Source organism: uncultured Roseobacter sp., from assembly GCF_947499265.1.
Classification (GTDB): domain Bacteria; phylum Pseudomonadota; class Alphaproteobacteria; order Rhodobacterales; family Rhodobacteraceae; genus Roseobacter.
On record NZ_CANMNK010000001.1, the window covers coordinates 535310 to 592980 of the forward strand.

General features: G+C 59.7%; 50 protein-coding genes (2 of these 50 running past the window's edge). 33 read left to right on the top strand and 17 right to left on the bottom strand.

The annotated features are described in order from the left end of the window. Positions 1-528, top strand: the final stretch of a protein-coding gene (locus tag Q1A63_RS02620) for a S41 family peptidase (protein WP_298969024.1). Its footprint begins 813 nt before the window's first position; 528 of the gene's 1341 nt are visible here — the last part of the coding sequence; its start codon lies off the left edge, out of view; its stop codon occupies positions 526-528. 57 nt (positions 529-585) lie between these two features. Here the strand turns inward: Q1A63_RS02620 and Q1A63_RS02625 are convergent, their stop codons facing one another. The 3 genes from Q1A63_RS02625 to ilvD all read right to left on the bottom strand — a co-directional run bounded on the left by Q1A63_RS02625 (position 586) and on the right by ilvD (position 3671). Next, entirely contained in the window at positions 586-957 is a 372-nt protein-coding gene (locus tag Q1A63_RS02625) for a hypothetical protein (protein WP_298969025.1), read from the bottom strand. A 9-nt stretch (positions 958-966) separates the two neighbouring features. Beyond that, a complete protein-coding gene (locus Q1A63_RS02630; protein WP_298969026.1) occupies positions 967-1740 on the bottom strand; it encodes a DUF6478 family protein in 774 nt (257 codons plus the stop codon). Between the two features lie 167 nt (positions 1741-1907). Next, entirely contained in the window at positions 1908-3671 is a 1764-nt protein-coding gene (gene ilvD, locus Q1A63_RS02635; RefSeq protein WP_298969027.1) for a dihydroxy-acid dehydratase, read from the bottom strand. 206 nt (positions 3672-3877) lie between these two features. On the opposite strand from ilvD, the gene Q1A63_RS02640 reads away from it, so the two are divergent. From Q1A63_RS02640 to Q1A63_RS02660, 5 genes are all read left to right on the top strand, one after another. Beyond that, positions 3878-6967, top strand: coding sequence for an ABC transporter transmembrane domain-containing protein (locus Q1A63_RS02640; RefSeq protein WP_298969031.1), 3090 nt, complete (start codon positions 3878-3880; stop codon positions 6965-6967). A 10-nt stretch (positions 6968-6977) separates the two neighbouring features. Further along, positions 6978-7877, top strand: coding sequence for a CPBP family intramembrane glutamic endopeptidase (locus tag Q1A63_RS02645; RefSeq protein ID WP_298969032.1), 900 nt, complete (start codon positions 6978-6980; stop codon positions 7875-7877). 58 nt (positions 7878-7935) lie between these two features. Then, positions 7936-8889 carry an acetyl-CoA carboxylase, carboxyltransferase subunit beta gene (accD, locus tag Q1A63_RS02650; RefSeq protein WP_298969034.1) on the top strand — a complete coding sequence of 318 codons (954 nt, stop codon included), beginning with the start codon at positions 7936-7938 and terminating at the stop codon, positions 8887-8889. Then, positions 8886-10160, top strand: a complete 1275-nt coding sequence (locus Q1A63_RS02655; protein ID WP_298969036.1) for a folylpolyglutamate synthase/dihydrofolate synthase family protein — start codon at positions 8886-8888, stop codon at positions 10158-10160. Before accD ends, Q1A63_RS02655 begins: the two co-directional genes overlap by 4 nt. 295 nt (positions 10161-10455) lie before the next feature. Next, entirely contained in the window at positions 10456-10884 is a 429-nt protein-coding gene (locus Q1A63_RS02660; RefSeq protein WP_298969038.1) for a hypothetical protein, read from the top strand. On the opposite strand, the gene zapE is transcribed toward Q1A63_RS02660, so the two are convergent. Beyond that, positions 10881-11939 carry a cell division protein ZapE gene (gene zapE / locus Q1A63_RS02665; RefSeq protein WP_298969039.1) on the bottom strand — a complete coding sequence of 353 codons (1059 nt, stop codon included), beginning with the start codon at positions 11937-11939 and terminating at the stop codon, positions 10881-10883. The genes Q1A63_RS02660 and zapE overlap by 4 nt on opposite strands. A gap of 132 nt (positions 11940-12071) precedes the next feature. On the opposite strand from zapE, the gene Q1A63_RS02670 reads away from it, so the two are divergent. Continuing rightward, the gene (locus Q1A63_RS02670; protein ID WP_298969041.1) at positions 12072-13313 is read left to right on the top strand and encodes an MFS transporter; all 1242 of its coding nucleotides are present in this window, start codon (positions 12072-12074) and stop codon (positions 13311-13313) included. Here the strand turns inward: Q1A63_RS02670 and Q1A63_RS02675 are convergent. The 7 genes from Q1A63_RS02675 to mbfA all read right to left on the bottom strand — a co-directional run bounded on the left by Q1A63_RS02675 (position 13310) and on the right by mbfA (position 19077). Further along, on the bottom strand, positions 13310-14233 hold the full coding sequence (locus Q1A63_RS02675; protein ID WP_298969043.1) for an alpha/beta hydrolase: 924 nt from the start codon (positions 14231-14233) through the stop codon (positions 13310-13312). The genes Q1A63_RS02670 and Q1A63_RS02675 overlap by 4 nt on opposite strands. After that, positions 14230-15147: an ornithine cyclodeaminase gene (locus Q1A63_RS02680; protein WP_298969045.1), complete on the bottom strand. Its 918-nt coding sequence runs from the start codon at positions 15145-15147 to the stop codon at positions 14230-14232. Before Q1A63_RS02680 ends, Q1A63_RS02675 begins: the two co-directional genes overlap by 4 nt. Further along, entirely contained in the window at positions 15144-15764 is a 621-nt protein-coding gene (locus tag Q1A63_RS02685) for an HAD family phosphatase (protein WP_299630558.1), read from the bottom strand. The genes Q1A63_RS02680 and Q1A63_RS02685 overlap by 4 nt, the downstream gene beginning before the upstream one ends. Before the next feature lie 15 nt (positions 15765-15779). Next, positions 15780-16244, bottom strand: coding sequence for a YaiI/YqxD family protein (locus tag Q1A63_RS02690; protein WP_299630561.1), 465 nt, complete (start codon positions 16242-16244; stop codon positions 15780-15782). Then, entirely contained in the window at positions 16241-17071 is an 831-nt protein-coding gene (gene fghA, locus Q1A63_RS02695) for an S-formylglutathione hydrolase (RefSeq protein ID WP_299630563.1), read from the bottom strand. The genes Q1A63_RS02690 and fghA overlap by 4 nt, the downstream gene beginning before the upstream one ends. 65 nt (positions 17072-17136) lie before the next feature. Continuing rightward, positions 17137-18066, bottom strand: coding sequence for an AEC family transporter (locus Q1A63_RS02700; protein ID WP_299630565.1), 930 nt, complete (start codon positions 18064-18066; stop codon positions 17137-17139). A gap of 36 nt (positions 18067-18102) precedes the next feature. Then, entirely contained in the window at positions 18103-19077 is a 975-nt protein-coding gene (gene mbfA / locus Q1A63_RS02705) for an iron exporter MbfA (RefSeq protein WP_299630567.1), read from the bottom strand. A gap of 136 nt (positions 19078-19213) precedes the next feature. Between mbfA and Q1A63_RS02710 the strand changes: the two genes are divergently transcribed. The 16 genes from Q1A63_RS02710 (at position 19214) to Q1A63_RS02785 (ending at position 37547) form a co-directional block, all read left to right on the top strand. After that, positions 19214-19831 carry a TetR/AcrR family transcriptional regulator gene (locus Q1A63_RS02710; RefSeq protein WP_298969059.1) on the top strand — a complete coding sequence of 206 codons (618 nt, stop codon included), beginning with the start codon at positions 19214-19216 and terminating at the stop codon, positions 19829-19831. Between the two features lie 283 nt (positions 19832-20114). Then, positions 20115-21119 carry a Gfo/Idh/MocA family oxidoreductase gene (locus tag Q1A63_RS02715; protein ID WP_298969061.1) on the top strand — a complete coding sequence of 335 codons (1005 nt, stop codon included), beginning with the start codon at positions 20115-20117 and terminating at the stop codon, positions 21117-21119. Beyond that, positions 21116-22687, top strand: a complete 1572-nt coding sequence (locus Q1A63_RS02720; RefSeq protein ID WP_298969063.1) for a CoA-transferase — start codon at positions 21116-21118, stop codon at positions 22685-22687. The genes Q1A63_RS02715 and Q1A63_RS02720 overlap by 4 nt, the downstream gene beginning before the upstream one ends. Further along, a complete protein-coding gene (locus tag Q1A63_RS02725) occupies positions 22684-23451 on the top strand; it encodes an enoyl-CoA hydratase/isomerase family protein (RefSeq protein ID WP_299630570.1) in 768 nt (255 codons plus the stop codon). Before Q1A63_RS02720 ends, Q1A63_RS02725 begins: the two co-directional genes overlap by 4 nt. A 4-nt stretch (positions 23452-23455) precedes the next feature. Continuing rightward, positions 23456-24991, top strand: coding sequence for an aldehyde dehydrogenase family protein (locus Q1A63_RS02730; RefSeq protein ID WP_299630572.1), 1536 nt, complete (start codon positions 23456-23458; stop codon positions 24989-24991). A gap of 77 nt (positions 24992-25068) precedes the next feature. After that, positions 25069-26274: an ABC transporter substrate-binding protein gene (locus Q1A63_RS02735; RefSeq protein WP_299630574.1), complete on the top strand. Its 1206-nt coding sequence runs from the start codon at positions 25069-25071 to the stop codon at positions 26272-26274. Between the two features lie 88 nt (positions 26275-26362). Next, entirely contained in the window at positions 26363-27256 is an 894-nt protein-coding gene (locus Q1A63_RS02740) for a sugar ABC transporter permease (RefSeq protein ID WP_298969070.1), read from the top strand. After that, positions 27256-28137 carry a carbohydrate ABC transporter permease gene (locus Q1A63_RS02745; RefSeq protein ID WP_298969072.1) on the top strand — a complete coding sequence of 294 codons (882 nt, stop codon included), beginning with the start codon at positions 27256-27258 and terminating at the stop codon, positions 28135-28137. The genes Q1A63_RS02740 and Q1A63_RS02745 overlap by 1 nt, the downstream gene beginning before the upstream one ends. Before the next feature lie 103 nt (positions 28138-28240). Beyond that, positions 28241-29353, top strand: coding sequence for a sn-glycerol-3-phosphate ABC transporter ATP-binding protein UgpC (ugpC, locus tag Q1A63_RS02750; protein ID WP_298969073.1), 1113 nt, complete (start codon positions 28241-28243; stop codon positions 29351-29353). Then, positions 29353-30849 carry a GMC family oxidoreductase gene (locus Q1A63_RS02755; protein ID WP_298969075.1) on the top strand — a complete coding sequence of 499 codons (1497 nt, stop codon included), beginning with the start codon at positions 29353-29355 and terminating at the stop codon, positions 30847-30849. Before ugpC ends, Q1A63_RS02755 begins: the two co-directional genes overlap by 1 nt. After that, positions 30846-31604 (top strand): 3-ketoacyl-ACP reductase, encoded by a 759-nt coding sequence (locus tag Q1A63_RS02760; RefSeq protein ID WP_298969077.1) that lies wholly within the window; start codon positions 30846-30848, stop codon positions 31602-31604. Before Q1A63_RS02755 ends, Q1A63_RS02760 begins: the two co-directional genes overlap by 4 nt. Positions 31605-31613: 9 nt before the next feature. Beyond that, positions 31614-33206, top strand: a complete 1593-nt coding sequence (locus Q1A63_RS02765; RefSeq protein WP_298969079.1) for a GMC family oxidoreductase N-terminal domain-containing protein — start codon at positions 31614-31616, stop codon at positions 33204-33206. After that, positions 33203-33511 (top strand): Dabb family protein, encoded by a 309-nt coding sequence (locus tag Q1A63_RS02770; RefSeq protein WP_298969081.1) that lies wholly within the window; start codon positions 33203-33205, stop codon positions 33509-33511. The genes Q1A63_RS02765 and Q1A63_RS02770 overlap by 4 nt, the downstream gene beginning before the upstream one ends. A 9-nt stretch (positions 33512-33520) precedes the next feature. Continuing rightward, the gene (locus Q1A63_RS02775; RefSeq protein ID WP_298969082.1) at positions 33521-34681 is read left to right on the top strand and encodes a dihydrodipicolinate synthase family protein; all 1161 of its coding nucleotides are present in this window, start codon (positions 33521-33523) and stop codon (positions 34679-34681) included. Positions 34682-34694: 13 nt separating this feature from the next. Continuing rightward, positions 34695-35693, top strand: coding sequence for a LacI family DNA-binding transcriptional regulator (locus tag Q1A63_RS02780; RefSeq protein ID WP_298969084.1), 999 nt, complete (start codon positions 34695-34697; stop codon positions 35691-35693). A 300-nt stretch (positions 35694-35993) separates the two neighbouring features. Then, complete coding sequence (locus Q1A63_RS02785) at positions 35994-37547, top strand: PAS domain-containing hybrid sensor histidine kinase/response regulator (RefSeq protein ID WP_298969086.1); 1554 nt, start codon at positions 35994-35996, stop codon at positions 37545-37547. 100 nt (positions 37548-37647) lie between these two features. On the opposite strand, the gene Q1A63_RS02790 is transcribed toward Q1A63_RS02785, so the two are convergent. The 3 genes from Q1A63_RS02790 to Q1A63_RS02800 all read right to left on the bottom strand — a co-directional run bounded on the left by Q1A63_RS02790 (position 37648) and on the right by Q1A63_RS02800 (position 43980). After that, complete coding sequence (locus Q1A63_RS02790; protein ID WP_298969087.1) at positions 37648-38376, bottom strand: serine protease; 729 nt, start codon at positions 38374-38376, stop codon at positions 37648-37650. Between the two features lie 157 nt (positions 38377-38533). Continuing rightward, complete coding sequence (locus Q1A63_RS02795; protein ID WP_298969089.1) at positions 38534-40246, bottom strand: POTRA domain-containing protein; 1713 nt, start codon at positions 40244-40246, stop codon at positions 38534-38536. Continuing rightward, positions 40246-43980 (bottom strand): MBG domain-containing protein, encoded by a 3735-nt coding sequence (locus Q1A63_RS02800; RefSeq protein WP_298969091.1) that lies wholly within the window; start codon positions 43978-43980, stop codon positions 40246-40248. Before Q1A63_RS02800 ends, Q1A63_RS02795 begins: the two co-directional genes overlap by 1 nt. Before the next feature lie 379 nt (positions 43981-44359). Between Q1A63_RS02800 and Q1A63_RS02805 the strand changes: the two genes are divergently transcribed. Then, positions 44360-45217: an SDR family oxidoreductase gene (locus Q1A63_RS02805; RefSeq protein WP_298969093.1), complete on the top strand. Its 858-nt coding sequence runs from the start codon at positions 44360-44362 to the stop codon at positions 45215-45217. Between the two features lie 21 nt (positions 45218-45238). On the opposite strand, the gene Q1A63_RS02810 is transcribed toward Q1A63_RS02805, so the two are convergent. After that, a complete protein-coding gene (locus tag Q1A63_RS02810; protein WP_299630583.1) occupies positions 45239-46252 on the bottom strand; it encodes a LacI family DNA-binding transcriptional regulator in 1014 nt (337 codons plus the stop codon). A 302-nt stretch (positions 46253-46554) separates the two neighbouring features. Here Q1A63_RS02810 and Q1A63_RS02815 point away from each other — a divergent pair, with 302 nt between their 5' ends. The 7 genes from Q1A63_RS02815 to Q1A63_RS02845 all read left to right on the top strand — a co-directional run bounded on the left by Q1A63_RS02815 (position 46555) and on the right by Q1A63_RS02845 (position 53571). After that, a complete protein-coding gene (locus Q1A63_RS02815) occupies positions 46555-47823 on the top strand; it encodes an ABC transporter substrate-binding protein (protein ID WP_298969097.1) in 1269 nt (422 codons plus the stop codon). 104 nt (positions 47824-47927) lie between these two features. After that, positions 47928-48773, top strand: a complete 846-nt coding sequence (locus Q1A63_RS02820) for a sugar ABC transporter permease (RefSeq protein ID WP_298969099.1) — start codon at positions 47928-47930, stop codon at positions 48771-48773. Next, positions 48770-49609 carry a carbohydrate ABC transporter permease gene (locus Q1A63_RS02825; RefSeq protein WP_298969101.1) on the top strand — a complete coding sequence of 280 codons (840 nt, stop codon included), beginning with the start codon at positions 48770-48772 and terminating at the stop codon, positions 49607-49609. The genes Q1A63_RS02820 and Q1A63_RS02825 overlap by 4 nt, the downstream gene beginning before the upstream one ends. Positions 49610-49641: 32 nt before the next feature. Next, the gene (locus tag Q1A63_RS02830; RefSeq protein ID WP_298969103.1) at positions 49642-50685 is read left to right on the top strand and encodes an ABC transporter ATP-binding protein; all 1044 of its coding nucleotides are present in this window, start codon (positions 49642-49644) and stop codon (positions 50683-50685) included. Between the two features lie 21 nt (positions 50686-50706). After that, the gene (locus Q1A63_RS02835; protein ID WP_299630586.1) at positions 50707-51969 is read left to right on the top strand and encodes a hypothetical protein; all 1263 of its coding nucleotides are present in this window, start codon (positions 50707-50709) and stop codon (positions 51967-51969) included. Further along, complete coding sequence (locus Q1A63_RS02840) at positions 51966-52667, top strand: D-lyxose/D-mannose family sugar isomerase (RefSeq protein WP_298969106.1); 702 nt, start codon at positions 51966-51968, stop codon at positions 52665-52667. Before Q1A63_RS02835 ends, Q1A63_RS02840 begins: the two co-directional genes overlap by 4 nt. Positions 52668-52782: 115 nt before the next feature. Continuing rightward, on the top strand, positions 52783-53571 hold the full coding sequence (locus tag Q1A63_RS02845; RefSeq protein ID WP_298969108.1) for an SDR family NAD(P)-dependent oxidoreductase: 789 nt from the start codon (positions 52783-52785) through the stop codon (positions 53569-53571). A 44-nt stretch (positions 53572-53615) separates the two neighbouring features. On the opposite strand, the gene Q1A63_RS02850 is transcribed toward Q1A63_RS02845, so the two are convergent. Both Q1A63_RS02850 and Q1A63_RS02855 read right to left on the bottom strand, forming a co-directional pair. Continuing rightward, a complete protein-coding gene (locus Q1A63_RS02850; RefSeq protein WP_298969109.1) occupies positions 53616-53912 on the bottom strand; it encodes a DUF1653 domain-containing protein in 297 nt (98 codons plus the stop codon). Then, complete coding sequence (locus Q1A63_RS02855; protein WP_298969111.1) at positions 53909-55633, bottom strand: adenosylcobalamin-dependent ribonucleoside-diphosphate reductase; 1725 nt, start codon at positions 55631-55633, stop codon at positions 53909-53911. The genes Q1A63_RS02850 and Q1A63_RS02855 overlap by 4 nt, the downstream gene beginning before the upstream one ends. Positions 55634-55862: 229 nt before the next feature. Between Q1A63_RS02855 and Q1A63_RS02860 the strand changes: the two genes are divergently transcribed. Both Q1A63_RS02860 and Q1A63_RS02865 read left to right on the top strand, forming a co-directional pair. After that, positions 55863-56651, top strand: coding sequence for a glutathione S-transferase family protein (locus Q1A63_RS02860; RefSeq protein WP_299630590.1), 789 nt, complete (start codon positions 55863-55865; stop codon positions 56649-56651). A gap of 26 nt (positions 56652-56677) precedes the next feature. Then, positions 56678-57671, top strand: partial view of a bifunctional diguanylate cyclase/phosphodiesterase gene (locus Q1A63_RS02865; protein ID WP_298969115.1) — the start only. The gene runs 1094 nt beyond the window's last position; the window shows 994 of its 2088 coding nt (coding positions 1-994); the start codon lies at positions 56678-56680; its stop codon lies off the right edge, out of view.

Below are 57671 nucleotides of genomic sequence, written 5' to 3' on the forward strand. Positions count from 1 at the left end.
GATGGCGAGCGCTTCAATGCGACAGAAGGCGACCTGGCACAGGGCAAGCCGATTGTCGTGCTGATCAACGGTGGCTCTGCCTCGGCCTCTGAAATCGTGGCAGGCGCGTTGCAGGATCACCGCCGCGCCATTGTTGTGGGCACCAAGAGCTTTGGCAAAGGCTCCGTGCAAACCGTCATGCCGCTGCGGGGCGATGGTGCGATGCGTCTGACAACGGCGCGGTATTACACACCATCGGGCCGCTCAATCCAGTCGCTGGGCGTTTCGCCGGACATTGTCGTTGAACAACCACGGCGCGCGCCCGAAGCCGAGGAAGAGGACGAAGATAACGCGGCACGTTCCCTGCGGTCGGAGGCGGATTTGCGGGGCAGTCTGAACAACGACAGCCTCACCGACGACGAGATCAAGCAGATCGAAGCGGACCGTGCGAAGGCAGAAGCGGCTGCCGCGCTGCGCGAAGAGGATTATCAACTGGCCTATGCCATCGACATCCTCAAAGGTCTGAATGCATTGGTGCCCGTCGAATAATCTGACGGCTGCTTGAACAGAAATGGCCCCGCTGGTTTTCTGGCGGGGCTTTTTTTATCAGGTGGTCTCGACACAATGCCGCCGAAAGGCGCGCTTGAGCATGTCGAGTTCAGCGCGCAGCAGGTCCACTTCAGCGCGCAAATCATCGCCAAGCGCTTCGCCCGCGATCAAAGTGAAACTGGCGAGGCGTTCATCTGTTTCCCGATCAGAAATCAGAATGGTCTGCACCCCATCGGAAATCGCATCGGCGGGCACGGGTATCTGCAAAAGCCAGCTGTCGGCCTCGCTCGCCGCAACGGTGGTCACATCAGCCACCGGATTTTCCAGATAGGTGACGCTGAGGTCGGGTGCCGCCCCGCCGGGCCCGGTCACCAATCCCTGCCAGATACCGTTTTGCATCCTGGTGTGTGTCACCACCCACTGGCTCATTACATCATCCTACATCTGTGCGCGCTGGCAGCGCGAAAAGGTGGTGTCACGGAGCGTGACCATGTTCATCTCAGGTCCTTCAAAGATGAAATCGACCCATGCTTTTTCAATCCGTTTCTCATTCAGGTTCGAGTAGGCCAGATCGAATTCGATGCTCACCTCTTTGTCGCTCAGATCAAACTCGCGCACGATCTGTTCCGTATTCGGCCCGTGACGGATGTTCAGACGCGCGAAGATCTCAATGGGTTTTTCCATTTCAATGATGCTGCTCACACGCAGGATATGCATGCGTTTCAGACCATCCGTCGCCGCGCCTGGCAGATCGACGACGATGGACAGGAAGGACCCGTCGAACTTGAACACATCGACCCGCAAACCATAAGGTGCGAGGTCTTCCTGTCGCGTGTTGCGCACCTGGCGCAGCGTGATCTCCGACCGTCCGCAGTCGTGAAACAGGGTCACCTCATCGCCCAGCATGGATTTGTTCTGCACCGACGAGATGCCGGGGCTCGCCAAAGGACCACGCCAGAGTTCCGGTCGCCACGCCCAATCCGCGTTATGTGGTTTGGGGAAGCTGTTGGAGCCCACAACCGGCAGGGCCAGCCTTGCGTCAGCAGTGTGGATCAGCTTGTCGAGATGGGCACGCAAAAGCCGTGCCCGGGTGCGCTGTTTGCGCAGAACGTTTAACTTCGAGGTGCTCGCCTCGCGCGCCGACAGCGCCCAGCGTTGCAACGCCCGCCGATAAATCGCCGTATCCCAGAAGGTATCTCCACCTTTGCCCATCGGTCTGTGACTGCCTTTGTGCCGCTCTTTGCCCTTATCTAACGAAAGGGTTGCTGACATATAAACCAAGAATTCCGGACAATGTGCCGATTTTTTGGGAATTGTTGCTTTCAACCGGAAAGCGGGCGGCTCTGCGCGCCGGAAAAGACGCGCAGAGGGATGGCGCGTTAAAGCGCCATATAGTCGTGGCCTTCTTCCTTGGCGCCTGGGTGGGTGACGGCGCCAAGATAGGTCGGCCCCACCAGTTTGGCGTATTTCCACAGGGCACCGGCACCGTAGATGGTTTGGCGTGGCCCTTTCCAATCGGCTTTGCGCGCGGCCATCTCATCGTCAGACACATCCACGGAAATGGTACCCTCGATCGCATTCAAGGTGATCATATCGCCGTTTTTCAACAGGGCGATGGGGCCGCCGTGGGCGGCTTCGGGGCCCACGTGCCCGACGCAAAAACCCCGGGTCGCGCCGGAAAAACGTCCGTCGGTGATCAGGGCGACTTTCTTGCCCATGCCTTGGCCGGACAGGGCCGCCGTGGTGGCCAGCATTTCGCGCATGCCTGGTCCCCCTGCGGGGCCTTCGTTGCGAATGACAAAGACATCACCCTCTTCATAGGTGCGGTTCTGAACGGCTTCAAAAGCGTCCTGTTCACATTCGAAAACACGCGCAGGGCCGGTGAAGAGCTGGTGCTGCGGTTCCATCCCGGCGATTTTTACGATGGCCCCTTCCGGCGCGAGGTTGCCTTTGAGCCCAACAACACCCCCGGTTTTGGAGAGCGGCGCATCGACGGGGTAGATCACGCGGCCATCGGCCTCCAGCGTGACCCTGTCGATCTCTTCGCCAATGGAATAGCCGGTTGCGGTGATGCAATCCTCGTGGATCAGGCCCGCCTTGCGCAATTCCTTCATCACGACCGGCACGCCGCCTGCCTCATAGAGGTCTTTGGCCACATATTGGCCGCCCGGTTTCAGATCGACGAAATATGGTGTGTCGCGGAAGATCTCGCAGACGTCTTCGAGGAAGAAATCAATGCCCGCCTCATGCGCCATCGCGGGCAGGTGCAAGCCCGCGTTGGTCGAGCCACCGGTGCATGCCACGATGCGCGCGGCGTTCTCGAAAGCTTCGCGCGTGCAGATGTCACGGGCGCGGATGTTCTTTTCGATCAGGTTCATGACTGCCGCCCCAGAGGCCTCGGCATAGGCGTCGCGGCTTTCGTAAGGAGCTGGCGCACCTGCCGAGTTGGGCAGCGCAAGGCCAATTGCCTCGGACACACAGGCCATGGTGTTGGCGGTGAACTGACCGCCACAGGCCCCGGCAGAAGGGCAGGCCACACGTTCAAGAATTTCCAGCTCCGCCTCGGTGAGCGAACCACTTTGCTGACGCCCCACGGCTTCGAACATGTCCTGCACGGTCAGATCACGGTTGGCGAAATCTTCGGGGATGGCCGAACCGGTGGGTGCCCGACCCGGCAGGATCGACCCGCCATAAAGGAAGACCGATGGCACGTTCAGACGGATCATCGCCATCATCATGCCGGGCAAGCTCTTGTCGCAGCCTGCCAGACCCACGATGGCGTCATAGCAATGCCCGCGCATGGTCAGCTCCACCGTGTCGGCAATCGCTTCGCGGGAAGCGAGCGAGGAGCGCATGCCCTCATGCCCCATGGCTATGCCATCCGTCACGGTGATGGTGGTGAATTCGCGCGGGGTGCCGTACTCGCGTTTCACACCCATTTTCACCGCCTGCGCCTGCCGGTTCAGCGCGATGTTACAGGGCGCGGCCTCGTTCCAGCAGGTCGCGACGCCAACCAGCGGCTGGTGAATTTCCTCATCCGTCATGCCCATGGCGTAGTAATAAGACCGGTGCGGCGCGCGCGCGGGCCCTTCGGTCACATGGCGGCTTGGCAGTTTGGATTTATCAAAACGCTGGCTGGACATGGGTATTCTCCCCTTCAAATTTGTTGCACCCGAATAGCCAACCGCCCTGTGGCCTGCAAGGCTCTAGCGTTCAGATATGCACAACCCTTGACCGTTTGCGCGCTTGTATTGGGAATTGTGCGGACATAAGTTGGGTGAAGCCGCACGAAAGTGCGCTTGGCGACCCGCAGTGGCTCCCACGTTAGCCCCATACCGAAAGCCGTTTCATGGAATCTTCACTCTTCGCGTTCATTTGGAAGTTTTCCAAGCGGGAACAACTGTTTCTGCTGTTCTTTACGCTGTTCACCTTCCCGTTCCTCTACGCGACGCTGGAATTGCCCAAGCGGATCATCAACGACGCCATCGGCGCACAAAGCACAACTGTGACCGTGTTTGGTGTCACGATGAGCCAGACGCAATTCCTGATGGCTTTGTGTTTTGCCTACCTTGGCGCTGTGCTTTTGCACGGGCTGCTCAAAATGCGCCTGAACACGATGAAGGGGGTACTCGCGGAGCGGCTTTTGCGGCGGTTCCGGTATCAGCTGATCAACCGGATGACACGGTTCCCGCGGGCCTATTTCCGCAGCACCAGCCAGGGGGAATTGGTCTCGATGGTGACCTCCGAGGCGGAGCCGATGGGCGGGTTGATGGGAGACGCCGTGGCGCAACCGGTGTTTCAGGCCGGGCAGATGCTGATCATCGTGATCTTCCTCTTTGCACAAAGCGTCTGGTTCGGGCTCGCGGGTGTCGCGCTGATCCCGCTGCAGGCCTATGTGATCCCGATCCTGCAACGGCAGATCAACCAGCTGAACAAGAAACGGATTGTCGAAGTACGCCACTTTGCATCGGAGATTGGTGAGACCGCCGCCGGCATTGGTGATCTGCGCACCAATGGTGGTTTGCGGTACCGCTTGGCCGCGTTTACGGATCGGTTGGGCCATCTCTTTGAGATCCGGTTCCAGATCTATCAGAAAAAATTCTTCATGAAGTTTCTCAACAACTTCATCACGCAGCTGACGCCGTTTTTCTTCTATTCCGCGGGGGGGTATCTGGCGATCCGCGGGGATATCACCGTGGGCGCGCTGGTGGCGGCACTCGCCGCTTACAAGGATCTGAGTTCCCCCTGGAAAGAGCTTTTGACCTACTACAACCAGGTGCAGGACATGTCCCTGCGCTGGGAGATCGTGACCGAGCGCTTTGCACCCAAAGGCATGATCGATGAAAAGCTGATGGAAGGTGAACCGACAGAGATCCCGCATCTGGATGGTGCCATTTCAATTCACAATGTCACCGTGCGTAATTCGGACGGAAATGCCGTGATCGAAAACATCAATCTGGAGATCCCGGCAGGCGCACGCGTGGCCATTCAATCCAGCAGTCAGATCGAACGCACGGCGCTGGCCGAGGTGCTGACCCGTGAGGTGATGCCAGCGCGCGGCAGCGTCACCATCGCCGGGCACGATCTGGCGGAAATGCATCAGTCGGTGATCGCGGCACGCATCGGCTATGCGCATTCGCGGCCTTATCTCTTTGACGGAACACTGGGTGACAACCTGCTGATGCCGCTTAAGTCCAGCCCGAAAACCGTGCTCTGGGACCCCAACCAGAAAGACAGGAACGGCATCGAGGCCAAACGCTCCGGCAACAGCCTCGACAGCATCAAGGCCGATTGGGTGGACCCCGGGTTGGCCGGGCTGAACACGACAGAGGAAATTCGCGGCTGGTGGTTCCAACTGGTTGAGGCGATGGGGCTGGACGAGTTCATGTTCCGCCGCATGCTGGGGTCGCGCATCGATCCCGAGACGCATACGAAACTGGCCGCATCTATCGTCAGCCTGCGCGCCGAGGTCTATGACAAACTGGTTGAGCGACAGCTGGACCGCTTCGTCAATCGGTTCAACCCGGATGAGTTCAACCCCTCGATCCCGCTGGGTGGTAACCTGATGTTTGCCTCGCCTAAACGCGACATCTCGCAACAGGGCCTTGCCGCAGAGCGGAGCTTTCTGGCGCTGGTATCCGAACTGGGCCTGGCCGAGCAGGGCATTGCGATCTCGCAGACGCTGATCGAGACATTGCACCAGACTTTTGGCAGAGACGGCACAAACCATCCCTTGTTCACCGCATTGGGGATCGAGGAGGAGCTTTATGAACGGTTGGTGGACATTGCGACACGGCGTCAGGAAAAAGGCGATCAGGCGCTGACCGAAGAGGAGTTTTCCCTTCTTCTGACGGTGCCTTTTGCCTTTACCGCTGAGCAGATCGGCCCCGGTTTCCCGGAAAGTTTCAAGGAAGAAATCCTCGAAATCCGCAAGGAAAAGAGTGATGAGATGCGCGAGCGGATGCGCGGGATGTTTGTGCCGGTGGCCCCCGACAACTACTTGCCGCGTCTGACGCTGATGGAAAACGCGCTTTATGGGCGCATCTCGGCGATTGCCGGTGTGCAGGGCGAATTGATCGAAGATCTTGTGGCCGAGGTCGTGGCGAAGCATGAGCTGAAACGTCAGGTGGCGGAGACCATTCTGGACATCAGAACCGGTCTCGGTGGGACCAATCTGGCCAGCGCCTTTCAGGAACGGGCTGCCTTCAGCCGTGCCGGGATCAAGCGCCCCGATATCCTGATCCTCGATACGGTTCTGGCCAGCCATGATGCGGCGAGCCGCAAGAAGACGCGCGCCAAGCTGCGGGACCTGCTGCCCAAGGCGACGATGATCTTCCTGGAGGACAAATTCGAAAATCCGACCGCCTACGATATCTTTGTGGACATCAAGAACGGCCGGATCGATGGGGTGGAACAGCCGGAAACTCAGGACGGCGAAGACAGTGGCTCAGACGATCTGCGCCGCAAGATCAGGGTGATCTCCCGCACCGATCTCTTCGCCAATCTGGATTCGCGCAGCCAACGCCTGCTGGCCTTTTCCGCGCAATGGTACAAGGCGAAGGCGGACACGCGCATCTTCTCCATGGGCGAACGCGCGGATGCGGCGTATCTGTGCCTGTCCGGCAATGCGATGATGGGGTACCGCGATGACGATGATAACTGGCACGACGTCACGGCGGTGGGACCCGGGCGGCTTATTGGTGATCTGGCGATCATCCTGGATGAGCCGCGCCAGCTTGATCTGATTGCCCAGGAAGACACCAAGTTCCTGCGGATCGGGGCAGATGAGTTCCGTTCGGTGATTGCTACGGATCCAACCGTGCTCATGCACTTGTTGCAAACGGTGGCCGGGCATTTGACGGGCGCTGCCGAACTCTTGCGCGAAGCGCGTGTCAGCATTCCGCAGGACACGCAAGACACTGAACGTACAGACGCGTAGGGTGCTGCTGATGATATTGCGCCCCGCGTATCGCGCGCATGAACACTTGCTCGCCCCGGCGCGTGAAACCGCGCAGGTCTGGCGTCTGATCATGGGGCTGATCATTGCATCGGGTGTCTACCTGATCTGCAACCAGACGATGTTTCGCACGCTCTACACCTGGCAGGGGAAGAACGCGCCGGCCTTTTCCGAAACCCTGATCGCCGGCACCACGCCGTTCGCGATGTACGTGCTATTGCTGAGTTTCGGGTTCATGACCCTGGGCGTCGCAGTGGCGCTCAAGGTGGTGCACAAACGGGGCTTTCCCGAAATCTTGGGCAATGCCGCTTTGTTCCGGAAGCAGCTATGGGCGGTACTGGCCATTCTGGTGCTGATCAATCTGGCGATATTGATCCTGCCGCCGTGGGATATGGGGGCGCCACTGGTCTCCAACATGAGCCTTGGCGGTTGGTTGATCCTGCTGCCAGCCTCCCTGCTGGCGGTGTTTGTCCAGGTCAGTGCCGAAGAGGTCCTGTTTCGCGGTTATATCCAACAGCAGCTGGCGGCGCGGTTTCGCTCGCCGTTGGTCTGGATGGCCGTGCCCGCGCTGCTTTTTGGCGTTGGCCATTACGTACCGGAGGAGGCGGGTTCGAACGCCACGGCAATCGCGCTCTGGGCGGTTGTTTTTGGCCTGCTGATGGCGGATCTGACCGCGCGCGCCGGGACGTTGGCGCCTGCCATCGCGGTGCATTTCATGAACAATGTCACGGCCATTCTGATCATTGCCCTGCCGGATAATCTGTCAGGGCTCGCGCTTTACATCAGCCCGTTTTCGCTCTCCGATGCGGAGGCGGTGCGTGCCTGGCTGCCCGTGGACTTCGGGTTCATGATCGTCAGCTGGCTGGCCGCGCGTCTCGCAATCCGGCGCTGATTGCACTTTGCCCAAGAGGCGACTAATTAGAACCTGAGGGACGCCAAAGGAACGCCACATGAACTGGATCACCAACTATGTCCGGCCGAGGATCAATTCGATTTTCTCGCGCCGCGAGACGCCGGACAACCTGTGGACCAAGTGCCCTGAATGCGGGACCATGCTGTTTCACCGCGAAGTGTCGGACAATCTGAATGTCTGCACAAACTGCAACCATCACATGCATATCACGCCGCGGGATCGGTTCACCGCGCTTTTTGACGGTGGTATTTTTACGGAAGTGAAGGTGGAGGCGCCCAAGCCTGACCCGCTGAATTTCCGCGACCAAAAACGCTATCCCGACCGTTTGAAAGCCGCACAAAAGCAAACCGCCGAGGCGGAGGCGATGCTGGTTGCCAATGGCGAGATCGGGCGCACCCCGATTGTTGCCGCCGCGCAGGATTTTTCCTTCATGGCCGGGTCCATGGGCATGTATGTGGGTGATGCGATCATTGCCGCCGCCCAGGAGGCTGTGAAGCTGAAGCGTCCCTTGATCCTGTTCTCCGCTGCGGGTGGCGCGCGGATGCAGGAGGGGATTCTGAGCCTGATGCAGATGCCACGCACGACGGTTGCGGTGCAGATGCTCAAGGAGGCGGGGCTGCCCTATATCGTCGTGTTGACCCACCCGACAACCGGCGGCGTGACTGCGAGCTACGCGATGCTGGGCGATGTGCACATTGCGGAACCCAACGCCTTGATTTGTTTCGCCGGACCTAGGGTGATCGAACAGACCATCCGCGAAAAGTTGCCCGAAGGTTTCCAGCGCGCCGAATACCTGCTGGATCACGGGATGCTCGACCGGGTGACGCACCGCGGCAAGATGCGTGATGAGCTGATTTCGATCACGCGGATGCTGCTGGGGCTGCCCCCTGCGGTGCGGGGTGATCTGCCCGCGCCTGAGCCGGGCGCGGACCTGCCGCATGCCCTGTCCGAGGACGAAGCGGCATCAGAGACCGAGACCGCCAAGAAATGACCGCGGCCACATCGGACGCCATCCTTGCACGGATGATGGCCCTGCACCCGAAAATCATCGACCTGACGTTGGACCGTGTCTGGCGGTTGCTCGACGCGTTGGGCAACCCGCAGGATAATTTGCCGCCCGTGATCCATATCGCGGGCACCAATGGCAAGGGGTCGACACTGGCGATGGTGCGCGCCGGGCTGGAGGCATCCGGCCACAAGGTACATGCCTACACCAGCCCGCATCTCGCGCGCTTTCACGAGCGGATCAGGGTGGCTGGGACGCTGATTTCAGAACCGGACCTGACGGCGGTTCTGGATGAGTGTTATGCGGCGAACAACGGCGAAAACATCACCTATTTCGAGATCACGACCTGTGCGGCACTGCTCGCCTTTTCGCGCGCGCCCGCAGACTACACCCTGCTTGAGGTGGGCTTGGGCGGGCGTCTGGATGCCACCAATGTCATCGCGCGTCCGGCGGTTACAGTGATCACGCCCGTCTCCATCGATCATCAGCAATTTCTTGGCGATACCCTTGGAAAGATTGCATTCGAAAAGGCAGGTATCCTGAAACGCGGTGTACCTTGCGTTGTCGCGCGACAGGATGACGAAGGCCTTGAGGTGATCGAAGAGGTGGCAAACCGCATCGGCACCCCGCTGCTGGCCTACGGTCAGCATTGGCACGTGGGACCGGAACGAGACCGCATGACCTATCAGGATGAAACCGGTCTGCTGGATGTGCCGCGTCCGAACCTGCCCGGCGCACATCAGATCATGAATGCCGGCGCAGCACTCGCTGTGCTCCGCCATCTGGGCATTGGACCTGAGGCGTGTGAGGCAGCGGTGACGCAAGCGCAATGGCCAGCGCGGATGCAGCGCCTTGTGGCAGGACCATTGGCAGACGCAGTGCCAGGCGTGGAGCTTTGGCTGGATGGTGGTCACAACCCGGCGGCGGGGCAGGCACTTGCAGACCACCTCGAAAGCCTGCCCAAGCGCCCGACCTATCTGATTTGCGGCATGCTCAACACCAAGGACATCGGTGGATATCTGCGCCCGCTTTCCCAGGTTGCGGATGGCCTGGTGGCGATTTCCATTCCCGATGAGGTCAATACGCTACCCGCCGAGACAACCGCCGACGCGGCCCGGGCCGCCGGGTTCGATGCGGATATTGCAGAGAGTGCAAGAAACGCCTTGTCCGGGATCGCGGCAAAGGCGCCGGATGCACGTGTGCTGATCTGTGGCTCCCTCTACCTTGCCGGGAGTATTCTGCGCGAAAACGGGTAAAATACCCAATCTTACAACTCCAGATTTAGAGATTTCTTCTTTATATTGACGGATTTGCAGATGCCCACCTATATGTTGCGTCGGGGAAGAAATGCACCTGAATGGCGCGATAACGCGCAGGGGCTGCATAGTGGGGGTCAACAACATGCCACAGGATGATCGGGGGCCCGCCTCCGAACTGGACTTGAGTCGTATGATCACGCGGCCGCATGCGCCATCGTTCGCGATATGGTGGCCCTTGGCGGGCCTGTGCCTCCTGGCGATCATCACTGTATTCAGCCTATCGCTCTTTGGGATGACGAAGACCACCGTAACCCTTGAAGATCCCTCTAAGGCCCCCAACCCGTCCCCTCAGGTGTCACGGGCTGCGATCAGCCTGCTGGAGGTGTCGGAGCTTACACACTTGCAGAGCGATTTACCTGTCAGCCAGCTGTTGCGCCAACCCGTGCGGCTGACGGATTACTCGGCTGAAACCCATGACTTGCCGCAGACAACGGCCCGGGCGCTCGCGCGTTTTGACCACCATCCAACGGCTGACGATGTTCTGCACCAGTTGCTGGTCAAAACCCTGGCTGAGGGCCAAAGCGACGTCTATATTGATGCGGCGCTGAATGCGGCCCTATCGCGGGCCGAGTTCGCTGCACCGATCGCGCTGACCACACCCTTCGGAGAGTTGGATACCATGCGCCTGCTCGCGGCGGTCCTGCACGAGGTGCCGCGTTAAAGGCCCCAGCCTTCCGATTGCATTTCACGCAGGCGCGAGGCGGTGCGTTCGAATTCGAACGTCCCTTCACCTTCAAGATAGAGCATTTCGGGTTTGGCCGCCGCCGAGCAGATGAGCCGGACCTTGGCCTCGTAAAGCGCATCAATCATCGTGACGAAGCGCTTCGCCTCGTTGAAGTTGTTGCGCGACAGGGCGGGCACCCCGTCCAACATCAAGACTTTCACCGCCTCCGCCAGCGCCAGATAGTCCCCCGGACCCAGCGGTTTACCGCATAGATCGTGAAACCCCGCGCGGGCCACGCCATTGCGAAAGGCGGGCACTTCGACGTCGCGCCCTTTGACCTTGAGAACGAGGACCTCGCCTTCGCCGCCCGCAAGATCATCCCATACCGCATCCATCGCGGCACGGGCCTCGGCGTTCACCGGTGTGAAGTAAACCGGCTGCCCCCCCAACCGGTCCTGGCGGTAATCCGTGGGGCTCGCCAATTCGACCACGTTCATCTTTTCCCGGATCAGGGCGATGAACGGCAAAAACAGGTCACGATTCAGCCCGTTTTTATAAAGCTCATCCGGCACCCTGTTTGACGTGGTGACCACAACCACCCCGTCTTCAAAAAGCGCCTGAAAGAGCCGACCCACAATCATCGCATCCGTGATGTCGGTGATTTGCATCTCATCAAAGGCCAGCAGGCGCACGGAGGCGGCAACATCGGCAGCCACCGGAGCAATGGCATCCTCAACCCCGGTCTTGCGGACCTCATGCATGGCGGAATGGATCTCCTGCATGAAGGCATGGAAGTGAACTCGGCGCGCGGGAATGCCTTCCAGATGCTCGACAAAGAGATCCATCAGCATGGATTTGCCACGCCCGACGCCGCCCCAAAGATAGAGACCCTTTGGCGGTTCGGGAGCCTTGCGAAACAACCCTTTCTTGACGGGCGCGTTGAGCTCGGTTCGGATCCGTTCGAATTCGGGCATGACGTTCAACTGCGCGTCATCGGGCTGAACTGTGCCGACCTCAATCAGGTCCTGATATATGGCGCGCAGGGTTTGCATGAACTTTCAATAGCTTGCGGATGTGCCCGTGAAAAGAGCGCTGACACATCAGAATATGTGATGCGAGCGTCAAAACCTTTGAATTGACCCGCAACGGGCCTGCGGTACTGTCGCTCCAACGGAGGACCCTGCATGCAAAGCCGCACGCCATTATTCACACCGGTTCTGATTGTCGGCTGCGTCATCATCATCGTCAGCTTTGCGATCCGCTCGACCTTTGGTGTGTTTCAAATCCCGATTGCCGAAGAATTTGGATGGCTGCGTGTCGAGTTTTCGCTGGCGATTGCCATTCAGAACCTCGCATGGGGGGTGGGCCAGCCGCTCTTTGGCGCCTTGGCAGAGAAGATCGGCGACCGGAAGTCCATCGTGCTGGGCGCCGTGATCTACGCGCTGGGGCTGATGCTGACGGCGCAATCCACCACGCCGGTGGAACATCAGCTTTACGCCTGGCTTGTTGGTTTCGGGATCGCGGGCACCGGGTTCGGGGTGATCCTCGCGGTGGTTGGTCGTGCAGCGTCGGATGAAAACCGGTCCATGTCGCTGGCGATTGTATCGGCGGCGGGCAGCGGCGGGCAGATCTTTGGCCCGCCGACGGCGGAATGGATGCTGGGGTTTCTGACGTGGCAGAGCACTTTCATGCTCTTCGCGGCTGCGATCATCCTCGTGCTGCTGACGTTGCCGATGATGCGTGCACCGGCGATGGCCAGCAAGACCGAGCTGGATGAGAGCCTCGGCCAGATTCTGGTGAAAGCCTTCAAGGACCCCTCCTATACCTTCATCTATCTGGGGTTTTTCTCCTGCGGCTATCAGATTGCCTTCATCACCGCACATTTCCCGGCCTTCGTGACGGAGCTTTGCGGGCCGATCATGCCGGGCGGGACGCTCGACAGCATGGGGATCAGCACAACGTCGGCGCTGGGGGCCCTCGCCATTTCGCTGATCGGTATCGCCAATATCGCGGGCACGCTGCTGGCGGGCTGGGCGGGCAAGTACTATTCCAAGAAATACCTGCTGGCAGGCATCTACACCGGGCGGACCCTCATCGCGGCGCTGTTCATCATGTTCCCGATCACCCCCACCAGCGTTTTGCTGTTTTCCTTTGCCATGGGCATGCTGTGGCTGGCGACCATTCCGCTGACCTCCGGCCTTGTCGCGCATATCTACGGGTTGCGTTACATGGGCACGCTTTATGGCATTGTGTTCCTCAGCCATCAGGTGGGCAGCTTCTTGGGTGTCTGGTTGGGCGGGCGCATGTATGACGTCTATGGCGACTACACGTTGGTGTGGTGGGTCGGGGTTGCTGTGGGCGCGTTCAGTGCGCTCATCCATCTGCCCATCCGCGAGCGACGCCTGGAAGGGCTGCGCACGGCCTAGCCGCTTTGCTGCGTAAACTCGGTAATATGCGCCAGCACCTCGGCGGTGTGTGAGTAGGTCAGGCCATGGCCGGCGCCGTCGATCACCACATTCTGGACAGAGCTGTTCCATGCGCTGATCGTTTCGGCGCAGGACAGCGGGATCACATCATCCTCGCGCCCCCAGATAGCGAGCACGGGCACTGCTTCACGTTCCAGAATTGCATGATCGGGCGCAAGGTTTTCCGACAGCATGCCGCGCAGGCTCGCTCTGACGCTGGGCACAAACCCACGCCAGTTCAACTCCGCCTCTTGCAAGGCGTTGATGTTCTCAACACTGGTTGGTGTGCCTTTTTCCGCCTTGAGGCCCTTGCGCAATATGGTTGGGTAGAGTTCCAGCATCAGCCAGGTGCCGATGATCGGCGTGCGGGCCGCAAACCCGACGATGCCCTTGCCAACAGGGCGCATGCCCGCAGGTGCCAGCAGGATCAGCTGCCGGATACGGTCGGGCTGGTCCGCGGCAAAGATAGTCGAAATGGCGCCCCCCATGGAATAGCCGATCAGGGTAATGTCATCCTCGACCCCGTGATCGGCCAGTAAATCGTTGAGCTGCTGCAAAAAGAACTCACGATCCTGAAGGCCACCGGGGCGATCAGAATACCCACGCCCAAAAAGGTCATAGACCAGAACCCGAAAGCCCATCAGGGCCAGCCCTTTGGCCAACCCGCGCCAGACGAAACTCGGCGTTGTCAGACCATGGACACACACGGCGACGGGCCCGTTTTCGGGACCGTACCATTGATAATGGGTGACGCCTTGTGACAGCTCGGTAAATTCACCCGGGGCGTCCACGCGCGCGGCATCGTCCATCTGTTTGCGCGTGGCTTCGATGATCAACGGCGTCGCGACGAGGGCGGCCAGAACCAGATAGAGCCAGATCAAACGCCCGCCTCCCACTGGTCCAGAATGTAGCGGCAAGTCATCAGGTCCAGATGCGCCCCGCCGCCGTTTTTGAAGATCGTGATCTCGTCTGCCGAGCCGCGTCTGAAATCCGCGGGCGCGTAGTAATCCGCGACGATGTCCTGCGCCGTGATCACGCCTGTTTCAATCGGGATTTTGATCTCTCCGATGTGCCCGACGGTGGTGTCGAGGCTGTCGACAAAGAGGCGCGCGCGGGTCAGGGCGGTGTCGTCCACTTCGCGCATATCAGGGCGATAGGCGCCGATCAGATCGATATGCTGCCCAGGTCGCAGCCACTCACCGAGGATCAGAGGATTTGTGGACATGGTGGCAGAGGTCACGATATCAGCCGCGCGCACCGCCGCTTCCAGATCTTCAGCGACGGCGAGGCCGGGGATCGTTTCCGCCATCGCGCGTGCCTTTGCGGTCGTCCGGTTCCAGACCGTGAATGTCGCCTGGGGAAAGGCGGCACGATAGGCCGCGTGCAGCCCATGCGCCTGCGTCCCCGCGCCCACAATCAGGATGTTCTTGCTATCGGGACGCGCCAGCCGTCTGGCTGCCAGCAGGCTGTCGCCCGCGGTTTTCCACTTTGTGACCAGATGGAAATCGATGATCGCCTGCAATCCCCCGTCGGCGTCCGAAAATAGCATCACGCCGCCGTTGATGGAGGACGCCCCTTTGGCGGTGTTTCCGGGAAAGATCGTGGCGGATTTCACTGCAAGACCCAGCCCATCAATCCATGCCGCGCGGTTCAGCAGCGTGTCGGGATCGCGATACAGAAATGTATCGGCAATCTCCGCTTTCGGCAGCAGGTGCCCAGCGGCAAGGGCGTCGGTAAGGGCGATCCAATCCAGCCGGGCCTCGCCCGCGTCAAAGGGAACAACAGGTACGCTCATTGCGCCTCCGCCTGTGTCAGCAATCCGGCGGCGACCAGCCTGTCCGCCCATCCTTGCGGACCCTCAAAGAGATGGGTCTGCCAGCCGTATGTCTCCGCGATGCGAATGTTGTCGGTGCGGTCATCTGTAAAGATCAGATCGGTTCCGGAGAGACCTGAGGTTTCTTCGACACGCCGGTAGATCTCCGGGTCGGGTTTGGTCACGCGCATGTGGCCGGAGATGAAATCGCGGTCGAACTCACGCAGGAACGGGTAATGCATGGCCGCGAAATCATAGCTGTCGATCCCGAAATTGGTCAGCGAAAACACAGGCACGCCCTTGGCCTGCAGGGTCTTCATCAGCCGCACGGAATGATCGATCACAGGGGTCGCCATTTCAATCCAGCGGTCATGCCACATGCGGATTTCATCGCGCCACGCAGGGGTCGCATCGGCCTGCGCATAGATGGTTTTGGCGAAAGGTTCGCCGCGGTCGACCAGCTCGTTCATGCCGTGCAGATCGACCTGCGCAAACATCGCGCGCCTGCGGTCCTCGCCGATCACCGCGTCGTAAAACCGCTCCGGTTGCCATTCGATCAGCACATTGCCGATGTCAAAAATCACCGCTTTTGGTTGCATGCAGCACCTCGCCCTTCAGGCCTTTCGGATGGTTGATTTCGCGCTGCGCAAGGCCCGCTCCAACGCGTCCAGAAAACGGGACCGATCGGCCTTTGTAAAGCCTTTGCCGCCGCCCTGGCGAAAGGGGTCGGCGGCGCGCAGATCAGCCATCAGATCACGCGTGGCCAGCACATTGCCGATATTCGCCGCCGTCAGCGGCTCGCCGTTATGCTTGAGCACCTGCGCGCCCGCTTCCACACATTTTGCGGCCAGTGGGATGTCGCCCGTCACCACGACGTCACCGGGGCCGCAGCGCTCCGCGATCCACATATCGGCGACGTCCGGGCCGTCCGGCACGATGACTGTTTCCACAAGCGGGTTCTGCGAGGGCCTCAGGCCGCCGTTCGAGACGACAAACATCTGCACACGGTGTCGCGTGGCGACCTTTTCGGCCTCGGCTTTGACGGGGCAGGCATCCGCATCGATGTAGAGCGCGGTCATGCGTAGAGCGCATCCGCATGGAAGGCCACGTGTTCCTCCATGAAGGTGGAGACAAAGAAGTAGCTGTGATCATAGCCGGGTTGCAGCCGTAGTGTCGCCTGTTGCCGCCGGGCCGCGACGGCCTGCGCCAGGGCTTCGGGTTTCAGCAGATCGATGAACTGGTCATTGGTGCCGGTGTCGATCAGGATCGGCCCGTCAAACCCCTTCTCCTGCATCAGCAGCGTGGCATCGTGACCGGCCCATTTGGTTTCATCACTGCCAAGATAGGCGGACAGCTGTTTGCGACCCCAGTCGCTGGCCGTTGGGTTGGAAATCGGGGCAAATGCCGATACGGACCGGTAACGCCCCGGCAGGGCCATCGCCATGGTCAGCGCGCCGTGCCCGCCCATCGAATGGCCGGTGATGGCTTGCCGCGACATATCCAGATCGAAATTGCGTTCCAGCAGCTTTGGCAGCTCTTCGGTCACATAGTCCCACATCTGAAAATGCGGTGCCCAAGGCGTTTCGGATGCATTGACATAGAAGCCCGCGCCCTGACCCAGATCATAGGCGTCGTCATCGGCCACACCCTCACCGCGCGGCGAGGTGTCGGGAAAGACCAGCGCAATGCCCTGCTCCGCAGCCCAGGCCTGAGCGCCAGCTTTGACCATGGCGTTTTCATGGGTACAGGTGAGGCCGGAAAGATACCACAGCAGCGGCACCGGGCCGTCCTTGGCTTCCTGCGGCACAAAAAGCCCGAAGGTCATATCACAAGCGCAGCTTGTCGAGGGGTGAGAATAGACGCCCTGTGTGCCGCTGAAACAGGCGTTTTCCGAAATGGTTTCCATGACAGGCTCCTCATGCTGGTCCTCTGTTGGCTACCCCGCGCGTGCCGAGGCGGCAAGCGTTTTGGTCAGCCGGGCGCCACCAGTGCGATAATCCCGCTGACCGTGAGAATGCTGATTGCGGTGGAGACGAGGATTGCGGCGGAAACGCGATGCGGTGCCACGCCGTAGTGCTGCGCCAGGATATAGACGTTGCCTGCCACGGGCAGCGCGGCGGCGGCGATGATCACGGCCGCGAAATAGGGGTCGGCGGGAAAGAGATAGAGCACGCCGATGGCCACGAAGAGCGGATGCAGCCCCAGTTTGCAGAAGGTCAGCCACCCGGCAATGTGCAGGCGCTCGGCGGATTTGGTAGCAAGCGATGCGCCGATGGCAAAAAGCGCCCCCGGTGTTGCCGCAGCCCCCAGAATGGCGAGGAATTCATTGGCAGGGGCGGGAATCGGCAGATCGAAGAATGACCACATCAGCCCCACGACAATCGCAACGATCATCGGGTTTTTGACAAGCCCAAGCCCGACGGTGCGAAAGATACCGAAGTTCAGCCGCCCATCGCGCGATCCGGTGATCAGAATGACGATGAGGCTGGAAAAGACGATCAGATCAACGGCCAGCGCCATCATCACCGGGCCAATCGCGGCCTCGCCCATCAACAGGGTCAGCATGGGCACGCCCAGAAACCCAACGTTGCCAATGGCCGCGCATTGCGCCTCGACCGCGGTGGTGGCCACGTCAAGTTTGCGCAGATATCCCACAAGCGTTGCGATCAGATAGACCGCCATGGTGCCCGCGAGATAGCCCGCTACAAGATTCGGGTCCCAGACGTCTTCAAGGGACAGATTGGCCGAAAACCGAAAGAGCATGGCCGTCAGGGCAAAGTAGAAAACGAATTTCGTGAGATAGGCGGTGGCTTCTTCGGTGAAAAACCGGGTGTACCCGGCCCAGTACCCCAATCCGATCAGTGCAAAAAAGGGGACAGTCTTGAAAAAGATTTCAACCATGATCGGGTGTTAGAGCGAACCGCCGGGCAGCGCAAGCTACCCCGACCCGATCAGAACACCCGCCGCAAACACAAGCGCCCCGCCCAGCACGACCTGCAGGGTTGCGCGCCAGAACGGCGTATCCATATAGCGGTTTTGGATCCACGCGATGGCCCAAAGCTCCACGAACACAACAGCGATGGCGATGACCGTCGCGGTCCAGAAATCCGTGATGAGATAGGGCAGCGCGTGGCCCAAACCGCCGATCGTTGTCATGATCCCCGATGCAAACCCTCGTTTGATGGGCGAGCCACGACCAGACAGCTGCCCATCATCAGACGCGGCCTCGGTGAAGCCCATAGAGATACCGGCGCCGACAGAGGCCGCGAGGCCCACAAGGAAGGTCGTCCAGGTGTCCTGTGTGGCGAAGGCGGTGGCAAAAATCGGCGCCAGCGTGGAGACGGAGCCGTCCATCAGACCGGCGAGGCCCGGTTGCACCCATGTCAGCAGGAATTGCCGGTGCGCGGCTTCTTCTTCACTCTGGCGGGTTTCCGGATCGAGGTGTTTGGCCTCCAGACCTTCTGCTATCGCGTGATGCGCGGCCTCTGCTGCTGCGAGGTCGCCCAGCAGTTTTCGTGTCGCCGCATCTGTCGCAGCCGCCGCGGCGGTCACATAGAATTGCTCGGCTTCGCGTTCCATCGCTTCGGCTTCGGCGCGGATGCGGTCCAGCCCCAGGTTTTCGATCAGCCAGACCGGTCGACGCTGATAGTATCCTGCCACATGCTCACGGCGGATCAGGGGGATCACATCGCCGAAACGGTCCCGATGCAGGTCAATCAGCCGTTGCCTGTGTTGATCTTCCTCCCGCGCCATATCTTCGAAAATATGGGCGGAATCGGGAAATTCGTGCCGCAGAGTTTCCGCGTAGCCGCGATAAATGCGTGCGTCGTCTTCTTCTGACGAGATCGCGAGGGCAAGGACTTCCTGTTCGCTCAAATCACGGAACCGCTTGCGGGCAAAGGAAAAACGCATGGATCGAACCTCTAGTTTAGAATGATTCTAATGCAACTATGTCTATGGGACAACCGGCCTATGCAATGGTTTTTGGGAATTTGCTTGGAACTGAACAGTTCGGTTTATATTGTTGTGGCGTACATCCGGGGGCGCCATGACATCCACAGCCGAAATGATCCGCAAGGGGCGCAAGTTCGATCAGGTGCTCGAAGGCGCGCGGCGGGTCTTTATGGCGGATGGGTTTGAAGGCGCCAGCGTTGACGAAATCGCGCGGGTGGCCAATGTTTCCAAGGCGACGCTCTACAGCTACTTTCCCGACAAGCGGTTGTTGTTCCTTGAGGTCGCGACGACCGAATGCCAAAGACAATCCCGCGATGCGTTGGACAGCATCGATATGGAGGCAGAGCCTCGTGAGGTGCTGCAACAGACCGGGCAACATTTCCTACGCTTCATCACATCCAAGTTCGGACAGCAGATTTTCCGAATCTGCGTGGCGGAATCGGATCGGTTCCCGGAGCTGGGGCAGAAGTTCTACAATTCCGGTCCCGCGGTGTTCCGGGCCGAGATGGCGGCGTATTTCGACCGGGCCGTTGCGCGCGGGCAGTTGCGCATCGAAGATCGTATTCTGGCGGCAGATCAGTTTGGCGAACTTTGCAAGGCAGATGTCTGGCCGCGTCTGATTTTCGGCATGACCAAAGTCGTGACGCCTGCCGAGATTGATCGGGTCGTCAATGGGGCGGTCAGAACATTCATGGCGCGTTACGGCGTCTAAGGGTCGCTGCAACCTGTATTTCTCACGTTTCTTTCGCATGCAAGTCAGCTAATCAAATCCGGTACTCCTGTTATTCTAAGACTAACGGCCTGCACCTGCGGGGGTTTTTACCGGCATGATTTTTCCGCGTGCATTCGCGTGACGCACAGCGCCCCAACCCCTCACCGGGAACCCTCCAACGCTGCAAGACCGATCTGAAGAAATGCACGATTCAGAAACGCGCTTGCCAAATTTAGAACGATCCAGTAGTTATTTGGAACGATCCAAAATAGGAACGCGAATCGTGAACTGGATATTTGTCGGCGCCAGCACAATTGCTGCGCAATACATGATTGGCGCCGTCAGAGCGCAAGCTGGTCAGGACGTGGTCTGGGCTGTCAGCGGATCTCCGGATCGGGTGGCAGGCTGGGCGGAACGCCACGTAATCCCAAACGCGACAACAGATCTGGCGGAAGCATTGGCAGATCATGACGCTTCGGCCGTCTATATTTCCTCAACCAACGAAAAGCACTTCGCACAGGCGATGGCAGCGATCTCATCCGGTAAACATGTGCTGTGTGAAAAGCCGCTGGCTCTGAATCAGGCAGATGCGCTCGAAATGGTTGCCGCAGCGCGAGACGCCGGGGTGATCTTTGGCACCAACCACCATCTTCGGTGTTCGGGGACACATCGCGCAATACGCGACCTGATTGCCTCCGGCAGGATCGGCAAGGTTCTATCGCTGCGCGTTCATCACGCGGTGCATTTGCCGCCCAACCTGCAGGGGTGGCGGATCAATGACGCCGCCGCAGGAGGTGGTGTGATCCCGGATATCACGGTGCACAACGCCGATGTGGCGCGGTTCCTGCTGGGCGAAGACCCGAAATGCGTTGTCGCGCAGATGGCGTCTTCGGGCATGGGCGAGGGCGTCGAGGATTCCGCGATGTCTGTCTGGGCGATGCCGTCAGGCGCCATGGTGATGTCGCATGAAAGCTTCACGCATAGATTTGCGGGCAACGGGCTGGAAGTGCATGGAGAGACCGGCTCCATCTTCGCGCAAAGCGTGATGACGCAGGAGCCGGTTGGATCGGTTGAGTTGGTCACGGAGGACGGTCGTGAAACTATCTCCTGTTCTCCGCATTCGCTCTACGCGCAGGGGGTAAGCGATTTCACCAAGGCCACATTGGGGGAGGGCCGTCCGGCGGCGGATGGGATCGATGGAGTCAAGTCGCTCACCGTCGCGTTGGCCGTTCGCGAGGCCGCGCGCACCGGCAAACGGATGGATGTCGACTATGAGGGCGTGTCGTGAGCAAACTTGTCTCCGCAGCCGAGGCCGTAGCCCGTATTCCGGACAATGCCGTTGTCACCGTCTCGTCGTCGTCATCGCTGGGCTGCCCTGATCTTGTGCTCAAAGCCATCGGCGCGCGCTTCGATGCCGAGGCGCATCCGCGCAACATCACCTCCCTGCACCCGATCGCGGCGGGTGACATGTATGGCGTCAAGGGCATGGACTATCTGGCCAAGGATGGGCTGCTGACACGGGTGCTGGCCGGGTCCTACCCCTCGGGACCCTCCAGCCTTGAGATGCCCGAGATTTGGAAAATGATCGTGGAGGACCGCGTGGCGGCATACAACGTGCCGTCGGGCATCATGTTCGACATGCACCGCGAAGCGGCCGCGCGCCGTCCCGGGGTCCTGACGCAGATCGGTCTGGAAACCTTCGTGGATCCGGTGCGGCAGGGCTGTGCGATGAACGAAAGCGGCGCGGCAGAGCCTATCGTTTCGCGGGTCGAATTCGCGGGTGACACCTGGTTGCACTTCCCGAATGTCGTGCCGAACGTCTGTATCCTGCGGGCCACGACCGCCGACGCGCGCGGAAACCTCACCTATGAGCACGAGGGCGCTTATCTGGGCGGGCTGGAGCAGGCGATCTGTGTGCGCAATCACGGTGGTCTGGTGATCGCACAGGTCGAACGGGCGACGGCGGTGGGCAGCCTGCGCCCACATGATGTGCGGGTGCCGGGGCATCTGGTCGATGTGGTGGTGCTTGATCCGGATCAGAAGCAAACTTGCGAAACGCCCTATGATCCTGCGATTTCGGGCCAGATCATGCGGCCCTGGGACAGCTTCGCCCATGCTGAGCATGGCGTCGAAAAGATCATTGCCCGGCGCGCCGCACAGGAGCTGCGCTCTGGCATGACGGCCAATCTCGGCTTTGGGATCAGCGCGATGGTGCCGCGTATCCTGCTGGAGGAGGGCCACCCCAACGCGGTCACCTGGGCCATCGAACAGGGGGCTGTCGGCGGCGTGCCCCTGACCGGGTTTGCCTTTGGCTGTGCCTCGAACGCGGATGCTTTTGTGCCCTCACCCCAGCAGTTCATCTACTTTCAGGGTGGCGGATTTGACGTGTCCTTTCTATCCTTCCTTGAGGTTGATCTGCAGGGCAATGTGAACGTCTCGAAATTGGGGAAAAAGCCTTATCTTACTGCGGGTTGCGGTGGCTTTGTGGACATCACCGCGCGGGCAAAGAAAATCGTGTTTTCGGGCTGGTTTGAGGCCGGGGCGGAGATCGATTTGAGCGAGAACGGCATCAAAGTCACCAAGCCCGGGCGGTTCACTAAAATGGTCGATGAGGTGGAGCATGTCACTTTTTCTGGCGACCGTGCGCGGGCCTTGGGGCAGGATGTACTTTACGTCACCGAGCGCTGCGTGATCAGGCTGGCGGAGGAGGGGCTCATCGCGACTGAGATCATGCCGGGCATTGATGCACAGCGGCATATCGTTGCGGCGTCCTCGGGTCGTGTGCAGGTTGCGGAGAATGCCAAAGCGATGCCCAAATCGCTGCTTGGCGCGCACCCTATGGGGATGACGCTATGAGCGACGTCCAGCTCCATATCGACGGTGATGTTGCCGTGCTCACCCTGCAAAACCCCGATAAGCTGAACGCGCTGACAACGCAGATGCTGGAGGCTCTGGATGCGCATCTGACACAGATTGAACGGGATACTACGCTGCGCTGTGTTATTCTGACGGGAACCGGTCGCCGCGCTTTCTGCTGTGGTGCGGATATCGCCGCTTGGGGCCATCTGAGCCCGAGCGCGTTTGCCCGTCATTGGGTCCGCGACGGGCACCGTATTTTTGATCGTTTGGCGCGCCTTTCCATGCCGACGATTGCCGCGCTGAATGGTCATGCCTTTGGCGGTGGCCTGGAACTCGCGAGCGCCTGCGATATCCGCGTGATGGTGCCAGGTGCGACGCTTGCACTACCCGAAGCGCGCGTTGGGATCGTACAAGGCTGGTCCGGCACGCAGCGTGTTTTGCGCCTCTTCCCGGAACCTGTGGTCAAGGAGATGGCGCTTTTCGGGCGGCGTATCCCGGCGGAGCGCGCGGTGGCGCTTGGGTATGTGGCCGAAATCGCCGACGATGCGCTGGCTGCTGCACAAGAGATTGCAGTCTCCCTTGGCGCGCTGTCACCCCGCGCCGTGGAGGTGTCGAAATATATGCTGCACGCCGCGACGGGCGAGGACCGCGCCGCCATGGTCGAAGCCTTGGGCAGCGCCGCCATTGCCGCCAGCGATGATCGTGTTGAAGGCGTAACCGCCTTTCTCGACAAACGCCCCCCGAAGTTTTCAGGACAGTGAAATCATGAAAGACCTCACCATCCTTCCCGCCATCGCCGCCGAGCTGCCCAAAATATTTGAGGGCCGTCACCTGATTGATGGCGTCTGGTCTGCCAGCGCAGATGCGCAGGTGTTTGAGCGGGTGTCGCCCTCGCATGGTGTGGTGGTCAGCCGATCTGCAAAGGGTGGCGTCGCGGAATGCGAGGCGGCGATCACCGCGGCGCGCAACGCTTTCGATGCCGGGCGCTGGAGCCGCCTATCCGGCAAGGACCGCGCGACTGTGCTGCTGCGGGTTGCGGCGCTTATCGAAGCCAATGTGGACCGCATCGCGGTTCAGGAAACGCTGGAAAGCGGCAAGCCGATCACGCAGTCGCGCGGCGAGGTGTCCGGTGCCGCAGATCTCTGGCGCTATGCCGCATCGCTTGCCCGCACGATGCATGGCGACAGCCACAACTCGTTGGGCGATGACATGCTGGGTATGGTTCTGAAGGAACCGATTGGCGTGGTGTCGATCATCACCCCTTGGAACTTCCCGTTCTGGATTCTGAGCCAGAAACTGCCCTTTGCCCTGGCTGCTGGCTGTACGGTGGTTGTGAAACCGTCCGAGGTCACGCCTTCCTCCACCGTGATGATGGGCGAGCTGTTGGTCGAGGCTGGCCTGCCAGCGGGCGTTTGTAACATCGTTCTGGGCTTCGGCGCGCCGGTCGGCAGCCTGATGTCCACCCACGAAGACGTGGATATGGTAACCTTCACCGGCTCCACGGCTGTGGGCAAGAGGATCACGCAAGCGGCGTCCGGCACGTTGAAAAAGGTGGCACTTGAGCTGGGTGGCAAGAATGCGCAGGTGATCTTTCCCGATGCCGATCTTGAGGATGCCGCCGATGCCGTGGTTTTTGGCGCCTATTTCAACGTTGGCCAATGCTGCAACGCGTCGAGCCGGATCATCGTCCACGAAGATATCGCATCTTCATTTGTGGAATGGGTCGTTGCCCTGTCGCGCGCTGTGTCATTCGGCGATCCGCTTGATCCCGAAACACAGGTTGGCGCGATTGTAACGCCGGACCACAACGACAAGATCGACGGGTATGTAAAAGACGCCATCGCTGCGGGCGCCAGGGTGGAGTTGGGCGGTCATACGTTCGATGTCCCCGGCTTGGGCGATCAGTTTTACCAACCAACCATCCTCAGCAACGTCTCTCCGGATATGCCGATTGCGCGCGCCGAGGTTTTTGGCCCGGTGCTGACGGTTTTGACTTTCAGGACGCTCGATGAGGCCATCGCTTTGACCAATGACACATCCTATGGGCTGTCTGCCGGGGTGTGGAGCGAGAACGTTCATACCTGTCTCGAGTTTGCACGGCGCGCCGAGGCGGGTACAGTTTGGACAAACACCTGGATGGACGGTTATCCGGAACTGGCCTTTGGCGGGATGAAGCAATCCGGTCAGGGTCGGGAAATCGGGCGCTACGGATTTGACGAATTCCTTGAGGTGAAATCGGTTGTGATGCGTGTGGGACGCACGCGCGCGCCTTGGGTGAAGACACGTGAAAAAAGCGTGTGAAGACAATGTTACGCGATAAGGGAGGATACCAAATGCGTGTACTATTGAAAACGAAGGCTGCTGTTGTGGCGGTGTTGATGGCATCTACCACCATGGGGGCGGCGGAGGATGTAGAAGTCCTGCACTGGTGGACATCGGGCGGTGAAGCTGCGGCCCTGAACGTGCTGAAACAGGACCTTGAAGGTCAGGGCATTGGCTGGACCGATATGCCGGTCGCGGGGGGCGGCGGCGAGCAGGCGATGACCGTGCTGCGTGCGCGGGTGACTGCGGGCAATGCGCCGACCGCCGTGCAAGGACTGGGATTTGATATTCTGGACTGGGGCAATCAGGGATCGCTGGCAAACCTCAATGACGTCGCCGCCAAAGAAGGCTGGGACGATGTGGTGCCGGATGCGCTCAAGTCCTTTGCGAAAGTGGACGGCAAATGGGTTTCCGCGCCCGTGAACGTGCATTCGACCAACTGGGTCTGGGCCAACAAGGCGGTGCTGGATGCCAATGGCATTGCCGTGCCGACCTCATGGGAGGAGTTCACCGCCGCGCTGGAAACGCTGAAGGCTGCGGGTGTCACACCCATTGCCCACGGTGGCCAGGCCTGGCAGGACGCGACCGTCTTTGACGCGGTTGCCATGTCTGTGCTGGGGCCGGATGGGTACAAGGCTGCCTTCATCGACCTCGATGAAGAGACGCTTGGTTCGGACGGCATGAAAGAAGCCTTCGACCGCATGGCGGTGATCCGTGCGAATGTTGATGACAATTTCTCGGGCCGGGATTGGAACCTTGCCACGGCGATGGTGATCAACGGCGAAGCGGGCTTCCAGATGATGGGGGACTGGGCCAAGGGGGAATTCCTGAATGCCGATAAGGTCCCGGGCGAGGATTTCCTCTGCTTCCGCTTCCCCGGCACCGCGGATCAGGTCACGTTCAACGCCGACCAGTTCATGATGTTCGACCAGGGTGGCGCGGTATCTGCGGAACAGGCCGCGCTGGCCTCCGCGATCCTGTCGCCATCCTTCCAGTCGGCATTCAATGTCGTCAAAGGGTCGGTGCCCGCGCGCACAGATGTCAGTGACGCGGATTTTGATGCCTGCGGCAAACAGGGCATGAAGGACCTTGCCGCAGCAGCAGCCTCGGGCAACCTTTTCGGGTCGATGGCCCATGGTCATGCGGCGCCCGCCTCGGTGAAGAACGCGATCTATGACGTGGTCACAGCGCATTTCAACGGCGAATACGACAGCGAAACCGCTGTCGAAGAGCTGGTGGATGCGGTTTCGATCGCCAAGTGATCCTCCCGGTGGGGTGGCGCAATCTGTTGCCCCACCGCCTTGCGCGCCCGCCGCGTAAAACAATCCCGTCTCACAAGGAGGGCGCGTGATGGCTCATACAGCCGACGCGGATTTCAAGACACGCCTGCAGAATTGGATTCCCAAGCTGGTGTTGTCGCCATCGATTGCGATGATGCTGGTCTTTGTCTACGGCTTCATCCTGTTTTCGGTCTACCTGTCCTTCACCGACAGCCGCCTGCTGCCGAGCTACGGCTGGGTGGGCCTTGAGAATTATTCCAAGCTCTGGCGTCTCAGCCATTGGGAAGTCTCGCTCAAGAACATGGGCATTTTTGCGGGTCTCTACATCGTGATCTGCACCAGCATTGGCCTCGGTCTGGCGATCTTCCTTGATCAGAAAATCCGCGGCGAAGGCCTGCTGCGCCCCATCTATCTCTATCCCATGGCGCTCAGCTTCATCGTGACCGGAACCGCGTGGAAATGGTTTCTGGATCCGGGCATCGGCCTTGAAAACGTCATGCACACCTGGGGTTGGGAGAGCTTCGAATTCAACTGGATCAAGGACCGGAATTTCGCCATCTACACCGTGGTGTTGGCCGCCGTCTGGCAGACCAGCGGCTTCGTCATGGCGATGTTTTTGGCGGGCTTGCGCGGCATCGACAATGAAATCCTCAAAGCCGCACAGATGGACGGGGCCAGCAACTGGAACCTCTACCGGCGGATCATCATCCCGCAACTGCGCCCCGCCTTCCTGTCAGCTTTTGTGATCCTGTCGCATCTGGCAATCAAGACCTTCGATCTGGTGATCGCGCTGACGGGCGGCGGGCCGGGGCGGGCCACGGAATTGCCTGCGACCTTCATGTATTCCTATACCTTCACGCGAAACCAGATGGGGATCGGCGCGGCCTCTGCCACGATCATGCTGATGACCATCGCCGCCATCATGATCCCCTACCTCTATTCCGAACTGCGGGAGAAGCGCTGATGTCTGTCGCCTCCCAGGATACCGCCATCCGCACCGGTCGGGTCACGCGCACGCTGATCTATGTGGTACTCATTCTCTTTGCGCTCTTCTACATGCTGCCGCTCTACGTGATGGTGGTGAATTCGGTGAAACCGCTCTCCGAGATCACCGGCGGCGGCATGATGAACCTGCCGCGCGAGTTTACGCTGGAGCCCTGGTTCAAGGCCTGGTCTTCCGCTCAGATCGGGGTCGAGCCCACCGGGCTGTCGCCCTATTTCTGGAACTCTATCAAGATGGTGGTGCCAGCGGTTGCAATCTCGACCGTGCTGGGCGCGCTCAATGGCTACGTGCTGACGAAATGGCGGTTCAAATACGATACCATCATTTTCGGCCTGATGCTCTTTGCCTGCTTCATCCCCTTTCAGATCGTGCTGATCCCGATGGCGCGCATGCTGGGCCTGATGGGTCTGGCTGGAACCACCTGGGGGCTGGCGCTGGTGCATGTGGTTTACGGCATCGGCTTCACAACACTCTATTTCCGCAACTACTACGCGGTTTTCCCGACAGAACTGATCCGCGCGGCGCAGATCGACGGGGCGGGGTTCTTCCAGATCTTCTGGCGCATCCTCTTGCCGTCCTCGGGACCGATCGCGGTAGTGTCGATCATCTGGCAATTCACCAACATCTGGAATGACTTCCTTTTTGGCGCCTCCTTTGCCGGGGCCGACAGTCAACCGATGACGGTGGCGCTCAACAATCTGGTGCAGGCCTCGCACGGCGTAAAGGAATACAACGTTCATTTCGCCGGGGCGATCCTGGCCGCCATGCCAACGCTGCTCGTCTACATCGTGGCCGGACGGTATTTCGTCCGCGGCCTGATGGCGGGTTCTGTGAAGGGGTGAGGGATGGCTTTGCATCATAAGAAGACAGGCGCCAGTGGCGCGTTACAAGAGCCGAACACACGGGGCAATCGCGCCGCGCCGGGCAATCTGAAGGATTGAGACGATGGGTTTTCTCGACATCGACAATACGACAAAGGCCTATGGCAGTGTCGAAGTGCTGCACAACGTCGACATTTCCGTGCAGGAGGGCGAGTTTCTGGTGCTCGTCGGCCCTTCGGGCTGCGGCAAGTCCACGCTGCTGAACATGATCGCCGGGCTGGAGGAGATCACCAGTGGCGAAATCCGCATCAAGGATCAGATCATGAACGGGGTGCACCCGTCCAAGCGGAATATCGCGATGGTGTTCCAGAGCTATGCGCTCTACCCGAACATGACCGTGGGCCAGAACATCACCTTCGGGCTGGAGATGCATGGCACGCCCAAACCGGAACGCGAAAAGGCGATGCATGAGGTCGCCAAGCTGCTGCAGATCGAACAATTGTTGGACCGTAAACCGGGGCAATTGTCGGGCGGCCAGCGGCAGCGCGTTGCCATGGGGCGGGCGCTGGTACGCAACCCGGATGTCTTTCTCTTCGATGAACCCCTGTCCAACCTCGACGCCAAACTGCGCGTCGACATGCGCACCGAGATCAAGAAGCTGCACCAGAATCTGGGGACCACGATTGTCTATGTCACGCATGATCAGATCGAGGCGATGACGCTATCGACACGCATCGCGGTGATGAACGGCGGCTATGTGCAACAGCTGGGCACGCCGCAGGAGATCTACGACAGCCCGGCGAATATCTTTGTGGCGACCTTCATGGGCTCACCGGCGATGAACGTCATCCCGGCGACGGTGCGCATGCAAAACGGTGTGCCGCAGGCGGAGATTTCCCTGCATGATGACAGCAAGTCGCTCCTGCCCTTCAGTCAGGCCAATCTCGCCGCATGGAAGGGTAAGGACATCCTGTTGGGCATTCGTCCGGAAACCATCACGGACATTGATGGCGCAGACCGGAAATCATCAAATATTGCCCAGATGACCAATCGGATCGTGGTCACGGAACCTGCCGGCTCCGATACGTTTGTTTCAATGCAACTGGGTGGCAAGGACGTGATCGCGCGGATGCGGTCCGATGCTGAAGTGCGCGCGGGACAGGATTTTGAATTTGCCGTTAACATGGAAAAAGCTGTGGCCTTTGACCCACAGTCCGAAGACCGCATCGCGCCCTGATGCAGCCGGATGTCATCATAATCGGATCGGGCATGGGCGGTGCCACACTGGCCGCTGCACTGGCCCCGAGCGGTCGCCGCATTCTGATCCTGGAGCGTGGCGAAACCCTGCAACCGTCGCCTGCGGATCGGGATGCGCGTGCCATCTTCGAGGCAGGTGTTTTTCGACCGGACGAGCAATGGCTGGATGGATCAGATCAACCTTTCAGCCCGGGAAATTACTATTGTGTTGGGGGCAATTCCAAATTCTACGGCGCGGTGTTGATCCGGTATCGGGAAGCGGATTTCGCAAGTATTCAGCATCGCAGGGGCAGCACCCCGGGCTGGCCGATTTCGTATCGCGATCTGGAACCCGATTATCTGGCGGCTGAGCATCTCTATGAAGTGCGGGGCACCACTGGCGAAGACCCAACAGAGCCACCGCGGTCGGGAAGGTATCTCCATGGGCCAGTCGCCGATGAACCAGATATTTCGAAACTGCGCCAACGGTTGAAAATCGCGGGCCTTACCCCCGCGTCCTTGCCGCTGGGCGTCGATATCGACCGCTGGTTGGCGGCGGGGCAAGATCCCTGGGATGCTCATCCCGACACCTGCGGTGGCAAGATGGATGCGGAGACCATCGCCATCAAGCAAGCGTTGGAACACGCGAATGTGGAGTTGCGAACGGGCTGCCAGGTCTCGGGATTGTCCGTTGGCGACGATGGGCGCATCTCGGGTGTGACCTGCATGATGCAGGGGAAAGTACAGACCGTTACAGCGCCCACCGTCGTTGTTTCGGCCGGGGCGGTGCAGACGGCGGCCCTGCTGCTGGCCTCGGCGAATGACAATCACCCAACCGGTCTGGCCAATAGGTCCGGTCAGGTGGGCCGCAATTTCATGAACCACAATTGCTCAGCGCTCATGGCGCTGCACCCGCTGCAAAAGAACCGGGCGATCTATCAGAAAACGCTGATGATCAACGACTTTTACCTCTCGGATGGGCAAGGCGGCATGCCCTTGGGGAATGTGCAATTGCTGGGCAAGATTTCCGCCCCGATCCTGACCGCGGCCTCCCCCTTGCCAACCTGGCTTGCCCGTCTGATCGCAGCGCGGTCCTTCGACTTCTATGCCATGTCCGAGGACCTACCCCATCCAGACAGCCGCGTGACGCTCAAAGACGGGCAAATCAAGCTCAACTGGCAGCGATCCAATTGGGCAGCGCATGAAGCCTTGGTTGCCACGCTCAAGACATATCTGCGCAAGGCCGGACTTCCGATTGTCCTGTCGCGCGCTTTTGATCGGCGCACGCCCTCGCATCAATGCGGCACCGCACGCATGGGGCATGACCCGGACACCAGCGTGGTCGACACCTTCTGCCGCAGTCACGATCACCCCAATCTTTTCATCGTTGACGCCTCGGTGCTGCCGACATCCGCCGCGGTGAACCCGGCGCTGACGATTGCGGCGCTGGCGCTGCGCAGCGCCAGCCACATCACCGAAACGGAGTTCGCAGCATGAGTAAGATTGCGCTGGTCACCGGCGGGCAACAGGGTATTGGGCTTGGCATTGTCGAACAACTTATCGCGGCCAACTACCGGGTTGCCATCGCATCGCGGTCTCCCGGCGATACGCCGATTGTGCAATCTGCCTTGGACAAATTTGGCAGTGCCGCGCGTTATTTTCAGCATGATGTTTCGGAGATCGGGCATGTTCCCGCGTTGCTCAATCGGGTGGAGGAGGCGTTTGGCCCTGTGACCACGCTGATCAGCAATGCGGGCGTCGGCGCCCCGGTGCGCGGTGATATGCTCGATCTCGCGCCGGAAAACTGGGATTTTGTTCTCGATGTCAACCTGCGCGGCGCGTTCTTTTTGGCGCAGGCCGTGGCCAAGCGCATGTTGGCAACACCTTCGGAAAGCTACCGTTCCATCAGCTTCATCACCTCGGTCAGCGCGGCCATGGTGTCGACGGAGCGCGCGGAATACTGCGTGTCCAAAGCCGGTGCCGCGATGATGTCGGAGCTTTTCGCGGTGCGTCTGGCCCCGCATGGCATCGGTGTGTTCGAGCTGCGTCCCGGCATCATCGAGAGCGAAATGACCGCCGGTGTGCGTGACAAATACACGGCGCGCATTGAAGACGGTCTGGTGCCTGCCCGGCGTTGGGGGCTGCCGCAGGATATCGGGGAAATCGTTCTGGCCGTGGCTGAGGGGCAGATGCGGTTTGCCAATGGCGCCTGCATTCCGGTGGATGGCGGTCTGTCCATCGCGCGCCTGTAGAGAAATGCGATGACCGAAGGATATGATTTCATCATCATCGGCGGCGGGTCTGCAGGGTCCGTGATTGCGGCCCGCCTGAGCGAAGACGCGAATGTGCGTGTGCTGCTGCTGGAGGCGGGAGGGCGGGATCGGCATCCGTTTTACCACCTGCCTGCCGGGTTCGCCAAGATGACCAAGGGCATCGGCAGCTGGGGGTGGACCACCACTCCGCAGCGCCACATGCAGGGCAAGGTGTTCACCTACACGCAGGCAAAGGTCATCGGCGGTGGGTCGGCGATCAATGCCCAGATCTACACCCGCGGTGCTGCGCAGGATTATGATGAATGGCGTCAGCTGGGGTGCGAGGGCTGGAGCTTCGCCGATGTGCTGCCCTATTTCAAAAAATCCGAAGACAATGATGCCTTTGACAATGAATTTCATGGTCAGGGCGGTCCCCTTGGTGTGAGCAAGCCAGCGGCGCCTTTGCCGATTTGCGATGCCTATATCGCGGCGGCGGGCCAGTTGGGCATTCCGGAAAACAAGGATGTAAACGGCGCGCGTCAGGATGGTGCCGGGTACTATCAATTGACGCAACGCCATGCGCGCCGGTCCTCGGCGGCAATGGCCTTTCTGGCGCCAAACAGGGATCGTGCGAACCTGACCGTGCGCACGGGGGCTCAGGTGCGGCGCATCCTGTTCCACGCCGGGCGCGCGACCGGTGTTGAATTGGAGGACGGCAGCCGGGTTTTGGCGGATCGAGAGGTGATCCTGTCCTCGGGCGCTATCGGCTCGCCAAGACTTTTGCAGCTGTCCGGCGTCGGACCTGCGGATGAGCTGCGCGCGCTTGGCATCGAGGTTGTTCTTGACCAGCCCAATGTGGGTGCGAACCTGCAGGATCACCTCGATCTCTACGCGATTTGTGAGGTGACCGGCCCGCACACCTACGACCGCTTTGCCAAGCCGCATCTTTCTGCGCTGGCCGGGCTGCAATATTTTTTCACCCGCAGGGGGCCGGTGGCGTCTAGCCTCTTTGAAACAGGGGGTTTTTGGTATGCGGACCCCGACGCCCGCTCCCCCGATATTCAGATGCATCTTGGTCTCGGCACCGGGATCGAAGCGGGCGTGGCGGCGATGCCCAACGGTGGTGTGACGCTGAATGCGTGTTTCCTGCGCCCACGCTCGCGCGGTACCGTACGCCTGCGAACGGATAACCCAGGCGATATGCCGTTGATCGATCCCAATTATCTGGCGGATCCCTATGATCGGGAGATGTCGATCCGCGGGCTGAAGCTGGTGCAATCGATCCTGGCACAGGACGCGCTGAGACCCTTCATCCTGGCGGAACGCCTGCCGGGACCGGACGTGCAGACAGATGAAGAATACTTCAATTTTATCTGCACACATTCCAAGACCTCGCACCACTGTGCCGGCACCTGCCGCATGGGCGTTGACGCGGGCGCGGTGCTCGACCCACGCCTGTGCTTCAATGGCATCGACGGTCTGCGCGTTGCAGATGCCTCGATCATGCCGCGCGTCAATTCGTCCAACACCAACGCCCCGTCCATCATGATCGGCGAAAAAGCGGCCGATATGATCAAATCAGACCAAGGAATTTGCCAATGATCCGCCATATCGTCTTGACTCGATTTGCACCTGAAACTGCCGAAGGCACGATCGCCGAGATTTATGCCGGTCTCTCTGGTTTGACCGAAACCCTTGCAGGTGCTCATAATTTCGGCGGTGGGCGCTCGCAAAGTCCCGAACAGATCGAGCGTGGCTACATGCATGGCTTCACCATTGATTTCGACACTTGGGATGATCTGCAGGCCTATGCTGACAACGCCGCGCATCAAGCGCTGGGAGCCCAGATCGTTGCCAATGCGGTGGGCGGTCTCGATGGCGTGCTTGTCCTCGACATCGAAGTGTGAGGCCTGCGCATGCTGCACCTGCCCACCGAAGACGGTCGTCTAGAACCCTACACGCTTTCCGGAAACCCGCTGATACCGCGGGCTCCCGATGTACCTTTGACGCGAACGGCCTTTGCGGCGGCGCATGTTGTTTCCGACCCGCTGCGGGAAAGAAACCCATGGGATACCCGACCGGCGGTGGACTGGGATGCGACGCTCGCGTTTCGGCAGGGTCTTTGGGATCAGGGGCTTGGGCTGGCCGAAGCCATGGATACCGCGCAGCGGGGCATGGGGGTGGATTGGCAAACTGCGCGCGAGCTGATCGAGCGCACGTTGGTGGCGGCCAAAACGCACCCGCTGAAACCACGCGTTGCCTGCGGCGCGGGCACCGATCACCGGCCTCTTGAGACCCTTACAACGCCGGCGCAAATTCTGACAGCCTACAGCGAACAGGCGGAGGCCATCGAGACCGCTGGCGGCCAATTGATCTTGATGGCATCCCGCGCATTTCCTGCCATGACTGCCGCGCCTGATGTCTATCACAAGGTCTACCGGTCCTTGATCGATGGCGCGGCGGAGCCGGTGATCTTGCACTGGTTGGGGAATATGTTTGACCCTGCGCTGACGGGATATTGGGGCCATGCAGATTTGGCAAAAGCCAGCGATTTTGTCCTCGACTTGATCGCGGAAAACCCGAAACAGGTGGATGGCATCAAGATCTCCTTGCTCGATCAGGCGCATGAAGAGGCGTTCCGCACCCGCCTGCCTGATGGCGTGCGTCTCTATACCGGTGACGATTTCAACTATGCGGATCTGATCGCCGGGGACGGTAAGTGCTTTTCCCATGCGCTGCTTGGCATCTTCGCGGCGATTGCGCCCGCCGCCTCACAGGCGCTGGCGGCATTAGCACAAGAGGACGTCGCGAAATTCCACAGCCTGCTTGAGCCGACCGTGCCCCTGAGCCGCGAGATTTTCAAGGAACCCACGCGATTTTACAAAGCGGGTATCGCGTTTCTGTCCTGGCTGAATGGCTATCAGAGCCATTTCATCATGCCCGCTGGGTTCCAATCCAGCCGAGACATCACTCATTACGCGCATGTTTTCCGCCTTGCCGATCAGTCGCGGGTGCTGATCCAGCCCGATCTGGCAGAGGCACGAATGAAAACGCTGCTATCTCTGCACGGCATCTGATACGGACACCGCCATGGAGCGAAGACCAACCATCAAGGACGTGGCAAGAGAAGCGGGCGTTTCGAAATCAACCGTCAGCCTGGTCTTGCAACGCAGCCCGTTGGTCAAAGAGCGTACCCGCGTTCAGGTTCGTGAGGCGATGGCGCGGATTGGCTATGTTTACAATCGGTCCGCGGCTAACCTGCGTTCTTCCTCCACCGGCTTGATCGGGTTGATCATCAACGACCTGCGCAACCCTTTTTTCACTGAATTCGCGGCATCCTTGCAAATGGCGCTGTCGGATCAGGGCTACGCGGTTGTGCTTGCCAATATCAACGAAGATGCAGAGATGCAGTCAAAGATGATCGGTACCTTGATCGAGCATGGCGTGTCGGGTTTTGTCGTGTCGCCCGCCTATGGCCCGCAGGAAAGCCCGTTCGATGCAATTGCGCGCGCGGGATTGCCGGCGATCCAGGTGTTTCGGAAAGTCGATGATCGCGAGGATCAGTTCCCGTTTCTCGCCCCGGATTATCAATCCGGCAGCCGTCTGGCCACGCAACACTTGTTGGATCGAGGGTGCCGCCGCATTGCCTTTGTCGGCGGCCTGGCCGGTCGTGCCGTGACGCAGGAAAGAATGTCTGGCTATCTTGAGCTCATGGACGCGAACGGGGTCGAACCGGTGATTTTGACCGGTGCGGCGAGCCATGAATTTGGCGTCCAGGGCGCTCATGAGCTACTGGCGCACCACCCTGATGTGGACGGCGTTTTATGTTTCAACGATCTTGTCGCGCTCGGCCTGCTTACGGCAAGCAACGCGCTTGGCCGCACCGTCGGAACGGATTTGCGGGTCGTTGGGTTCGACAACATCGAGGAGTGCGAGCAAAGCATCCCGCAACTCTCTTCCGTCAGCTGTGGAATCCCGGATTTCGCAGAAGCGATTTCGCGGCGCATGCTGACCTGGTTGATCGACGGCATGCCGCCTGAAACGGGGATCCGGACGCAGGTTGAGCTGGTGGTCAGAGCGTCCAGTTGACGGCGTGATATAGGCCAAAACCCCGATCGCGACGGCAATTGTGGCTAAATGCCTCTCCCTCCATCGGGCAATCTGATTCGCACCGAATGTGCAGAATACACGCCTAAGTATGCCCTTTGCTGAAGTTTTCAGATCAGAAAACAACCCCGGCGTGCGTGATCATATCAGGGACGGCCAGAATTTCTCGGCAAACTAGTAAATCCAGAATCTAATGCTGCAAATCGCGGGTTTGTGTATGATCAGTTAGTGGCGTTTTCGCGTCTTCGGGCAGTATAGTCCGCTGATAGGCAAGAATTTTTTATGACCAACAACATTCTACGGTACTGGCAATCCATCAAGTCCGACGATCCCATGCAGGGGCTTTTTTCGGCCGCTCCCATCCTGATGCATTCGATTGATGAAAGAGGGGTCCTACTGAAAGTCAGTCAGTTCTGGGCGGATAAGCTTGGCTACGCTGTGGAGGATATGGTTGGGCGGGCATCCACTGACTTTCTCAGCCCGGCGTCGAAGGAATATGCCGAAAAGGTCGTGTTGCCCGAGTTCTTTCGGACCGGGAAGATTTACAACGTCGAATACGATTTCGTTCGCAAAGATGGTCAGACGCTGCCGGTTCTGATGTCTGCGATGGCGGAGTATGATGATGGCGGCGCCTATGTGCGGTCGCTGGCGGTGATGTTCGACAATACCGAGGCGAAGCGCGCTGCCGCTGAACTGAGCCAAAAACAGCGGATGGAGGCGATCGGGTCTCTCGTCGGTGGCGTGGCGCATGATTTCAACAATTTACTAGCCATTGTGCAGGGCAATCTTGAATTTCTGAAACGCGATCCGGACGATAAGGACCGTGGGGAATTCATCGACACCGCTCTGAGCGCGGTACAGCGCGGGGCAGGGCTCACCCAGCAGCTTCTGAGCTATGGACGCAAAGCACATCTGACGCCGACACGGATAAACCTTAATGAGATCGTCAAAGGCGCCGACCGCATGGTGAAACGGCTTATGCCCGTCAATGTCCTGATCGAAACCGTAACCGATGCAGGGCTCTGGGAAACCGAAGCGGACCCGGCGCTGCTCGAAACGGCGATTTTGAATATCCTGAATAACGCACGCGATGCCATGCCCGATGGCGGGCGGATCACGATGGAGACCTGCAACGTGCGGATTTCCGGGGATTATATTCTGTCGCGCCAGGAGGAGCTCGAGCCGGGTCGTTATGTCATGCTTGCCATTTCGGATACCGGTGCGGGCATTGATGCTGCCACGCTGGCACAGGTTTTCGAGCCGTTCTTTACCACCAAAACCGTGGGACAGGGATCGGGTCTGGGCCTCTCCATGGTTTTTGGGTTTATGCGGCAGTCAAAGGGAACCATTCGCGCCTATAGCGAAATGGGTGTTGGAACGACTTTCAAACTCTATTTTCCAGCGGCGAATGCGGCCAATGTGCCGGTCTATGCACCGCGAATGGAACGCAAGGCGGTGCCCGCCGGCGAGACCATTTTGGTTGCGGAAGACGACCTCGAGGTCCGCCGCGTTCTGGTGCGCCAGCTAAGTGACGAAAACCTGACCGTTGTCGAATGTGCGAGCGGGGACGAAGCGCTCCGCCAGATCGAAGGGGGGGTGCGGCCAACCATATTGCTGACGGATATCGTGATGCCAGGGTCGGTGCAGGGCCCTGAACTTGCGGCCCGCGTGCGTGATATCCTTCCGGACATTCACGTGCTCTTTATCTCCGGCTATCCGACCGAAGCCGCCATTCACGGCAATGGCGTCAGGCCAGAGGACAAATATCTGGTGAAACCGGTGAACAAATCGGAACTGATCAGCGCGGTGCACGACTTACTGCGCAAGGATGATTAGGGGGTGGCCTGCTCCGACGGATGCAAATTCCGTTTTGCCTTCCAGGGTCCTTTACAAAAGCGAGCAGCTTGCAAGAGCGCTTCCGATAGCCGGGCTTGAGTCAACGTATCAGCGATAAGTCATTTCGCGCATTGTTTGCGCTATAAAGCGCAGGCTTCAACCGGCCCACTTCTGCACGTATTGCATCAGCGGAGATGATAAATGCCTCTCTGGTCCGGCGGTTATCCTCGCGGCCCTCCCTGAGGGCGGCGACCATGCCGACGAGCTGTCCGTTTCTGTCAAACACGGGTCCCCCGGAAAACCCTCTTTTGACCCGGGGCATGCTTGCAATCACCCCACGGCCGAATGGTGCGAGCGTACGTCGCTCCGAGGCCACGGTGCCGCTGATCACGAGACGGCGTCGCGGGTTGCCATCAGCGGCAATGCCCACGGCATAAATTGGGTCGCCACGGGCGTCCCGGGCCCGGCCTGCGGGCGCAATGGGCAAAAGGTCTGGGTCTATGGATAGGATTGCGAGGTCCATACGAGGGCTTATGGCGAGAATACGTGCCGTGCCGCGCGGTTTTCCCGGCGCCAAGAGGGTGACGACCTCACCAATACCGCGCCGCCCTAAAACATGCGCGTTTGTAACGGCGACCCCATCCGCGATCATGAAGGCGGATCCGGTGATGGCACCGTTGAGAAGGGTCGCGTGATAAGACAGAGACCGGGGAGGTTCCGTCGCCTCCGCGCCGCGCACCAAGGCGAAGAGTAACAATGCAACAAGCATGACCTGTCGCGCAAAAGCCAATACCCGTGCGGCAACACAGGAATAATTCCCGAAAAACATAACGCACTCCGACCCATACTGCCCGTTACGAGCAGTCCCGGCCGCAATGCTGCGCCCGGCGGGTTAAAGCGTGGCTAACGCCGTGTCACGACTTTCAGAGAGTTTTAGTCGACCTGTCGAGGATCGCAGGAGCCAGAGGCGTGAGAGGTACCCGATATCAGAAGCGCGCGACCGCGCCGATGAAAAACCGTGTTTCCTGTGAGGGATCAACAGTGTCGCGTGGCGTTCCGCTGATTTGCCGCACGATCTGAGGCGTGACCGACAGCCATGTATTCAATGAAATCTGCGCGCCGATCCCAATGGATCCGAGGTTTTCCCATTGTTGTCCGTCGCGCGCGATTGATCGGTCGTAGGCACGTCCGTAGTCAATGAATGCGTATAGGCTGGCAGCGTCCGCAACCGTGCCCAGGCTGTCCGGACTGATCGCGCGGCGCAATTCCGCGCGGCCTGCATAGCCGGTGTCGCCCGAGGTGTTTCCGGGTGCGAAACCACGGCCAATCGATGAACCGCCCAGATAAAACCGTTCCGAATTTGGCTGGAGGCCGCGCGACATTTGACCTGTTATCTCGCCAAAGACCGACCAGGGGCCGCTGCCCAGTGCTTGCAACCGCGATAGGGTCACCTGAGCGGAGGTGAAGTTCAGATCACCCGCTGCCGGGCCTGTCGCTGAAACCCGCGCGCCTGCGACGTCAAGGCCCTGGCGGATGGAGACATCGACAAGGCTGATGCCCCCCAGCCTGTCCGCGAAATCCCAGGCGAGGCCTGCTTCCAAAACGGCAAGCCGGTCTTCTTCCACGGTTGTGAGCCCGACCAACCCGGTTTCCGTTTCGCTATCGCGAAAGGTCAGACCGAACCGCCCGAAAACATTCTCTGATCGGGCACGGACAAAGGGTACCACAAGCTGAGCGTTCAGCTCCGTCTGATCGGATACGGTTGTCAGACCAGCGGTAGCGCCAGCCTCTTCGAGGTCAGGATCGCCGCGGAAGATATTGCCACCGAACCTGAGCCGTGCGCCATCCAGCCAAGTGCCGGTCAGGCCGCGCAACGGCACGTCGGCGGTGATCGACCCAAACGCCAGCGAGGTTCCTTGCGGTGCCAGTGCAAAATTGCCATCCAGCGTTTCATTGAGCCCCAGTAGATTGAACGCCCGTGCGCCCGTGCCAAGCGTCCAGTCGCCATAAAGGCGCGAGCCGCGATTATCGATGGACACATACCCGGAAACGGGCTGTTGTGCGATCTGCACGTCCAGATCAGCGGCCCCGAAGGTGTCGGGCGACGGCCCAAGAACCGTCTCAACCGATCCCGAGTTCACACTACCAACCGCATCTCGCGACAGCAGCACGCTGCGCTCCAACGTTGTCAGACGCAGCGGTTGGTCATCGGCAACCGGGCCAAAATACTCGGCAACCAGATCCTGCTGATTGGCCGCGCCGCCGCTATAGGTGATCTGATCGACAAACCCCTCGACCACCACAATCCGGACAATGCCGCCGTCAACGGTTTGAGCGGGCAGAATGGCCTGTGACAAGACATAGCCGCGCTCGCGGTAGGCGGCACTGATCTGCCGGGTCACCTCATCCAGCGTCTGCACGGTCACGCGCTGGCCAATCAATTCCTGCCAGATCGGGCTGATGGTTTTTTGGTCCAGCGCTGTGACACCTTGCAAAACGATGCCGTTCAGCACGAAAGAGGGGCCGCTGCCTCTTGCTGTGACGGCACCGGTCTCTGCCCGAGGGCGAGGGGCTTCCACCTGACGCGAGGTATCAGGTGCGGTTTCAGGCAGGGGTGGTACCTGCGGAGCCTGCGCACCAGCAGTCAGGGGGGCCGCAGCCATCGCAGCGGCGACGCTCAGATGTCTTATGAATTGCATTATTGCTGGTCCCAATAGGATTCGGTGGTCACCACGCTTGCGCAGCCATTGCGGCCCGCGCCGCCGAGATTGACGGCGACGCCGCAATCGCCGGATGCCGTGGAGTCCAATCCGCCTGCGGCGGGTACAAACCCTTCTGCTGCGGCATCGGAGATGGGCTGGAACGCAATGACCTCACCCAGCGAGTAGTTCAGCGCAAAGGGATCTGCGCCCGCAAGCCCGATGTCCCGCTCGGTTGTGCGGAAGGCCGCATCGCCCGGTGTGACCGGTGCCGCCCGCAGGCCGCTGCGGCGCTGCGCAATTGCGCCACCATCATTGACGTCGTTCACTGTGCCGCCTGCTGTGGCACCAGTACCCGCCGCCGCGTTCACGGTCAGAATACCGTCCACAAATGTGATTGCGTAGTTTGAGCTGGTCACGCCAGCGGGCGTGATCGCGAAGCTCCCCGCCGGGCTTGCTGCAGTTGCCGGGGTGGTCAGGGCCAAAACCCCGGAAAGGTCGGAAACGGTTTCGCCCAGAACAAACCCGGAGAATTGCGCGGTGAAGGCCGGATTGGGCGCGCCCACAGCACGGCTTGCGTTGTCTGCGGTGATTGTCAGCGCCGCAGGATTAACGGTCAGCGTGCCGTCGACCACGGTCACATTGTAGCCCTGCGTCGATGCTGCGGCCGTGGCGGAGATTGTATAGGGGCTGCCCGCAACCGCGGCATTGGCGGCGGCGCCCGCGCTGGCGAGTGTCACAGGCGCGGTCAGAGCGGTTGCCTCGCTGTCGCCTGTGCGCAGGCCGGTCAGCGTGAAGGTCAAGGCACCCGTCAGATCATCCCCGTAGGTTTTGGTTAGAGCATCCGCGGTCACGGTCAGGTCTGGCTGTTCGCCATAGACGATGCGGTTGCCGGTAAAGCCGCCCAGAGAGGCCGGAGGGGTTGACGCAAAAGACCGATTGTAGAGATCGAAGGTGCCTGAGGCGGGGGCTGTCCCGACGAGGCTGGCGAATTGATCCATATAGAGCAACCAGCGCGCGGACGGGTCTGTGACCTGAAGGGCACCTGCGCCTGCGTTATTCTCAAACCGGTTGCCCGCTGCAACGATGACGGCATTGCCCGCGCCTGTTCCGGTGATCTGTGCACCGCTGTCGAGCGTGACGCCGGTATCGGTTTCCAGCGTGACCTGAGGTGAATTGACGGTGCCACCGACGCCAATCGTGCCACCGGTCGCCGTGACCTGCAGCGGCACACCGGTCGCGGTGAAGCTGCCGGTTGGATTTCCGACGTTCAGATTGAAATCGGCACCGTCAACCAGGTCGAATGTCGGCCGCACACTGGCAGTGATGCCCCCGATGAGGGTCACATCGCCCCCGGTCGCACCTGTGCCACTGCTGCGCACCAGACCGTCCCAGGTCTGTGTGGCGGCATCCAGTGTGAGGGTCGCGCCATTGCGCGCCTGAATGCTGGCCAGCGCATTTGCGTCACCGCTCTCAATATCAATCTCGTCAGCATCGATGCTGATCGACCCGCCAGAGCCAACAATGATCTGCGCAGCGCCCTGCGGGACACTGTCGCCAGCGATGACGGACACCTTGGGCGCCGTCAGAGAGATGTCAGACGCGTCGCCCGTGCGACCGATCCGAACAACCTGTCGGTTGGCTTCGCCGCCTTTCAGTTTGATTTCAGTACCTGCCGTGATGTCGATATCGCCGGAGTTCGAGTAAATCTGCGTGTTGCGCAAACGGGTGTTCGTCCGCTCCAGAATGACACTCCCGGCCGTGGCTTCGACCGTCAGATCGCCGCTGTTTGTGCTGATGCGTTGATTGCCGTTGGCGCCGCCCATGGCGACGTCGCCCATGTTCGAGCGAATATCTATGTCGCCGTCGCGGCTGGCGATGACATTGTTGTTCAGCGTGATCGCATTTTCAGCGCGCAGGGTCAGGTCACCCGCGCGCGTGGTGCGCAGACGTTGATTGACCGTGATCGCGTCGCCTGCATCGAGGGTCAGATCGCCCGCACCGCTGATTTGTGTCGCCCGGTTGACCAGGATTGAACCATCGGCTGTGGCCTTGATGTTACCTGCCCCTGTCGAAGATACCGCGCCATCCAATCTGATGTCCGCACCCGCCTCGATCCCGATGGTGCCGGTGCTTGTGGTCTGCACGGTCCGATTGATGTCCACGGTCTCAGCGGCGCTTAGCGTTAGGTTGCCTGCGCCGCGCGTCTGAACCGTCTGATTGACAAAGATGGACCCATCCGCGTCGAGGGTGAGATTGCCGTTTCCTGTCCAGCTCAGGCTCGCCGCGACGGTGATGTTTCCGGCATCAGACGATGCGGGCTGTTCGGTGGTGATTGTGACGTCTGAATTACCGTTCAACGCCGCAACGATGGAATCGCGCCTGATCTGGTAGTCCCCTGCACCCGCGGGCGGATTGTTCACGCCCGCGGAGGCGTTCGCGCCGCTGGTGACGATCCTCACGTTGCGGGGGTCCAGCAGCCATGTGCCGCCATCGCCAGCCGTTACGGAGGCATTGTCGCCGGTGCCCAGATTGATTTTGCCGGAGGTCTCGACCAGGCCGCCTTTGGTGGCTCCGGTGGTGCTGATCCTGCCGTCGAACCAAGTGGAATCGTCCGACCAGACAACGACCGTGCCCCCTTCGCCGGATGTGCCGTCGGCCTTGACTACGGAGCCCATGTTCAGCACTGTTTTTGTCGCGCGGCGCAAATCGCCACCACCCTGAAAACCGCCACCGATCAGGATTTCACCGCCTGAGATGTCCCCACTCGCATCGATGCTGGCCATCTGCGCAAGATCAACGGATGCGCCAGTGATGTGCACGGTGCCGCCAGACGTTTGCCCGGTTGCATCGATTGTGCCTGCCACCTGCACTTTGCCGCCGCCGCGCCCAATCAGCTCGACCCGTCCACCTGACCCGGTTCCGGAGGTGGCGCGAATGATGCCCGATGTATTGATGACGGAATCGAGCACCCCCGCAGCGCCGCCAGCCGACAGCAGAACGCGACCACCTGCAACATTGATGCGCCCTGAATTGGCGGCGCGGCCCTTGTCGGGATTGCCCGATACGGCGATCTGGAAAACGCCGTCACCGGCCAGATCAATCGTGGTCTGCTCGCCAGAGGCCAAAACCACGGTGCCCAAATGGGCGATGATCGTGCCCGCGTTTTCGACGTTGCTGCCGACCAGCGCTGCTAGCCCGGCGTCGCCAATGGAAAATGTCCCTTCGTTCAGGACGCGCGCGCCGGGGCGTTCGCCGCCGCCAATTCGGAAGTTACCGCTGTCCATGAAATGTCCGGGATCGACCAGTTGGCTGGACGCGATCAACCCACCGGTGTCAATTTGCGCGTCGCCGGTGAAGAGCACCCCTGCGGTATTTTGGATAACAACAGTACCCGGGGCGTTCACGGCGCCCTGGATGACGCTGGCGCTGGCTGAAGTCACGCGGTTCAGCGTCGCGGATGTGCGACCCGGTTGATTAAACGTCACCGTATGGTCGCGCCCGACGTCGAAGCTTTGCCAATCAATGACTGCGCGTTCGGTGGTCTGGTTGATGACAGATTGCTGCGCCGATTGTGAGATATTGGCAGTGCCGCTTGCCACCACACCGCCCTGTGGCGATTGCGCGTGTGCCGCGGGCGCGGTCAGCAAGACACCTGACGCCAAGGTGGTCACCAGCAAATCTCGCGATCCGAACGATGTCTGGCGTTCGTCCTTTGGAACAATAAATCTCATAACAACAAACTCCAGATAACCGAAACGTAGCAGAAGTTGTTTAGAGACTCTAAAATTTTACTCAATATTGATTTTCATTATTGGTGAACGCCGTGTTCCAAATACCATACGCTCCTGTCTGCTCTGGCAGCCTCATCACAGCGGTTTTCGGGGATGACCGTCTGGCGAAAAAAATCTGCGCTGGGTCAGCGTCTGTTGGAAACCCATGTTGACTTACCCGTACAATCACGAGCAATTTGTGAGTGCATGCTCATTAAAAATCTGAATAGTCTGCATCGAACTCGGTTTTGGCGAAAGCCCACTGCTTCAGGCGCTGAGGCCAGACAGTTTCTTTGCGCGCATGATTTCAGACCCCAACCCCCGGAACAGGAACACATAGATGTCCAAAGTTGTAATCGTCACTGGCACGTCCACAGGGCTGGGGATCAGCATCTCGGTAAAGGCCGCTCAGGCTGGCCACAAAGTCTATGCCACGATGCGGAACTTGAAGAAGCGCGATGCGCTGGACGCTGCGGCCACCGCCGCAGGCGTTTCTCTCGACGTATTGCCTTTGGATGTTCAGGACACAGCGTCGGTCAACACAGCGGTCGATGCGGTCATGCAAAAAGAAGGGCGCATCGACCTCTTGATCAACAATGCGGGCGCCGGATACGTGCGCACAACCGAACAGGCCAGCGAGGAAGATATTGACTGGGTCATGGATGTGAATTTCATGGGCGTCGTTCGGTGCACGAAGGCCGTTTTACCGCACATGCGCCAGCAGCGTAGCGGGCATATCCTTACGGTTTCTTCGGTGGGCGGATTGGTGGGGCAGCCGTTCAACGAGATCTATTGCGCCGCTAAATTCGCGGTCGAAGGCTACATGGAGGCCCTGGCAAGCTATGTCACGGCGCCTTTTGGTATTAATTTTTCCGTGATTGAGCCAGGGGGCATCAGCACTGAATTCGCGGCAAATGTTCTGGAGCATGTTCAGCAGACCGGCGGGATGCTGGAGGATGAATACCTGCCGATTTTGCAAAAATACATTGGCGGTGCGCAAAACCGTCAGGCCGGGTCAGACATCTATCAAACGCCCGACGAGGTTGCGGATGTCATGATGAGATGCATCAACGCGGATGAACCACCCATTCGCATGCGTACGTCGAAATGGGCGGAAGACTTTGCGTCGCTGAAAACCGGACTTGATCCGGATGGGCAGCAACAGCGGGCGCGTGTGATTCAGGAGTTCCTGAGCTAGCGGGTCAAGCAACAGCCTGCATCAATCGGATGCAACGGACCCTGTTGTGCTGCGCACGACCAGTTCTGCCGAGATTTCTGAAGTAGTCACCGGCGCGTTTGGTTCACGGATACGTTCCAACAAGACACGGGCCAATCTGCGCCCGAGCTCGTAAGGGGAAACGGCCATTGTTGTTAGGGGCGGGGTCGCGACCGCGGCGTCCTGAATATCATCGAACCCAACGATAGACAACGCCTCGCCCGGCACCAGACCGTCGCGTTGCAATGCCAGACAAGCGCCAAGAGCCACCGTGTCGCCGTTGCACACCACCCCCGTCACGTCGGGGTGGGCCAGACGGAGCGCCTGCATCGCCATCAGACCGGCCAGTTTGTTGTCCTGACAATCCCAGATGATCGGTGGGCCGAGGTTGGCCGTTGCAAGCGCCGTGGTGTATCCGTCGATACGCTCCCGACGGACGCTCGTCATGATATCGCCGCCAAGATAGGCAATGTGGCGATGTCCCCGGTCAACAAGATGCTGGGTTGCACAGGCCGTTGCCTCTGCATTCCGAATGCCGACGTGATCGAACCCGCCCATTTCGGTGCGCCGCAGGAAGGTCACGACCGGGATACTGTGTGCCCTGAGCAGTGAGAAGGTTTCCGCCGGTGTGTCCAGCGCGGGCAGCCATAGTAGCCCGCCACGGCCATTGCGGATGAAGGCTTCGAGGTGCCGGCCCTGGCGTTCGGTATCGTCGCGCGCGTCCAGAACGGAGACGAGATACCCGTCTGCTTCAAGCAAATCGCTTACGCCAAAGATAACTTCGGCGTTGAAGGGGTTGGAAATCTGATTGATGACAAAGCCAATCTCGCGATTTTCACCGGATCGCATGGCGGCGGCGCGTGAGTCCGGCACATAGTGCAGTTTCTTGGCTGCCTGAAGCACCTTTCTGCGGGTCTGCTCGGAAATTCGGCCAGTCCCACGCATCACCTGACTCACGGTGGGAATCGAAACGCCCGCCTCCTTTGCAACGCTCCCAAGGGTCGGCTTGCCTGCCATCGAAACTCCGTTTTGGTGATGTAACGTTATGCCTGATTTTGTCGGCGCGGGCCAAAGGAATCAAGGCAAATCTCCCGAAACCGCAAGGATAAGCCCAATAAGAAAGAAAAAATCATTTGACTAAAGATATATCGTTATATCATGATGGCGACCATCGGTTGAGTCGTTCTCGTAATACGTGAGGGTGGCTGACCCGATGACGGACGTGGCCTGAGCCCCGACCCCGAGGCAAAGCTACGGCCGTGGATATGATTGGCGCCGACAACGCATTCGGCTCCAAAATCAGCTACGGGAGGAAACCAATGACCCTACATACGAAAATCGCCGGTGCAGCCACCGGCATCGCGCTCGCCCTGTCGGCCAGCGTGTCGCAAGCCGATGTGCTCTTTTGGTCAACACAGGCCAAACCGGTGGAAGAGGCGCAGGCCATGCGCGAACAGGTGCTGGGCGCCGCAGATCAAACCGTTGACTACCAGCCCAATGATGGCGGACCCTGGCTGACACGGCTTCAGGCGGAGCTTCAGGCCGGGTCGGGCACCATTGGCCTGCTGGGCGCGCTGCATGGTGATTTCTCGGCCATGAACCCCGATGATCTTGTAGATCTCGATGAATTGGGCCTTGCGTCGGCCAGCGGCACCTTCAACAGCCTCGCCAAACTGGGCACCGATGGGATGCAGTATATCCCGTGGATGCAGGCCAGCTATATCATGGCGGCGAACAAGGAGGCCTTGCAGTATCTGCCTGACGGTGCCGATATCGACGCGCTGTCTTATGACGAGCTGATTGCCTGGGCCGCCAATGTGCACGAAGCGACGGGCGAGCCCAAATTCGGCTTCCCTGCCGGCCCCAAGGGCCTGAAGCATCGGTTTTTCCAGGGCTATCTCTATCCCTCCTACACCAACGGCGTTGTGCGGACTTTTGCATCTGATGAAGCCGTCGTGGCCTGGGAGAAATTCCGCGAGCTTTGGGAGCATACCAACCCGGCCTCGACCAACTTCTCTTTCCTGCAGGAACAGCTCCTGTCGGGCGACGCCTGGATCGTGTTTGATCACACATCGCGCTTGGCGCAGGCCTTCAATGAGCGTCCGGATGATTTCGTGGCCTTCCCGGCTCCAGCCGGTCCTGCGGGCCGTGGCTTTATGCCGGTGCTGGCCGGTGTGGCGATCCCGCGTACCGCGCCGGACATGGATGCCGCCAAATCGCTGGTTGCGCATATGCTGAAACCGGAAACACAGATCGCGACATTGCGGGCGACCAATTTCTTCCCGGTCATCGATGTGGAGCTTCCCGCGGATCTGCCGACCTCTGTTCAGGCAGCTGGTGCGGCTGTCGCCAAGATGAGCGGTTCTCCGGATGCCAATCCGGGTCTGCTGCCCGCCGGTCTCGGCGACAAGGGTGGTGATTTCAACCGGGTCTTCGTGGACTCGTTTGAGCGCATCATTCTGGCGCGCCAGGACATCCGCGCCGTGCTCGATGATCAGAAGGGCAAGCTTGCCGCGATCATGAATGAGACAGGCGCACCCTGCTGGGCACCCGACGCCCCATCTGACGGTGCCTGCCCGGTCGAATAAGGCCGCGATTGCACCCCTCCCGGTATCCGGGCTCGCATGAGGCCCGGATACACCTCCTCCCCTGATTTCACATGCGCGCGCTGCGCTATGAAAGGAGCGATCCGATGAACGCTCGGCTTTTGCCCTACATCCTGATTGCACCGGTCACGCTGTTTCTTTGCCTGTTCTTCCTCTATCCCTTCGTTTTGGTGGCAAAACAGGCCTTCAGCACCGGTGCTGGTTTTTCGATGGATAACTTCCGCGATGTTGTGACCTACTGGAAATTTCCGATCTCGCTGAAGAATACGATGCTGCTGGCACTGGCGGTTGTCCCGGTGCAGGTGGCGCTGGCGCTCTTGATGGCGACGATGGTCACCCGCATGCAAAAAGGGCGCGATCTTGTGCTCTATGTCTGGACCATTCCGTTGGGCATTTCGGATCTTGCGGCCGGGATCATCTGGCTGGCGATCTTCGAGCAGTCTGGCTTCCTCAACACGATGATGAATGGTCTTGGCGTGGTGGACAAACCGGTGAACCTCCTGAGTTATCAAAACCCCGGGATCGTCTTTTTGGCCATCGCCCTGGCGGAGATCTGGCGGGCAACGGCGATCATGCTGGTTATCCTCGTGGCGGGCATCGGCCTGATCCCCAAGGAATATTACGAGGCCGCCGAAGTCTTTGGCGCCTCTCCCTGGAAACGCTTCATCCGGATCACATTGCCGATGCTGCGCCCCTCGCTGCAAACTGCGCTGGTGCTGCGGGTCATTCTGGCCTTTGAGATCTTCGCCGTGGTGGCGGCCTTGGGTGGCACGCTCTTCCCGGTTCTGATGGGCGAGACCTATGCCTATCAATTCGATCTGCTCAACAGCGGTGCGGCGGCGGCGATGGCGCTGATCATCCTCGCGATCTCCATCGGCTTCACCCTGATCATCCTGCGCATCCTGCGCGTGCCGAAAGGAGCCTCGATATGACCGATGCTGCGATTGTCGACACCTCTGGCGATACCCGCAAGACAGGCCGTTACGTCTATGTCTCTGCCGTCGTCCTGCTCTGCGCCTGGGTGCTGGTCCCGATCTACTTTCTGCTGATCAACACCCTGTCGTCGCCTGATACCGTGAACAGTTTTCCCAAACCGTTCTTTCCGGAGTTTGACCTGGGCTCGCTCACCTTCTTCGCCAATTTCGCGGGCATGCTCACGGCGCTCAAGAACTCGGTGCTGGTGGCGGGCATCACCATGGTGCTGTCGATCCTGATCGGCGCGCCCGCGGGCTACGCGCTGTCGCGGTTCGAGTTCCGCGGCAAGGAGCTTTTCCGGCTGCTGATCCTGCTGACCCGCGCCTTTCCCCTGCCGCTGCTGGCGCTGCCCTTGGCGGTGATGTTCATCCGCACCGGGCTCGATGATACGGTGTTTGGTCTGGCGCTGGTGCACACGACACTGGCGATCCCCTTCGCGGTGCTGATCACCTTTTCGCTCTTCTCCGGCATTCCGCTGGAACTTGAGGAGGCCGCCTGGACCCTGGGTTGCACACGGATCACGGCCTTTACCAAGGTGGTGCTGCCGCTGATCCTGCCGGGGATCACCGCTTCGGCGATCTTTGCCTTCGTGATCTCCTGGAACGAGGTCTTCGCAGCAGCGGTGCTGACCATCGAGAACCGCACGCTCACCGCCTTCCTGCTGCAGAACCTCGACACCTCACCGCTGCACCTGAAGTTTGCAGGCGGCTTCATCCTCGTTGTGCCCGCGCTGATCTTCATCTTCGCCGTGCGTAAATACCTCTTTGCCATGTGGGGCATCGCCAACCGCTGAGCGGTATGCGACAGATATAAAGGAACACAGATATGGCTGAAATTCAGATCAAAAACGTCGCCAAACGCTTCGGAGATTACCAGGCGTTGCACGACATCAACCTGACCATCGCAGATCAGGAGTTCATGGTTTTGCTGGGCGCATCCGGTTGTGGTAAATCCACGCTGTTGCGCATCATCGCGGGGCTTGAGACGGCATCGACCGGTGAAGTCTGGATCGGCGGGCGCCGGGTGGATCACCTCTCGCCCAAGGATCGGGGCATTTCCATGGTCTTCCAGAACTACGCGGTTTTCCCGCATATGACCGTGTTCGAAAACATCGGTTTTGGTCTGCGGATGCAGAAACTGCCGGATGAGGAGGTGACACGCCGGGTCGAACGCACGGCGACCTTGATGCACATCGAGCAGTTGCTCAAACGCTATTCCGGCGAGTTGTCGGGCGGTCAACGGCAACGTGTGGCCGTTGCGCGCGCTCTGGCCATGGAACCCGACGTGATCTTGATGGACGAACCGCTGTCGAACCTCGATGCGCTGTTGCGGATGGAAATGCGCGCCGAACTCAAGGGCGTTCTGGCCGAAAGCAAGACCACCGCGATCTATGTGACCCACGATCAGGTCGAAGCCATGAGTATGGCCGATAGGATCAGCGTCATGCATGAAGGCAAGATCGTACAGGCGGCCTCGCCCATCGAGGTTTACCGCAACCCGGCCGCGGAATTTGTTGCCGGTTTCATCGGCAACCCGCCGATGAATTTCCTCAAGGCGACTCCTGTGGGGGCGGGCAAGTGGTCGGTCGCCGGACAGGTTGTCGAGGGTCCGAACACCGGCCCGGGGCCGCTGCAATTCGCCATTCGGCCCGAAGACATGCAGCTTGCGGAAAGCGGGCTGGCAGCAACCGCCAAGGTCGTGGAGCCGCTGGGGGCGCATCTTCTGGTGACTTGCGAGGTAGAGGGTCACATGTTCCGCGCCGTGCTCGACAGCGATATGACCGTGCGCACCGGGGAGACGTTGACGCTGGCGCCGCTGCCTGATCGGGTGCGCTGGTTCGATCCTGAAACCACGCTTGCGGTGGCCTAAGTCATGGCCAGCAAGAGCGAGATGGCACACCAAGCCAAAGAGGTGCTGCGACTGAACGACCGGGGCACCTATACGGTGCCGACGCATGGGCTCTATCCCTTCCAGTGGAACTGGGACAGTGCCTTGAGTGCCATCGGTTTCGCGCATTTTGACGAAGCCCGCGCCTGGACGGAGATCGATACGCTTTTTGCCCATCAATGGGAGGATGGTATGGTGCCCCATATCATTTTCCACCAACCGGATGAGGGGTATTTCCCCGGCCCGGAGGTGTGGCAAACCGGGCGTGACGTGCCCACATCCGGCATCACACAACCACCCGTGACCGGGTTTGCCGTGCGCCGGATTTTCGACAGAGCGCAGGATAAAACGCTGGCGACCCTGCGCGCCACCGCGCTTTTGCCGAAGATCCACGCCTGGCATCAATGGTTCTTTCGCGCGCGCGATCCGCAGGAGACCGGGCTGGTTGCGATCATTCATCCCTGGGAATCCGGGCGCGACAATTCGGTGGATTGGGATCGCGCGTTCGAACGCGTCCCAATCGAAGGCGTCGCCCCCTTCACCCGGCGCGATACAAGTCATGCCAACCCGGCACACCGTCCGACCGACGCGCAATACAAACGCTACATCTGGCTGGTCGAAAAATTCCGCAGCCTGGGCTGGGACAATACGCAACTGCACGACGCCTCGCCATTTCGCGTGGTAGATCCGGGTTTCAATGCGATCCTCATCCGGTCCTGCAGCGATCTTGCCGATCTTGCGGATCGTCTGGGCGAGCCGGAGATCGCGGATCAATCCCGCGCGATGGCGGCAAAGGGCATTGCGGCCATGGAGACGCTTTGGAGCGATGCACATGGTCAATATCTCTGCGAGGATCGGACGCTTGGCACCCTGATCGACAGCCCCTCGATCGGCGGCATTCTGGCGACCTTTGCCGCGATCCCGGCGGATCGGGCGAAGGCCCTTGCGCAGCGGATCGACATCCTTGCAAAGAGCTGTGATTTTCTTGTCCCCAGCCATGATCCCACCGCCCCTGATTTCGATGGTTTACGGTACTGGCGGGGTCCTGCCTGGTTGATCGTGAACTACATGATTGCCGATGGGATGAAACAGGCGGGCCAAACAGCGATTGTCGACAAAATCATGTCGGACTGTGTGCGTCTCATTGAGAAAAGCGGATTTGCGGAGTACTACGACCCGACCACGGGCGCGCCTTGCGGGGGGACACAGTTCACCTGGACGGCGGCCATGGTCATAGAAATTCTGCAAACCCACGAGGCCGCATGAAACGCTCGCGCATCAACGACATCATGGCCGAAGCGGATGAGATGATCCGCTTATACGGCTTTGTCCTGCCGCCTTTTGCCAGATGGACCCCGGATGAATTCCACGCCCGCCGCGATGATGCACGTCAGGTGATCGAGGCCCGCTGCGGGTGGGACATCACCGACTATGGCGCCGGGCGCTATGATGAGATGGGCCTCTTTCTCTTCACATTGCGCAACGGGCGTCTGGCCGATCTGCAGCGCGGGGGTGGCATGTGTTATGCGGAAAAACTGCTGATCTCCAAGCAGGACCAGCTGAGCCCGATGCACACCCATGTGATCAAGGCCGAGGATATCATCAATCGCGGCGGTGCAACGCTGGTGATCGAGCTTTTCGGGTCGGATGATGACGGCAATTTCGCCGAGGATCGTGGCGGTACCGTGTGGTGCGATGGTATCGAGCGTGTTTATGCCCCGGGCGAGAAGCTCAGGTTCGCACCGGGGGAGAGCGTGACCCTGATGCCGGGCGATTGGCATGCGTTCTGGGGCGAGGGCGGCGACGTGTTGATTGGCGAGGTCTCGACCGTGAATGACGATGAGACGGATAACATCTTTCGTGACCCCATCGGCCGTTTTGCCGAGGTCGAAGAAGATGTCGCGCCGACGCATCTGCTGGTCAGCGACTATCGCAGCTGGCTGGGCGGTGGATCTCCGGGCTAAGCGCGTTGGCGGCTCTTGCGTCCTTATTGGGGATCAAATCGGGCCGAAAGTCTTGCAGCGATCTCTGGGAGAACTACAAGCACAGGCGCACTAGCGTCCATCGAAAGGTTCCCACATGTCCAAGACCATCCTCATCACCGGATCGACCGACGGGATCGGTTTGCTGACGGCGCAATTGCTTGCATCCGAAGGGCATACCATCCTGTTGCACGGCCGAAGCGCGGCCAAGCTGGCGACTGCTGCGGCTCAGGTCGACGGCGCTACTGAAAGCTATGTGGCCGATCTGTCGCGGATGGATGAGGTCGACGCCATGGCGGTGGAGATTCTGCAACGTCACGAAAAGCTGGACGTCTTGATCAACAACGCTGGCGTTCTGAAGGCGCCCGAAACACAGACGGCGGAGGGGTTGGACATCCGCTTTGTCGTCAACACGCTCGCACCCTATCATCTGACCCGCCGCCTGTTGCCGATCATCCCCAAGGATGGCCGCATCGTGAACCTGTCCTCTGCGGCGCAGGCGCGTGTCAACGGTGAGGCCTTGGCCGGTCAGATGATACTTGATGACATGGCCGCCTATGCGCAAAGCAAGCTGGCGATCACGATCTGGACGCAGGAGCTTGCCAAGGAGCTCGGCGAGGGCCCTGTGGTTGTTGCCGTAAACCCGGGCTCCTTACTGGCCTCAAAGATGGTCAAGGAAGGATTCGGGATTGCGGGGAGCGATCTGAGCATAGGTGCCGAAATCCTCTGTAAGGCGGCACTTGATCCGAGCTTTACCACTGCGTCCGGCAGGTATTTCGACAATGATGCCGGTCAGTTTGATCCGCCAAATGCAGCGGCTTCGGATCATGATCACGTTGGAATGGTGATGCAGGGGATCGAAAAGACGCTGGCACGATTGATCTAGCACGGACCCGCATGGATCGCGCGGTGAAGATGCCTACCCCGCGCTCAGGGTGCCGTATCGGTTTCTGGTCCCAGGCTTTCAAAACGCCCTTCAGTGAATTCTGCGGCGGAACGAATCCAGACGGTGCCTTCAGCATCATCATAGATGACCGCTTGCGTGCGATCCGCTTCCAATATCCCGTGTCCGACGACCCGGTAGAGCCCGCCCTTGCGGTGCCTGTGGGTTGGCACCCAATTTGCGTCAGGTGACGGTGCAAGGCCGCCCGGTTGTGAGGGGTCAGGCGCGGGGGGTCCGGGGTCATTTCTTCGAAAGACCCGCGCCAGATTTGTCATCAGTTTCATGCGGATAGAATCGATCCTGTAACGGGGTTTGGTCGATAAGTCGTACACCCCTTGCAGCCGGAATCGAAGGCCTGTCTGTAGACGTCTTCGAAGACCGCGAACGGAATGTCTTCCGGACAATTCACGGTCTTGGATATGCCGCTATCCACCCAGCGCTGTGCCACGGCTTGCATGCGGATGTGATCGGCCGGGCGCAGGTCCTGCGCGGTCACAAATGCATCGGTCAGCGGCGCGGATTTCCCGAACATCCGGTAGTAGAGCCAGACCGCGTAGTCCTGGATCAGCTCTTCGCTTTTGCTGCCATCCGGGCGGGTGATTTTGCGGGTGTAAGACGTCGCAAAAACCGGCTCGATCCCGGAGGATACGTTGCCGCCATACATTGACGTCGTCCCTGTCGGGGCGATGGTGGTCAACACGCCATTGCGCAGGCCGTGCTTTGCAATGGCATCACGGACATGTGGATCAAGCGCCTGGATGCCGGCCCGCTGCAGGTGTTGCTCTGCGTCATAGAGCGGGAAGGCGCCACGCACCGCTGCGAGCTCTGCAGAGGCAAGATATGCGGCGTTCTGGATGGCCTGCAACCAGGACCCGACCTGCCGCACAGCCGAAGGGGTGCCGTAGCGCACACCCATCATGATCAGCGCATCGGCAACGCCGGTGACGCCAACGCCGATGCGCCGTTTGGCCTGAGCTTCGCGCCGCTGCGCCTCGACGGCAAATCGCGACACATCGATGACGTTGTCCAGCATGCGCACGGCGACCGTGACCAACCGGCGCAATTCTTCCAGATCAAACGTGGCTTTTGAACTGAACGGATCGGACACCAGTCGCGCCAGATTGATCGACGCCAGAGGGCAGGTGCCGTTGGGGGGCAATGGTTGTTCCGCACAAGAGTTAGTGGATGAGAGATGTTCCAGATACCCCAAGGGGTTCGCGGCGTTGATCCGATCAATGAACAGCACCCCGGGTTCCGCCGCGCTATAGGTGCGCGACATGATCTTTTCCCAGATATCGCGCGCCTTGACGCTGCGGACCGGCTTGCCGTCCCAGATCAAATCCCAGTCGGCATTTTCTTCAACCGCGGCCATGAAACTGTCCGTGATCATCACGGATGTGTTGAAATTCCGCAGTCGCAGGGGATTGGCTTTTGCGGTGATGAAAGCTTCGATATCCGGGTGGTCGACGCGGATGGTTGCCATCATTGCGCCGCGCCCCATGCCGGTGACCAGCATCCCGCAGACCGTGTTGCAGATATCCATCGCCGCCAGCGGACCCGCCGCCGGACAATCAAGACCGCTGACCAGCGTGCCCTTCGGGCGCAGGGTGGAAAAATCAAACCCGATCCCGCCGCCCATCTGCATGGTCAGGGCTGCGTCCTTTACCGTATCCATGATGCCTTCAACCGAATCGGGTATCGCGCGCATCACGAAGGTATTGGCCAGGGTGACATTTCGATGTGTTCCGCTGCCTGCGAGAATGCGACCGGCGGGCAGCAATTTGAAACCCTCCATAGCCTGATAGAAGGCCAGCGACACGTTTTGCCGGTCGCTGGGTTTTTCAGGTTGAGCAAGGCTGTTCGCGACGCGCAGCCACGTATCGTTGACGGTGATATCCCGCTCTTTGCCGCCAGTGATGTACTGGTATTTGGAGCGCCAAATCTGTTCCGAAATAGGCTGGTCGAAAGATGCGGGTGACAGGATGGTTTCTGGATAACTTAACATCGAATCTCACTGTTTTGTTCGAATTAAACTCACTAACTGGCAACTCGCATAACCGATTAACTATTTGTTAACCAAGAGAAAAATATTTTTAGACACTTAAAATTTGGTTAACGGTCATCATCAATGCCGAAAGTTTCATCAAACGGGCTGCGTTAACGAATTTTTCGGGGGTGCGTTAAGAAAATCAGGGTCGGATTACGCGTATGGCCTTGCTCAGTACAGCTCCAGGTTGCATTTCTGCTCGGCGGTAGATTGTTACGGTCAGGCTGACCCAAGACCGCGCCAATTTAGTACGTATTCGAAATTGGTTTGGGCCAGAAATTCAGACCGCGTTAACGGCGATTTCTTAACCAGAGGGGAAAAGTTAAAAGAGAAGGGAAGTCTCGTGACAAAACTTTATGCGTGTCTGGGGTCCGGTAATTGCTTCAAGCCATGGCTTGCCATGCATCAACTTGGCCACCCTTTTGAGGTGGTGCTGATCGATGTTTTGAAAGGCGAGCAGAAATCACCGGAATATCTCGCGATCAATCCGCTTGGCGTGGTTCCGCATCTGCAAACGGATACCGGACAGGGCATCGGTGAAAGCAATGCGATGCTTTGGTATCTTGCCGAAGGGAGCTACCTGATGCCCACAACCCGTGAGGCGCGCGCCGAGGCGCTTCAGTGGATGTATTTTGAACAATCCAAGCTTGAGCCCTTCATTTCCCCGGCACGGTTTTTCACAACCATTTTGCCAGACCAGCGGGAAGCGCGAGCTGCCGACATCAAAACCTGGCAAGCCTCGGCCGATATTGGACTGTCGCGGTTGGATGCGCATCTGGAGAACCGTGAATTCATGTTGGATACCGGCTATTCAATCGCGGACATTGCCACCTTTGGATACGTGCATGTCCTTGAAGAAGCGGGGCTTAACATGGCTGACTATCCGGCGATTGCGCATTGGGTGAATTCTGTTGCCCAGACAAAAGGATTTCGTCCGCTCGCTGAATTGGGACAGGCCGAAAGCAAGGCTGCCTAAGACATCGTTGCTGGAGCAATGGTTCAATGCGCAACGAAAAAATAGATCATGGCGCTGCGGTGTCGTCGCCACGTCTGGCGGCAACACCGACAGATACGTCCGACGAGGTGTTGATCGCAGCACAGCGGTTGAAAGCCGCTGTCTGGATCTACGATGTGGACAATTCGTGCATTCTTTTTGCCAACGCATCGGCATGCACATTGTGGCAGGCAAAAAGTGAAGAAGACTTGCGCAGCCGCGACCTGTCCAAAGACATGTCGCCGACCGTTGCCAAGCGTTTGAAGCAATACCAGATCGATTTCATTGAGCGCGACGCAAGCTTTAGCGAGATGTGGACGCTTTATCCGAACGGCACACCTACAAGCGTCATGGTCATCTATCGTGGCTATCGCCTTGCTGATGGCCGGATGGCCATGCAATGCGAGGTCGTCGGCGGTGCGGAAGATGAACCAGACAATCTGCGCAGCGCGGAAGCCTTGCTGCACACCGATGTCATGATCGCCCTGCATGACGCGAGTGGGCCACCCATTTATATGAACCCGGCCGCCCGCAATACAGCGACACACGCGCAGCAAAGTATCGCGGAGAAGTTTGTTGATCCATCCGACTATGACAAGATGGTTGGCGAATTGGAGACATCGGGCGAGCATCGCATGGTCTCAAAGGTCAACACCGGGATAGGCCCGCGTTGGCACGATCTGACCGTCAAACGATGCTCGGATGCGGTGACCGGTAATCCGGCAATCCTGCTGACGGCCATTGATGTGAGCGAACTCAAAATCGCGCGTGACAAAGCGCGGTATCTCGCGGACCGTGATCAGCTCACGGGGTGCTACAATCGATCCTATCTGCAGCAACACATGGCGACGCTTGCGGAATATCAAACCGAGCGCTGCGCACTTTTGTGCTTTGACATCGACCGCTTCAAGCAGATCAACGACCGCCTTGGCCATGAGATGGGAGACGTTGTTCTCAAGGAGATTTCTGAACGGGTTTTCGCAACAATTCGGAGAACGGACA

Coding starts and splice junctions, on each gene's coding strand:
- Q1A63_RS02805 (WP_298969093.1), top strand. CDS start 44,360: ATGTCCAAAGTTGTAATCGTCACTGGCACGTCCACAGGGCTGGGGATC.
- mbfA (WP_299630567.1), bottom strand. CDS start 19,077: ATGCGTTTTTCCTTTGCCCGCAAGCGGTTCCGTGATTTGAGCGAACAG.
- Q1A63_RS02790 (WP_298969087.1), bottom strand. CDS start 38,376: ATGTTTTTCGGGAATTATTCCTGTGTTGCCGCACGGGTATTGGCTTTT.
- Q1A63_RS02770 (WP_298969081.1), top strand. CDS start 33,203: ATGATCCGCCATATCGTCTTGACTCGATTTGCACCTGAAACTGCCGAA.
- fghA (WP_299630563.1), bottom strand. CDS start 17,071: ATGGAAACCATTTCGGAAAACGCCTGTTTCAGCGGCACACAGGGCGTC.
- Q1A63_RS02645 (WP_298969032.1), top strand. CDS start 6,978: ATGATATTGCGCCCCGCGTATCGCGCGCATGAACACTTGCTCGCCCCG.
- Q1A63_RS02740 (WP_298969070.1), top strand. CDS start 26,363: ATGGCTCATACAGCCGACGCGGATTTCAAGACACGCCTGCAGAATTGG.
- Q1A63_RS02755 (WP_298969075.1), top strand. CDS start 29,353: ATGCAGCCGGATGTCATCATAATCGGATCGGGCATGGGCGGTGCCACA.
- Q1A63_RS02690 (WP_299630561.1), bottom strand. CDS start 16,244: ATGACCGCGCTCTACATCGATGCGGATGCCTGCCCCGTCAAAGCCGAG.
- Q1A63_RS02825 (WP_298969101.1), top strand. CDS start 48,770: ATGACCGATGCTGCGATTGTCGACACCTCTGGCGATACCCGCAAGACA.
- Q1A63_RS02660 (WP_298969038.1), top strand. CDS start 10,456: ATGACGAAGACCACCGTAACCCTTGAAGATCCCTCTAAGGCCCCCAAC.
- Q1A63_RS02745 (WP_298969072.1), top strand. CDS start 27,256: ATGTCTGTCGCCTCCCAGGATACCGCCATCCGCACCGGTCGGGTCACG.
- Q1A63_RS02760 (WP_298969077.1), top strand. CDS start 30,846: ATGAGTAAGATTGCGCTGGTCACCGGCGGGCAACAGGGTATTGGGCTT.
- Q1A63_RS02780 (WP_298969084.1), top strand. CDS start 34,695: ATGGAGCGAAGACCAACCATCAAGGACGTGGCAAGAGAAGCGGGCGTT.
- Q1A63_RS02710 (WP_298969059.1), top strand. CDS start 19,214: ATGACATCCACAGCCGAAATGATCCGCAAGGGGCGCAAGTTCGATCAG.
- Q1A63_RS02680 (WP_298969045.1), bottom strand. CDS start 15,147: ATGAGCGTACCTGTTGTTCCCTTTGACGCGGGCGAGGCCCGGCTGGAT.
- Q1A63_RS02655 (WP_298969036.1), top strand. CDS start 8,886: ATGACCGCGGCCACATCGGACGCCATCCTTGCACGGATGATGGCCCTG.
- Q1A63_RS02775 (WP_298969082.1), top strand. CDS start 33,521: ATGCTGCACCTGCCCACCGAAGACGGTCGTCTAGAACCCTACACGCTT.
- Q1A63_RS02845 (WP_298969108.1), top strand. CDS start 52,783: ATGTCCAAGACCATCCTCATCACCGGATCGACCGACGGGATCGGTTTG.
- Q1A63_RS02830 (WP_298969103.1), top strand. CDS start 49,642: ATGGCTGAAATTCAGATCAAAAACGTCGCCAAACGCTTCGGAGATTAC.
- Q1A63_RS02625 (WP_298969025.1), bottom strand. CDS start 957: ATGAGCCAGTGGGTGGTGACACACACCAGGATGCAAAACGGTATCTGG.
- Q1A63_RS02700 (WP_299630565.1), bottom strand. CDS start 18,066: ATGGTTGAAATCTTTTTCAAGACTGTCCCCTTTTTTGCACTGATCGGA.
- Q1A63_RS02670 (WP_298969041.1), top strand. CDS start 12,072: ATGCAAAGCCGCACGCCATTATTCACACCGGTTCTGATTGTCGGCTGC.
- Q1A63_RS02840 (WP_298969106.1), top strand. CDS start 51,966: ATGAAACGCTCGCGCATCAACGACATCATGGCCGAAGCGGATGAGATG.
- ugpC (WP_298969073.1), top strand. CDS start 28,241: ATGGGTTTTCTCGACATCGACAATACGACAAAGGCCTATGGCAGTGTC.
- Q1A63_RS02800 (WP_298969091.1), bottom strand. CDS start 43,980: ATGAGATTTATTGTTCCAAAGGACGAACGCCAGACATCGTTCGGATCG.
- Q1A63_RS02725 (WP_299630570.1), top strand. CDS start 22,684: ATGAGCGACGTCCAGCTCCATATCGACGGTGATGTTGCCGTGCTCACC.
- zapE (WP_298969039.1), bottom strand. CDS start 11,939: ATGCAAACCCTGCGCGCCATATATCAGGACCTGATTGAGGTCGGCACA.
- Q1A63_RS02630 (WP_298969026.1), bottom strand. CDS start 1,740: ATGGGCAAAGGTGGAGATACCTTCTGGGATACGGCGATTTATCGGCGG.
- Q1A63_RS02640 (WP_298969031.1), top strand. CDS start 3,878: ATGGAATCTTCACTCTTCGCGTTCATTTGGAAGTTTTCCAAGCGGGAA.
- Q1A63_RS02735 (WP_299630574.1), top strand. CDS start 25,069: ATGGCATCTACCACCATGGGGGCGGCGGAGGATGTAGAAGTCCTGCAC.
- Q1A63_RS02685 (WP_299630558.1), bottom strand. CDS start 15,764: ATGCAACCAAAAGCGGTGATTTTTGACATCGGCAATGTGCTGATCGAA.
- Q1A63_RS02850 (WP_298969109.1), bottom strand. CDS start 53,912: ATGAAACTGATGACAAATCTGGCGCGGGTCTTTCGAAGAAATGACCCC.
- Q1A63_RS02765 (WP_298969079.1), top strand. CDS start 31,614: ATGACCGAAGGATATGATTTCATCATCATCGGCGGCGGGTCTGCAGGG.
- accD (WP_298969034.1), top strand. CDS start 7,936: ATGAACTGGATCACCAACTATGTCCGGCCGAGGATCAATTCGATTTTC.
- Q1A63_RS02795 (WP_298969089.1), bottom strand. CDS start 40,246: ATGCAATTCATAAGACATCTGAGCGTCGCCGCTGCGATGGCTGCGGCC.
- Q1A63_RS02785 (WP_298969086.1), top strand. CDS start 35,994: ATGACCAACAACATTCTACGGTACTGGCAATCCATCAAGTCCGACGAT.
- Q1A63_RS02820 (WP_298969099.1), top strand. CDS start 47,928: ATGAACGCTCGGCTTTTGCCCTACATCCTGATTGCACCGGTCACGCTG.
- Q1A63_RS02730 (WP_299630572.1), top strand. CDS start 23,456: ATGAAAGACCTCACCATCCTTCCCGCCATCGCCGCCGAGCTGCCCAAA.
- Q1A63_RS02835 (WP_299630586.1), top strand. CDS start 50,707: ATGGCACACCAAGCCAAAGAGGTGCTGCGACTGAACGACCGGGGCACC.
- Q1A63_RS02855 (WP_298969111.1), bottom strand. CDS start 55,633: ATGTTAAGTTATCCAGAAACCATCCTGTCACCCGCATCTTTCGACCAG.
- Q1A63_RS02815 (WP_298969097.1), top strand. CDS start 46,555: ATGACCCTACATACGAAAATCGCCGGTGCAGCCACCGGCATCGCGCTC.
- ilvD (WP_298969027.1), bottom strand. CDS start 3,671: ATGTCCAGCCAGCGTTTTGATAAATCCAAACTGCCAAGCCGCCATGTG.
- Q1A63_RS02810 (WP_299630583.1), bottom strand. CDS start 46,252: ATGGCAGGCAAGCCGACCCTTGGGAGCGTTGCAAAGGAGGCGGGCGTT.